Here is a 57,671-nt window from a genome sequence, read left to right on the forward strand (position 1 = left end):
TGTTATGACAGGAAAGCAACTGCGCTGGGCTATACGTGAATACGTGCGCTTGATACATCTGCTCGGGAGGCCTCAATTATGAGGGGATCCCCCAGCGCTCCGCATAACGGGCTTTAAAAGTTTTTGGCTATAATAGCGAGCGCAGCGAGTGAAGCCAAACTTTTAAAGTCCATGCGTTGATGCGTTTGTTATGTTTAAGCGCTCGCCAAGTCTAAAGCGACAGTTATCTGAATTTGATGCCTTTTACTAAGCCCAAGCAAGTATTGTTTTAAAGGCGTTTGCTCAAACAGTGGTTTTTGCGTTAAGTCTAATTTACTAGTTTCAACAGTTAATATAAATGTACCAGATATCAACAATATGTATATATCCTCGCATTGCTCTGGAATATGGTTCAGAACATAACTGTTTTTTACTTCATAGCCTGCTTTAACAAGGGTATTGTTTAATGGCTCATCAGAATTGTTTAAGACCCTGTTGGAAGCCATTAATTCTTCCCTATATTTTCGTTCAGCCATACTACCAATTAACTTCAACGAACTTTCCCTTAAACATAACGCCGCAATATACGGCAAATTTTATTGGGTTGATTTTTGCCCGCGAAGCGGGATTGCAAAAAGCGACACCGTAAAATTTGTCCGCATATAATTGCCTTGTTAGGCATAGGCCGCCTCGTACTCTTTTTCAGATAGCTCAATGAGCTGCCAATTAAACCTTGTTGTAACCATTGTGAGTGACATACAGCCGTATAGATGCACCTTCCAAACAGGATCTTTATCGTTTAATCCATCCATTCTATGTTGAACAGCAGGCGTTACTTTACTTTTGATTGTTTCCTTAACGCTTGCTTCTAAAACCATAAACAGATCATTATTTGATGAGTCGTCATCGAACTCTGCATCCATGTACACCACTTGGCCACACTCAAATACTACTTTCCAGAATTTATCGTTTACTGTGCCTTGTACCAATATATCCAGAGTAACTTTCGGATAAGCACTTAAGTCAATACTCATATCAGCATTGTCTAAAAGAGATTCACAGACTTCTTGTAGTTCCATACTCTAGATGCCTAACAGCTTATTAGCGTGAATGCCGGTTAAACCCAGTTCCTAAAACCATGCAGTTCCACAGCTAAATTATTTTATTCATAATAAGAACAATAACCTACCCTATTAAACTTAAATCGGTGTTTCACTTAAATGAGACTTTCAAGCGCGGAAAAATGAGAAATTTGACCTAATAAACAACCGCATTCACCTATACCTGTACAAGCGAACAATAATTAGAAACGGCCCCCACCAATCTCCACCCAACAAAAAAGCGCGTATAAACGCGCTTTTTTCAGTATTTTAATCTGTGAAGATTAAAGTACTTTAACTGGTACCGCTTGCTCTGAACCGAACTTAGTTGTCAGTTCTTCTTCAAGTGGGGTGAACGCAGTCAGATCGATGCCTTCAACTGCGGCCTGGTACTCGTCCATAGTTGGGAAACGACCCAGAATCGTTGAAAGTACTACCAGTGGCGTAGAGCCAAGTAGTGATTCACCTTTCTTCTCGCTAGAATCCGCTACAACACGGCCCTGGAACAGACGCGTAGAAGTTGCGATAACGGTGTCACCTGGTTCCGCTTTTTCCTGGTTACCCATACACAGGTTACATCCAGGACGCTCAAGATACAGAATGTTTTCGTACTTAGTACGTGCAGCCGTCTTCGGGTTTTCATCGTCAAACTCAAAGCCTGCGTACTTAGCCAGTACTTCCCAGTCACCTTCTGCTTTTAGCTCATCAACGATGTTATACGTTGGTGGCGCAACAACCAGTGGTGCTTTGAACTCGATTGAACCGTTTTGCTTCTCAAGGTTACGTAGCATCTGTGCGATGATCTGCATGTCACCTTTGTGAACCATACAAGAACCAACGAAGCCCAGGTCAACTGGCTTGCCATCGTAGAAAGAAACAGGACGGATCACATCGTGCGTGTAACGCTTAGAAACGTCTTCGTTGTTTACATCCGGGTCAGCAATCATTGGTTCAACGATTTCGTCCAGGTTAACAACGACTTCTGCGTAGTACTTAGCATTGTCATCAGGTGCAAGTGCAGGTTGCTCACCAGAATTGATACCCGCGATACGCTCATCAGCCAAATCGATAAGGCCTTGTAACGTCTTCGCTTCGTTCTCCATGCCCTTGTTGATCATGATCTGGATGCGGCTCTTAGCCAGCTCGATTGACTTGATCAACGTTTCATCGTTAGAGATACAGATTGACGCTTTCGCTTTCATCTCTGCAGTCCAGTCAGTGAAAGTGAACGCCTGATCAGCCATCAGAGTACCAATGTGTACTTCGATGATACGGCCCTGGAATACGTTCTCACCGCCGAATTGCTTCAGCATTTGTGCCTGAGTCGCGTGTACCACATCACGGAAGTCCATGTGCTTAGCCATGGCACCTTTGAAGGTTACTTTTACAGACTCTGGAATTGGCATTGCTGATTCACCAGTCGCCAGTGCCAGCGCAACAGTACCTGAGTCAGCACCGAATGCCACACCTTTAGACATACGCGTGTGCGAGTCACCACCGATGATGATAGCGCGGTCATCCACAGTAATGTCGTTCAGTACTTTGTGGATTACGTCTGTCATTGAGTGATAAACCCCTTTCGGGTCACGCGCGGTGATCAGACCAAACTTGTTCATGAACGCCATTAGCTTAGGAATGTTCGCTTGCGCTTTTTTATCCCAAACAGACGCTGTGTGACAGCCTGACTGATATGCGCCGTCTACCAAAGGAGAAATTGTAGAAGCAGCCATGGCTTCCAGCTCCTGAGACGTCATTGGACCTGTGGTGTCCTGAGAACCAACGATGTTCACTTTAACACGAACGTTAGAACCAGCATGAAGTGGTGTGTCAGAAGCAACACCTACTGCGTTACGGTTGAAGATTTTCTCAACCGCAGTCAGACCCTGACCTTCGTGTGAAATTTCTTTTGAAGCTGCGTAAACAACCGGCGCTTCAATACCCAGCGTTTCGGCTGCAAACGTTTGTAGCTTCTTACCGAATACCACAGCGTAAGAACCACCCGCCTTCATGAACTCGACTTTTTGTGGAGTGAATGAAGAAGATACATCAACCAGCTCTTTGTCGCCGTTGTACAGCTTCTGTGCTTTAGTATCGATAGTAAGTACAGTGCCTGTAGCCACTGAGTAAGCTTCTTCCAATACTGGGTCGCCGTTCGCGTCAGTCACTACGTTGCCGTTTTCATCGGTTTTCTTCACCCAGTTTTTAAGGTCAAGACCGATACCACCGGTTACATCAACGGTTGTCAGGAAGATTGGTGCAATACCGTTAGTACCCGCAACAACTGGTGCAATATTGATGAATGGCACGTACGGGCTTGCTTGTGTACCTGCCCAAAGTGCAACGTTGTTCACACCAGACATACGAGAGGAACCTACACCCATAGTGCCTTTTTCAGCAATCAGCATAACTTTTGCATTTGGGTGCTTCTTCTGCAGCTCAACAATTTCTTGCTGTGCTTCAGGGGTGATCATACATTTACCGTGTAGTTCACGGTCAGCACGTGAGTGTGCCTGGTTACCTGGAGAAAGTAAGTCAGTTGAGATATCACCTTCACCGGCAATATAAGTAACAACTTCAATTTTCTCTGCAATATCAGGCAGCTTAGTAAAGAATTCAGCTTTCGCGTAGCTTTCTAAGATGTCTTTTGCAATTGCATTGCCCGCTTTAAACGCCGCTTCTAAACGTGACGTGTCTGCGTCATAAAGGAAAACCTGCGTTTTAAGTACGTCAGCAGCTTGCTTAGCAACCGCTTCGTCGTTGCCCAGTGCAAGGTCAAGTAGTACCGCAATTGAAGGACCGCCTTTCATGTGAGAAAGCAGTTCAAATGCAAAGTCCGCAGAAATTTCAGCTACAGTCTCTTCGCCCAGGATAATTTCTTTTAGGAATTGTGCTTTCACACCAGCTGCGCTGGTTGTGCCCGGAAGCGTGTTGTAGATGAAGAAGTTCAGAGAATCTTCACGGTGCTCATGCCCTGTGTCTTTGATTTGGGCAATAATTTCAGATAGCAGATCAGCGCTATCGATTGGTTTTGGACTCAATCCAAGTTCCGTTTTACGGGTTTGGATTTCTTCCATGTACTCATTATACAAACTCATATAAACCTCGTCAGGCAGTAATACGTGTAGATAGAACCGCGCTATTCTACCCTACTTTGCCGTTTCACGTAATCATTTAACTAAAAAAGCCTGTTTTAACGTCACTTTTCTAGTCGGATTCACATTCAGCGTGAGGCTGCTTTATACCAAACATCATCGCTTAGCAAAAATGAAAATGTGAAATTCCGACTAATTGTCTAGTGCCGACGAGCGCGCGTTTATGCTGCCAAAAACATACACCCCACCAAACGACTCTTAGCTATCTGCAGCATTATCGCTGAGCACCAATGTCGTCAATGAGCGCCTCACGGAGCGGGATATGGGCGGCGCAGTTCTGCCCACTCGACCCATAAAGACCAGGTTTTTATGCTCGGGAATAAAAGACTTATAGAGGCGCTGACATGCCTTTGCCCGCCTGCAAACGGATTGATCGTCTGTAAAAGTCACATCGTTGTCGAGGTAACGGGAGAAAATAACCGGTGTTAACCCCGGCTGTAAGCCAAGCTGCAACGCATCGGTCATTAACCAGAATCGATAAATCGCTCGCCCGGCAGCCAGATAGTCGTTCTGTAACTCAGCCGGATGTGGCGCGCACAGGGTAAAATGTGCACTCGAACAGATCCCTGGGAGCAAATCTAATTGTATTCTGGGTGCGAGCGTACCAAACAGGTATCGATTTAAAAAGGCAACCCGGCTCCACTTTTTGAAGGCCCACTGCATCAGCTGACCCGTACCTTTATCTATGCCCAGCGCTTGCTCTGGTATTTTGCTGTCACTAAATTGCTGGCCCCAATCAATGATCTCCTTATGGACGTGATAGGCCTCCTTCATGGTCAATCGGGTTTTCGCATTTTTAAAGTTCAACCAGGCGCACCGCCATTTTTGCGCCAGGCTCTCATAAAAGTGCAGCTTAAAGCCAACAGGTAAACACTGCTGCAACGCGGCTTTTTCCTCATCCGTCAACGCCCGGGTCCCCATTGGACGGCGCTGAACTGTGCGGGTTTTAACATAGGGAAGCAATGGATCCGGCTTTACGTTACTGTCCAGCTCTAACTCAACCTGATAATGAAACGTATTGGCAAGGCCTGCTGGCGCTTGCGTCTCTGTCTGCTTCACAACCGCTCGGCAATGGTAGCGACTGGCCGCAATATCAATGGCTTCCAATAGCATGCCGTGCGCCAGCTCGCTGGAATGTCCATCCAAATCATATACGCTGTGCTCACTGGTATTACTGGCATAAATGATAAATGTCGTGTCACTGAGCAGTTTAAAACGCCATGGCTGGGTGTTGTCGCCACTGGGTGCCCACTTGGCCAGTTCAATCACTTTTTCCGCCGTCGTCATCGCATTGCTTGCGGGCACGGATCCTGAGGGCTTGGCGTCGTGCCGGGGCGTCTGTAGTTTTTTCCTGATCAGTTTGAACAAAAACTGTTGTAGAGGGTTACGGTTGCCAGCCGGCCGCCATACTTTTTTCATTTTATTGCTGAAGGCATCAAAGTGCAGGCTACGCGGCGCGCAGATAACTGGTCCACGATTAAGCAGTATTTTGGCAACCTGAGCCACTGCCACGCCCGTCGCCAGCTGGCATCCAACCACTGTTGAGGGCCCTTTTTTATTCGCCAGGTCCACAGTTGACGGGTCAACCAGTGCCGATTTCTGCAAATTGGCGGGGGTCAGGCCCAGATAAAACCGAATGTACTGGTCACACTCCGTATATCCCGCAAGGTCAAAGTACTGCTCGAACGACATTTTTCCGGGCAGGAAGTTAATGTATGCAGTCCCCATTCCAATGGGCGCAGCCGTCGTTGCCGGTATGCCCAGGTCATAGCACTGTGCAAACACACGCCGTCTTATATTCAATACAAAGAAATCCAGTGCATCAATATAGCAATCAACATCGGCTAAAAACTCAGTCAGGTTATGCTCGGTCACCCCCTCACTGAACCCTGTGATCTCAATATCAGGGTTGATTTCTCTGGCCATATTGATCATCGTATCGAGCTTTTTTTTACCATAACTTGCGGTCGTTGCACCCACCTGTCGATTGGTGTTTTCACACCCAAACTCGTCAAAATCAGCAAGATTAAACCGTGTGATCCCCAGCCTGACCAACGCCAATAAATGAGACCCTCCTACGCCCCCTAACCCCGCAATGGCCACCTTTTTACGTTTTAAAACCTGTTGCTCTGTGGAGGTCACCCACCCAATGTTTCTGGAAAAAGCCAGATCATAGTCAAAATGCGTATTCATCATCATTCCTTAGGATAATTCACAGGCAAGTTCAGTATTATTTAACTGCTGAGAAAGCCGGCGCTCCACAGCCTGATATAGGTCGCTGAGTACGTCACTGCGAAGCTGCTGCGCCTTAAACTCATGCGTATCAAAGTGATATACCGCTCTGCAACCTCTGTGCTCGATATCTTCACTGAGCCGGGTGAGGGTCAGGCCAAGCATTTTAAGGTGTTTGGTTAGCTTTGAATTGGCCAACAATAAAGTGCCCCGACACTGGTGTGCTTTAGCCAGGGCAATACAACAGAAATACAAGCTGACAGACATAAGCTGAGTATGTTGATGCGTAAGCTGCAGCAAAGTACTTGCCTCACCCCGGCGATAACTGTTGTTATTTTGGCGCCTTACTTCAGGCAGCAATGCCAGCCGGGAGCATTCACTTAACGTACCCGACTGCAACAATGGCAACAACAGGCTCGTTTTTAAATACCCACCGTACTGGTCCTGGCTGGGTAAGGTTAAAGACGAATGAGGCGAAGGAATGATCAATCGAATACACCCGACATATTGCTTGCTGGGCTTATGCTGCAACAAACAATGAATTGAATGATTGTCGTATTCGTCCCGTTCCAGTTGTGTTTGCTGCCTCGCTTCCCAGCTCAGTTCATCACAATAAACTTGATGACGGATATAAAAAACGGCGTCCTTTTGTTTTTGCGACTGCGCGAGCTGTACGTCAAATGTTCGCATGAACTCAGCGCCAACAGACATAGATTCCATATTTTTCCTTTCTAACCTGAGTATTCCAGATAGCTGCACAGTATATGGGCAGCCTTTTTTTTGTACTTGGTAGAAACAACGAAGTTGTGTGGAAAAACGGGGCAAATGAGACCAAGGGAACGGGGTGATTCGTTGTTAATGGCCAGTCAAGGCAGTTCGGTGTGCCTGCTATATTCAAAGGTAGGGCTTAACGCCCAATTCCGCTGAACAGCTTGTGAATTCTCACAACAAATTAAATAAGCTGTGTGTAAAAGCTCAGGTGAAACCAAGGGGGTTGTAAAAAGAGTGCCTGAGACAGTTTCTCTATCTTCGCAAGCACAGGCAGAGAGGTAGCTGGCCAGGCACGCTGGGCCAGCTGTATGATCAGTTGTTTAGTTCTGTGTCGACCGGCTGCTCTTCTAAATCCAGCTCGTCGATAAACTCACCGAGCTGTTGCTCGACTATGGTATTAGCATGGGCAAAATAGGCGATATGAAACACCGCATCGCCTTCGTTCACCAAAGGCAAAGACTGCTGCCCGATAATGATACCGCTGCGTGGCGCCTGTATAGCCACTTCATTGCCCCCCAAAGGGTTGCTGATGTAACCCAGCACCTGCTCTTTATTAACTCGCTCTCCCAGGCCAACCATAGCGCGTACTATTCCGTCAGTATGCGCCCTGACCCAGCTGGTGGAATCTGCTATCACAGGTTCAGGTAGCTTTTTCGAGCGCCTGCCTTTGAGCACCTTAAGCCGCCTTAGCACATTTTCGACGCCTTGCAATCCGGCAGCAATTGCCAGTGGGTCAAAACGCAATGCCTCTCCCCCTTCGTATGTGATCACCGGGATCCCGAGGTTACTGGCCTCACTGCGCAAAGAGCCGTTGCGCAACGTTGCATCTATCACTACGGGCGTACCAAAGGCTTTTGCAATATCTGCCGTTGCTTCGCATTCGAGGTTTGCCCGGATCTGCGGAAGATTTGAGCGGTGTATTGCACCAGTGTGTAAGTCAATAATATGCGTGCACTTGCTGGCTACTCGTTTAAAAAACACGTTGGCCACCCTGGCTGCCAGTGATCCCCGCTCCGAACCGGGAAAGCACCGGTTCAAATCCCGCCTGTCGGGTAAGTAACGAGACTTATGTATAAAACCAAATACATTCACCACTGGCACAGCAATTAACGTGCCTCGCAATGCTTTGGGCTCAACTTTTGTCAGTAACTGACGTACAACCTCTACGCCATTCAGTTCATCGCCATGGATCGCAGCGCATACCATCACCACAGGACCCGCCTCAGCGCCGTTCACCACCTCGATGGGGATCGTAAGCGGAGAATGGGTGTATAGTTTTGCCACCTCCAGCGACAGCGTCTTGCGCTCAGCGACCCCTATTTGTGTGTTTAGTAGTGTAAATACCTGGTTTTTCTTAGCCTTTGCCACGCGTCGCGGTCCTCTTACTGGCTGCATTTTTCTCCATAAATTCTACAATCATACTGGCAATGTCCTTTCCGGTTGCTTTTTCTATGCCTTCAAGGCCTGGCGACGAGTTTACTTCCATCACAAGTGGCCCACGCTCCGAGCGCAGCAGATCGACGCCGGCAACATTTAGCCCCATCGCTTTGGCCGCAGCAACCGCGGTTTTGCGCTCCTCAGGTGTGATCCGAATAAGACTGGCGCTACCGCCACGGTGCAGGTTTGAGCGAAACTCGCCTTCCTGTGCCTGACGCTTCATTGCGGCAATCACTTTATCTCCGATCACAAAACAGCGAATATCCGCGCCACCCGCTTCTTTAATGTATTCCTGCACCATAATGTTGGCTTTCAGACCCATAAAGGCTTCGATCACGCTTTCTGCTGCTTTACGGGTTTCTGCAAGCACCACCCCTATTCCCTGCGTTCCTTCCAGCAGCTTAATCACCACAGGCGCACCACCGACCATATCCAACAAGTCTTTGACGTCATCAGGCTTATTAGCAAACCCAGTAATAGGCATGCCCACGCCTTTACGAGACAACAGCTGCAAAGAGCGCAATTTGTCGCGTGAGCGGGTGATCGCCACAGACTCATTGAGCGGATAAATCCCCATCATTTCGAACTGACGCAACACTGCACAGCCATAAAACGTCACAGATGCACCAATTCTTGGCACCACTGCATCCACCCCAACGATTTTATCGCCTTTGAAGTGAATTTCTGGTTCGTTAGAATTAATGTTCATATAACAACGTAATACGTCCAGCACCACAGGTTCGTGACCGCGTTGCTCAGCCGCTTCAATTAAACGACGCGTTGAGTAGAGATTTTTATTCCGGGATAGAATGGCGATTTTCATTTTAATTCCTTGCTTCAATTCTTTTCTTAGTCAAATAAGAGGCTGCTGGATCAACGCTGATCCGCCCTGCCATTGCTGTGCGCCCCAAAAGCATGCGAAATTTCATGTTATCCCGGTTTGTCAGCGTAATTTCGATGGGCCAGGCCTGGTCCCCTATATGCAGCATTGACTGGATCACATAGCGAGACTCCTGATGGCCACCTGAGTCTGTCACCGTGCGCACATCCAGCACAGGGGCTGTACACACGACTTCATACTCAGTATTTTTTTGTTCCGGATGTATCCAAAACCGCACCCAGGGTGCGCCATCTTGCGTGAACTCTTCAACTTTGAACGCATGTAAGCAAGACGTTCTGGCTCCGGTGTCCACCTTGGCTTTGATGCGGCTTATCCCCAGCTGAGGCAAAGCCAGCCATTCACGCCACCCAACCATCATTAAAGTCGACATGTTTTGCTCCTTGGTAAAAATGCTTTATACCCTTGAGCTTAACCCTAGACCAACGAAATAATTTTATCCAAAGCAGCAAAAAAACTGATTGAACAACGAAAAGTGCATCAACCCGAACCTGATAGCGCTGAGCATCATTCTCCCACCTCTGATTGATGCTTTGTAATCTTATGATCAGCATTTAACGCAATGTAACTAAAAAAGCATAAAAACTTGAGCGGTTATAATTTATAACGAATTCGAATTTCGCATCGAATTTTCCACCTTTAGTATTGCCGTCCTTTTCATGGGCCAGACAACGTAGCCCGTATAGAAATCAACATATAAACAGGAATCTCTATGTTAAGACCGAGTACTCTGGCAGCCAGCATCAGCTTGGTGCTGGGCGCCGCCGCTTCGTTTCAAATTAATGCAGCAGAAAGCCAGGCACCCACAGCCAGTAACACCACAGAAGTGATTGAAGTCACAGGTACTCGCCGCAGCTTGCGCAGTGTTGCTGAAAGCACAGTACCGGTCGATGTGATCAGCATGGATGAAATCACCAGCTCAGGTCAGCTTGAACTGAGCCAGGTTTTGACAACGCTGGTACCCAGTTTTAATTTCCCTAATTCACAACTGGCAGACGGGACAGATCATGCCCGCCCTGCTGTGTTACGCGGGTTGGCACCTGACCATACTTTGGTGCTTATCAATGGTAAGCGCCGCCACGCCAGTGCGCTGCTCAATCTAAACGGGACCGTAGGTCGTGGCTCTACAGCGGTAGACCTCAATACTATTCCAACGGCCGCTATCAAGCGCATCGAAGTTTTGCGTGATGGTGCCGCTGCACAGTACGGCTCAGATGCGATTGCTGGCGTGATCAACATTGTACTAAATGATGCCGACGAAGGTGGCAACCTGTCGGTCACCTACGGTGAATACGATACTCAAATGGCCGGTTCACCTCAGCTGTTGCGCACCTACGAGGATGCTGAAGGCAACCTGGCGTTTGACAAAGGCGCAGATCGCGAGCTGAACGATGGTGGCACAACAACCATCAGCGGCAATATGGGCTTTGCATTGGGCGACAACGGTTTTATCAATGTGGCAGCTGAACTGCGTAACAAGCAGCCGACCAATCGTTCTGGTATCGATGAGCGCGAACAGTATGCCCGGGATGAAAACGGTAAGCTGGATCCACGAGAATTTTCGGCTGAGCGTTATAACCACAGGTTTGGTAAAGCCGACATCGAAGATTTCGCTCTATTCTACAATGCGGGGTACACACTTAACTCCGAGCTGGACCTGTACTCCTTTGGTAGCTTCTCAAGCCGCGATGGTAATTCCGGTGGTTTCTTCCGTCGCCCTCAGGATAGCCGTAACCTGACTGAAGTGTACCCTGATGGCTTCTTGCCGCAAATTAACACCGAAGTACGCGACTACAGTTTCGCAGTCGGTGCCAAAGGTGATGCGGGTGACTGGCAGTACGACGTCAGCACAAACTATGGTCTGAACGACTTCGGCTTTGGCGTATCAAACAGCCTGAACACGTCAATGGGTGCAAGCAGCCCAACAGAATTTGACAACGGTGCTTTGGTCTACAGTCAGCTGTTGGTTAACGCTGAAGCAAAAACCGAGCTGGACTTAGGCCTTTACGATAGTGTGTTTGTGACACTGGGCAGTGAGTATCGCCGCGAAACTTATGAGATCCAGGCCGGTGAATTAGCCTCTTACCAGACCGTTCTGGATGCTAACGGACAACCGGTTGCCGCTGGTGGTGCTCAGGTTCTGGCCGGATTTTCACCAGAAAGTGCGGTTGATGAGTCACGTCATAACATCGCCTTGTTTGCCGAATTGGATACTTACCTGACAACAGACTGGAACCTGGTTCTGGCAGCGCGTTATGAAGATTACAGCGACTTTGGCTCTACACTGACCGGTAAACTTGCAACTCGTTATGTAGTTAATGACCAACTGTCACTGCGTGGTGCCCTGAGCACAGGATTCCGTGCCCCTTCTCTGGCACAGACCTCCTACAAATCAATTGCCACGGTTTTTGAAGACGGTGTACCCAATGAAGTAGGCTTGTATCCGGTAGATACCCCAGCGGCGGCGGCACTTGGCGCACAACCTCTGGAAGCAGAAGAGTCGGTCAACCTGACTACCGGATTCATCTACACCCAGGATGCGTTCAGCCTGACGCTGGATGCATATCGCATTGACATTGATGACCGCATTGTGATGTCAGAAAACCTCAGTGGCGACGCAGTTGAGCAGATCCTGCAACAGGCTGGTGAGTTTAACGTACAGCGTGTGCGCTACTTTACCAATGCCATCGATTCTCGTACTCAGGGCGTAGACATTGTAGCAACCTATCGCTTTGACTTGGCTGATTATGGCAATCTTAACCTGAGTGCAGCGTTGAACCTTAATGACACTGAGGTGACCAATGTGAAAGCGAACCCGGCAGAGCTGGCTGCGCTGGGCGAAAGCTATCAGTATTTTGCTCGTCGTGAAATTGAGCGCTTTGAATCTGGGACACCAGATAATAAATGGAACCTGGTTGCTAACTGGCAGCGTGAGCAGTGGCAGGTCATGGTTAAGGCAACCCGCTACGGCGAGGTCACCGATCCTTCCAGCACAGTTGAAAAAGATGAAGTACTGGATGCCAAATGGATCACCGATCTGGAAGTAGCGTACAAAGTTAATGAGCAATGGCGCGTTGCCCTTGGTGCCAATAACCTGTTTGATCAATATCCACAGGATACCGTCAGCAACATAGGGTTCAGTAACTTTAACCAAATCTTCCCATACTCAGCGTTCTCGGCTTACAGCACCGATGGCCGCTTTGTGTACGGTAAGGTTTCATTTAACTTCTAATTTCGTATCAAACTCCCCTGCGGCTGCACACTCAGCTGTGGGGGTAAACTTTGCAGTTTAGACCCTTATATTTTCCTGCCCAATACTGTTTATCCTGAGACTTTAAAGTATATACCTGCGTTAGGGTTCACTCAAAAAGTTGCTGTTTGACTTGAAGATTACTTTATTGACACAATCAAGAAAAAAAACAAAATACTAACATCTTTACAACAAAAGGAGTTAGTACATGTTTTCAAAAAAACACATATATTCATTATGCTTGGTATCTGCGTCTGTCTTATGGACGAGTGCTTCGGCAGCCACCACTCAACCTGATGACCTGCTTTATCCTTCCATCTCAGTATCTACTGAAGAAATTTCACCGAATAACGTTGAGGGCCCGATTACGATCAATGGCGGTGCCTGGGCCAGTAGTGGTTATGGACCAACATTAAGAAATACGGGCCTTTATTACACGCTGGACCTGCCCGTTGTAGGTTCTGTGCCTTTTGGCTCAAAAATTACGTCAGTTAATTATTCGTGGAGTTACTCATATGTACCGCCAGGCATGTTGGTTTACCTGTGCCTTAATTCAACGAATAATTGTGTCAACGTGAGTACCAGCAAATCAGGTCGACTCACTAACTTCAATGATCAGGCTGCCAACAAGAAATTTATCTTCGCATTTGGTGTCCGTGGCAATGGCAGCGTGCTATCACCGGCCGCTTACGGACAGCGCAGTCAAGTTATCGTCAATTATAATTAGCAATAAGCTATAGGCCTTCAAAAGAAGGCCTATGAACATCACGCATACTCGTTAACACTTAACATGCCTGCTTTTGCCTGATAGTCCATTGGCAGAGCTTTATTAAACGCAATCATTTCGTTATAAATATCAGCATCAGAGGCGCCCTCACCTTTCATACGATTGAACAATGCGATACGTTGCTCAGTCACTTGCTCAGCAATGCGGTCAAACTCGACAGATTGATCGGCCCACTTTTTGTGTGCAACGGGATCAGTCAGTGGTGGCGCCTCGTCGAGGTTTACAGTCATTTTGTTAGGGATAAAAGTGATTGCCTCTGCCATTTCTCTTGCAAATACAGGGTCGGATTCAACATCATCCCGAAAAGAATCCCATGTATGCTTCACGGCCGCGGAGCTGGATTGTGTAGATTGGTTACTGACATCAGCTACCGTGTTGGTAGTCTTAACGGCAGCATACTGCGAGACTGGGTTCACTGCGCTCTGGATAGAGGTATTTAAAATCATAATTCGTCTCCTTGTGAATGTTTTGTTACTTAAGCAAAACCTACGCCACTTCTAAATACCCTTTAAATTTAGAGAATTACCAGGATACATTGCCTGTAGTTGCAAAGAGATGCCGCATTATGGCGTCAAATTGCCGCACCAAACATACCGCTGATTGCCCTGTTGTAATGTGGATATACTCGTATTCCCGGTGATAAAACAAAGCCCGCATAGGCGGGCCTTGTTTAACTGGTTAAACGCTATCGAATAAGATGCCATTGCGTTTGTCGACCAGCCAGATACCAAACTTGCTTACCATCAAATACCGCATCTTGCTCCAGCTTGATTTGGATCCATTGATCATCCCATTCCGGTAACTGGGTTTTAATATTACCTTCAATGGCATAGACAGTATTTGGGTGGAGTTTCCAATCCCCCTGTACAGGCGTTGGCCCCTGATTGTCCCACATGCCGATGGTTGGTCCCGGCGCATGACCCACAAATCCTAACGGATGGGTATAGGTGCTGCTCACGATCCCTGCCGCCTCACTTTGTTTGATGGTATTGGCTAGGATCTCATTGCCCGTTAAGCCAGTTTTAAAGTTACTGGTTAAAATATCCTGCCAGCGATTACCCATCGCCATTGCCTGTTTGAGACCCTTCGGCACATCCGTTTCGTGCAATTTAAGTACATAGCCCATTTCTTGTGTATCGGTACATTGATTGAGGTAACAAATCCCCACATCGGTGTGAATGATATCTCCTGGCAAAATGGTGCGATTATATTCGCCTATGAAAACGTCTTGTTTGGTGGTTTTATCACCCTGCCTCTGAATATTTACATATGGTTGAAACCAGGGTCTGAGCTGAAGTTCTTCGAAACGTTCGCGTAAATACCATTCAACATCTTTGGTGGTGGTTACACCGGGTGTGATCACCTTATTAGAGAATGCTTCAGCAATGACACGTCGTGCCAATGTTACGGCCTGAGGGTATACGTTAAGCTCTTTTTGACTACGCGTCTCAAGCCAACGGATCACCAAATCTTCAGCGTTTACCAATCGCTCCTGGTATTTACCGGGTAATACCTTCAATAGTTGCTGATGTAGCCCCACGCTCAGACCGTCAGCCAGTGCCCAGTCTTCGCTTACGTTAATACCGATGCGTTTTGGATCACGCTCAGCAATGACTTCAGCCAGGCGCTGCCATTGTTGCGCTTTTGTGCCACCTTTCCACACCGTCGGGTACAGGTCCCCGATGGGGTAACGACTGACACTAAATCGCTCAACGCTGCCATCAGCTTGCTTTGAGAAAACCAACAAAGTCGTACGCCGCGCCGCAAACGTAGGTTGTGGTACAAGCGTATAAAACAGCTTGTCCTCTCCATACTCTCGATTAATCACCAGCCACATATCCAGGTCAGCTTCTTGCATCAGCTTAGGGAGTAAATTATCCAGTCGGTCTGTCACCATGTCATTAATGGGCTGAACACGCTCTCGGAATGACAATACATCAGGCAACTCAGCTATCTGCCTGCCCTGCGTATATTCTTCTGCCAGAGAAGGCATGCTCATCCCGCATAAGGTCAAAAATAATCCAATAATTCTCTGCATAATTGTCCTGCTATTTGTTGATAGTGTTTCTGGCAGCTACTGGCTGAGCCAAATAACAACCTGTTTTTAGTTGTAATCAGCAATCAATCATATTGCAGCATCAAGAGGCCATCAAACGAATCAGGACGAATGCATAGTAAAGGGAATAGCGCATTATCATCCTCTATGCCTGTAATTATGTGCAGAAAATTTCGTTACAATTATGAGTTTGGTGGAATCATTGGTTGTTACTGCGCTAGCTGGTATTCGTAAATACGCGTCTTTGACTTTAAGATTTAAGACAGAAACTTGTTGTCGAGGTGTACGAGCAGTAATCTGTCCGCTCGTACTTCAAGCCAAGTTGCGGTTAATTATTAACCGGATCACACCAGCGGTGCCCATTCATTTCTGTGCATTTTACAATTTTGGGGGTGTCTTTTACTGTTAACTGAAACTTGTTGTTTAAGTTAATGCTAGCCTGACCCAAAATGATAGTGTTGAAGCTTGTTTGGCCATTGAAATCATGAAAAAGCTGCCTTTTAGTCCTGTCAATGGTGAGCTCTATATGCGCACCACGAATTAATTCAGCAAATTCATCTTTCAACTTAACAGCGTAATCCTCACCACCAATAACATAAACCCCAGTTGGAATCGCCTGGTCCAGCCCAAATATAGTCTTCTGATACTGATTTATTCGACTACTTAACGCGGCCTGGATCTTTGATTCAGCAGTGATTTCAATCTTATCCTCCAATTTATTCGTTAAAATTGCATTGAAGCCAGGAATGAAGTCGAACACAGAGTCAACATCTATCGAAACGTTAATATCAAAACCCGGATTTAACCTGAGTCCACTGATTACGCCGGTATTAACGTTATAATTACCGCTCAAATTCAATACATTGCTAGAAACAATTATTTTTCCTTTTGCATACCAACTCTTTTTAATTTTAGCTAAGGCATAAACGCTAAAACCGCCAACAGTCGCTGTTACATCGCCATTTGGCTGGCCGCGAAGACTCACTTTGAAAGGGCCTTGTATTTTAAAATCGAATCCATACAGGCTAGCCTTACCTGAAATAGCAGCGGTTACCTCATTTTTAATTTGGGTATACATTTCATCTTCTACCGCTCTCAATTGTTTGATCTTTTCAGTTGCTTTCAGCAAGCCCATGTGCTGTTTGCTATAAGTAACATTTTGCCCATGCCGCCGGTAGGTAAATTCACCAGTCGCATTCCACTGCTCTACATATTCATATTCCTCATAGATATCGAAAGCGTTGGCTTGTCCAAAAAATGCAAACGAGGCTATAACTGCAAGTATCCATAAATTAATGTGTCTATTCACGATTTACTCCTTTATACAATTGAATTCATTATTGCTTTGCCATTACACCTCCTATTCAAAACCGCTAAATAACAGATATAAATGGCGCGACAAGAATACGCTCCAACCCGACCAAAAGCAAACGAAAATCATTTTTATTTGCATTAAAAGAGAGTGGAAACTAACAAAATATCTTTGTCCAAAAGATATAAGGTGGGATTGATTAAATTTCTGGCTATTGAAAAAATGAGAGAAGTATCAGGTGATAAAAGTGACGTGATGACCTTTGCAATCGCAAAGGCCTTAGCAAACAGAAAAGTTACTTAGCCTCGTTTAAAATTTGCAAATTATCGGTAACGCCTTTGGCCATTGGCACAAGGAAAATTTGTGCTTCCTTGAGGCGCTCAGTTGGTACGCCAAGAATATATTGGTCGCCAAACTTATACACTTCTTGTGACTCATAGCGGCTTGTTTGACGCCAGAACAGCTCTCCCTTTTCATTGTAGCCATCAATTTGCAGGATAATTTCTGGCCTTAGCTCAATAAAGTTGGCGTTTAGCTCTTGTGCGCCAACCGCCAAGTCCGAGCGCTCAGTATAATAAATGGTCACAAACAAGTTAAGATAAGCACCATCAACCAGTGGATAATCATACTCAACGCTTAACAGCTCGTTATTGTCACCGTATTGCATGCTCACTTCAGACTCTGTAACAGGGTTCAGTGGCAGTGCAGCACGCTGGCGAATGCCATCAACCAGAGTCGTTTCAAAAGTATGTAACTGCTCCATCAACTCATTTCTCTGAGCCGGGTCAAACATGTTCAGGATCTCCTGCACGCCCTTAATGGCTGTGGTTAACTCTGAATAATCACCAGACAGGTTTTGATCTGTATCTCTGATCGGTGCCAGCTCTACCTGCAATGTGCGTATATTGATATTGCCCTGATAATCATGCGTCAGCGGTTTACTGGCACACCCAGCGACTAAAATCATCAAACCCAATAAAAAGAAATGTGTTAACGTTCTCATATTGCTCTTTTGTTTAATCTACTTTGCTCTCAATCAGCAACTGTACTCACGGCGTCCACTGTAAACAGGTTTCTGCCGCCACTCCTATTCTCCCCCGTTGAGCAAGCGAGAATATCCATTTTCGCGCAATAATAACCTATAGCTCACTTCTGGCAATAGTGTCTTAATGTATTCCAATTGTAAAAATACGTAGATTGGCGAATAGTTGAGTGTCAACTTACTGATATGAAGATGTCGCGGGCCTGAAATAACCGAATCGTGTATTTGTCCACTTTGTACGCAAAGTTGGAAACTCACCGGCCAGATGCTGCCATATGATATAATCTGACCTGAGCAACTGGGATAATTAACATGAAAATGAAATTACTTTATCTACAACTCGCAGCACTTATTGCACTGAGCGGCTGCCACTCTTCCGGTCAACCTCATCGGACCACGGCGAATGCAATCGGGCACTGCAACCCCCTAACCTATCAGTGCCATCAACAACGTAAAAACAGCCCAATCAGCAAATCAATTCAGGCCAAGCTTGAGCGGGCTAATACACTGAGCCGTTCAGGTAAAATACTCCCTGCAATAGAACTTTTAGAGGGCCTAACCCCAGGTACTAAGGCTGAGACTGCTGCAATAAACTATCAACTTGCGCTGGTGCACGATCGTAACCAAATGGACCATATGGTGGTGTATTACGCACAAGCCGCGCTGTCCGGGCAACATTTGGACTCAGAAAAACACGCGACACTGTTACGCCTTGAACTTCTCAGATTATTTAGACTGGGATATTTTGATGAAGCTAAAAGTAAGATCGGCGCCTATTACACATATATGGGGATAACAGCAGACAAATATCTTGATCCGGTGTTGCTTTATATTGCCTTACAGCAGGACGATAAAGCGGCAATGAGTGCACTCAGAGAAAAAATGAATAAAAGCTCACAAAAGTCAGATGTCTACGCCAGTTTTGTCGCACTCACCTCAGTGAAGATAGAGCAAGCGAAACAACCTAGGTTTTCTTTGCCCAAGGAGCCCGTTGTTAAATATCAGGTGCCATACGACTATCCGAGAGAAGCAGCTTACCAGAGAATTGAAGGCCATATATCGCTACAATTTGATATCGATAGTCAGGGAAAGCCCGTAAACATTACGGTCTTAAGATCAAGCCCTACAGGCGTTTTTGACCAGGCTGGGATTGATGCATTAACGCAATGGCGGTACCTTGTCAATCTGGACACGAATGGCAAAGTGATCGAAGGCCAGGCACTTAACATTGAATTTCGGTGGGGCCTGAACTATTAACCATTTGCCCGCTCACAAACCAGGACAGACCTTATAACCGGCTCAATTTAATTACGTGATGATACCCAGCCAAGACAGGATAAGTCCGAAAACGATTTGGGCTTATCCTGACTACTAGGTCGCAACAAAACAAAGTATTTCGCTAACCTACCATTAGCTCATCATGCTGTTGATATAAGGTAGACGCTTCAAGCTGCTGACCTTTGACAATGCTGAAATGCCTGCCACCAAAACGAACTCTCCCCCGCTTGCGTTCAATGAGAGACTCAGCCATAGATTTATCTTTCATACGATCAACAAACTGTTTGCGCGCACGATGGATCTGGATATTGATATGACTCTCTGTCAGTCCCAAATCACGCGACAGTTGCTTCACCGACACCCATCCCTGCGAAGCATCATCGACTTGATGTTGCATATCTTTTACCCGGTAACGCGCCAACAGTGCGGTCAGATAATGGTGTGTCCGGGTTTCAAAATCGACTTTCTCTTGCGCTTGCTTCACCTGTAATTCGGCGTACTCCTCATCCTGGCTCAGTGTAAATAAGTATTCCAAATCGGCTGGATCCGTTTCAGTTACTTCCGCTGTACACTCCTGCTGACTTGCTCGTGTCTGGATCAAACTCCAAACCTGTTGCGCAAACCGCAGTTGCTCACCATCGGTAATACTAACGGGATGTTCAGAGCCGACCTCCTCATAACACCAGGATTGCTCCGTACTGTTGAAATACACTATCAGCTCGGGATCCGATTCACTCGGTAGCAAATGATAGTTTTCCAACTGAATCACCGGCTCTTGTCCATCGACAAGCTCATCATGACTATATGGCACCAGCAAATCTTCAGGTGGTGCTAAGTCTGTGACACAGAAACTGTGACAACTTGAGTCGGAAAACCGAATTTCGTCATTGATGTTTAATGCAACATCCTGATTGTAAGGCACCCTGACATCATTTAACCAGGTGCCATTACGACTCAAATCACGTAAAAACCAGTAGCCCTGTTGCCATTCAATAACGGCATGGATCCGCGAAATAGCCAATTCATCAAAGCAGCTATCCACGGAGTGTTTGAGTCGCCCAAATCGATGAAATGACTTTAAATATAAATACTTAGATTGCTGTTTATGCTTTAACGTGGCCATAGTCGCTCCTCGATAACGGCTCTGGGAGGCTGTCACACAATGTGTTGTGCCAAATCCCAGTTTACTGTCCCTTCATAAGCATAACACCGTTTACTGAAAACACAGATTTCACCACATTACACCTAAGTATTGTCATATTCAAAACAGTCGCGACTAGCCTCTGAGCGGATAAGCTGGCATTTGATTTGCTTAAACGTTACTATGACAATTCGGTACATATGGCACTGTTCAAGGCCACTTTCCCGGCACAAGAAATACGTTTAACGCGTTGCCATCCGTAAGGCACAAGATAATAGATAACATGGATAAATCGCACCAACCTTCACACACAACGCAGTCAGCGGATCACAATATCAGAGTCCAGCAAGCTGACTTACCCGAACATTATCATGTTATAAAAGTGTTAGGGGAAGGAGGGATGGGCGAAGTATTACTCGCAGAAGATACCCGACTCAACCGCCAGGTTGCTATCAAGCGACTTAAGATGCATGGCACAGGCGAAGATATCTCTGTCGCAATTGCAGAGGCACAGATCCTCGCAAGATTAAATCACACTCACATCGTTCAGCTTTACGATATAATAACTACGCCCTCACAGGTCTTCCTGATTATGGAGTACGTTGATGGCAACACTTTACTTTTTCACCAGAAAACTCACATACTGAGCCTCGAGCAAAAGCTCACACTACTGATACAAATCGCCAATGGTGTTGCAGCGGCCCATCAATGTGGTGTGATCCACTGTGACCTTAAGCCGTCAAATATCCTGCTCGATACAAATCAGCAAGTTAAAATCACGGACTTTGGCATTGCACGTCTCACTCAGGCACATGAAGATGAACATACTGCCAAAGTGCATCAAAGCCATGGCAGTATACTGGCAATTTCACCCGAACAGTTACGAGGAGATACCCTGACTCCTCAATCGGATTTATTTTCTTTTGGCGTATTAGCGTATGAACTTATCAGTGGACGCCATCCATTTGGCAAAACCAATATACGTGGACGTATTTTAACGGGTGAGTATGACAACGCCGATGAGATCATTCCAGCTCTGCCTGAGCCGCTTTGCTGTTTGTTGAACCAACTGCTTTCAACCTCCCCCAAAGAGCGCCCGGCGGATGCAAGGCAAATAGCCAAGCGTCTTGAACACATTCTGATAGCACTCACACAAAATGCGATATTGGAACAAGAAACAGTGCCTCTGCACGCTGCACCTGAACAGCAAAACAAGGCACCTAAGATAAGTTGGTACACGAATCGTCGCGTCGTATTTTTGGCTTCGTTTTGCATCATGGTGTTTACGCTCATCACCTTTTTCCTGACCTGGAATAGCTCGGAGCGCACAGATACCACCCGTTATATTGCGGTGCTAAAGCCACCGCAAAAAAATGTAGTGAGTGCAACGATCAATCAAGCTATCAGACAATACATTTTGCAAAATGAAGGACTGGAACTGGTGGTTTATAACCATGAGGCCTATTCCAGTCTACAGGAAGTGGCTAGCGCTACAGGTGCCACTGATATCATTACCAGTGAAATAGACTGCTCTGATGCCAGCTGCGAAGTCACATTCAGCAGGTTATACGGCGACAAGTGGACGGTTCAGCAGCAAATATCCTGGCCCATGCCAGCCAATACACACCTGAATAATTTTTATACGGCTCAGCAACATGCCGCAAAGCTATTTGGGGAAATTGCACCAAAAAAAGTGCAGCGCTGGAAAATAAACCAAAAAGAATATCTGGATTATCTTGCCATATATGAAGATGTTAACACCAACGGGGCTTACAACATCGATAGCCTCAACAGGCTGGAAGCGCTTTTAACTGACGCCCCAGAACTTTCTGCCGCGTATACTCTGCTGGTCGATGTTGGATTAAATATTTATCATCAAAGTAAAGATGACGCGATACTGGCTCGGTTAAGCATGAAGCTTAATAACGCACCCATAAGCTATAAACAAAGTGTACTTTTTCAAAGAGAAATGATGCTTCTGGCGTTGGAAAAAAATGATATGCAAGCCTTTGACATACACTACGAAAAAGCCACAGCCAGGTCGCTAAGTGACTATGACGCGCAAATTATTTTAGCTCGTAAAGCAAAAAAACAAGGCGCACTCGATCAGTCTATTGAGCACCTTGAGAAGGCGCTTTCTTTGCGCAGTAGCACCTTTGTGATGTTTAACCTTGCCAATGACCTGTATTTAAATAGTCAGTTTGAACGTGCTATCTCCCTGTTGAATGAGATTATTGAAATCACACCCGATGACTACCTGGCTAACCAACTACTTGCTGACATCTTTATGATACAGGGGCAACTGGACAAAGCCATCACACGATATCAAGTCGTCGTGCAAAAAGATCCTCAACCAATGGATTTGAATATGCTGGCATTGACCCTGATGCTAGATCAACAATACCCGGCAGCGCTGGAAGTAGCCAGATCTTTGCCTGATGTCGAAAATAATACCTTGTTTTTACTGAACCTTGCGGACATAGAAAAGCTAAATGGCAATATGCAGGAAGCAACTCAACATTATCAACGTGTCATCCATTTAAATGCAGATCAGCACTCAATGTATGAATTACTCGACAGAGCGCAAGCTCATGCCCAACTGGGTCAATTTGAGCAAGCTATCAGCACCTTAAATCGTGCAATTAAGCTTTCCCCTGACAACAGTGAATATGCTTTCACGGCAGCGCTGGTTTACGCCTTGGCCAATGAACAAACGTCTGCAATCGTTCATGCCAAAGCCGCATTAGAAGTGGGTTATGGCACAGTTTGGTTTAATTTACCCTGGTTTAGGTCTTTGTGCGGTAATCCAGGCTTTCTCGCATTATTGACACAAGAAAGCCCGCTATGCAGAACTAGCCCTCAACCTTCAGAAGTTTGATGCTGTTTAGGCTGGTTTATTTCTTCGTACACCTACTCTAGGGTCCTGAGAGTAGAATATCTCGTTCAGCTGACCCGCTGAGTTATTTAATCTCACAGCAACGAAACGGAAGTCGATGGTTTCAAACATGTCACCCGGCAGAGCGGCATTACGAAGCACATTATCAATCGTCAGAACCAGGGTTTTACCTGAGCTTTGAATTTCTGTCGTCAGATTATAATCCTGTGCATCTTGCTCACTGGACAGAGAAATACCGTTTTGCCAAAAGCGCCAATCTCCTGACGTGCACTCTTCCATCTCTACAATAAAAACAGCCTGCTGTTTGGAGATCAAGGCACGCCGAGCATTATCTGAAATGCCAGGTATATCACCCAAATCAAACTCAACATTGAGTTGCGCATCCTCCGATACCAACTTATATTCTCCACACTCCTGATCGTAGTATTTCAAACCCCACTGTTCACTCGTGCCCGTCGGGCTAAGTCGAAACAGAAAACTCTTGCTGTTAAGTTCTACACTCATAACTTTGTTTTGCATCTTCGTCATTCCTTATCGGTTATTTCGCTGTTCAGCTTACTCCGTGTTTTAGAAAAACACCAATGAAATCCGCTAATTATTATTCCTTTTACCACAACAAAATATCTCCTGCTAGTGCATGTAAGAAGGTGTAATACTGGTGTAATGGTGTGCGTGAGCAAATCTCTTCATAGTATTGTCCCAGATAGGTAAACTATTAAGTTATCATTATGACTTTTGAATATAATTCTCGCCCAGCAGAGGCCGAAAACCGCAATACAACATGCGAAAAAGTGATGTATATCAGTGGTGTACAGGTAAGACCTGCTGGTCTGGACGGGGCCAGGCTCGTCGCAGTCGGCGGTACCAACGCCTTTCAGGCACATCTGGATGCAACGCGCGCAAACTACCCTAATACCCGCTTGCTGCTCAGCCTTTCACCTGATGATAACGGTTGGCGCTACCTTAGCCAGGACATTAATGGCTGCCAGGGGTTTTGTCAGAGTGTGGTCGATTTTTTGCAACACTATGATCTGGATGGACTCAACCTGGATGCTGCCTCATATTATGCTCAACTGGAAACACAAGCAATCAGAGGCAGCACGCATTATAAAAACCTGGTTACTATTTCATCTCATGATTTCGACGCATTGCTGTTAGGTCTAAAGTATCAGTTTGGTCAGGCTGCACGAATTTGCGGGCAATCCTATTTATTGACGCAAATTACTAACAGTACTGCACCGCTATTAAACCACAGCTATGCTGGGGAACTGGCGTGCAATAGCGAGGTTATCGGAGAAATGCAAACCCCACTAACAAGTAAAGGCCGCAAAGTTTGCCTGAGTGATAAAGAGGCAGCCACACTAAGAGGCGGTGGCAGCTCTGGCAGAATGAGTGGCGTTATCAAATACCATAAAAACACACTCAATCACACGCAAGAACGAGATTATTTCAGATATAGCCGTTTTGTAAATTTGATAAATGACTAGACCTTTGTATCAATTAGCTTGATGCCGCCAGAGTAGTCAGAGCGCTCAAAGCAGCCTGCGCATGGTTGGTCTGCACAAAAATATGATCGTGATAAAACGCGGCAACTACATTGGCACTGATCCCCTGTTCGGTCAGACATCGCGCAACGGCAGCTGTAAGGCCAACGGCTTCCAGACTGGAGTGAACACTCAAAGTTATCTGATGAAATGGGCCTTCATACTCAAGGCCATACTGCTGTGCCGCCGCTTTTTCTACTATCAGTGTTAGCCCCTCTTGTTCCTGAAAGGTTGCAATGGGATTCAGTGGCACATACTCATCAAGGCGGCCCGATACAGTACAAAAAACATATTCGGGCTCATGCAAAACAGGTTCCATGGTTTTAAGTAATGCTGTCAATTCAATAATACCTGCCATTCCAGTCGTTCCTTTTTCAGGTTATTTCACACCCTGCTACTCTAGCAAACTCAAATCACAGCGCCAAGCTCAATAAAATCTCTTAACCAATACAGAGCTGAGTGCAAAAGCATTAAATTAAACATATAAAACCCATCTTATTCAATTAAAATTAACCCGCATGTAATGAGAAGTAACTAATACTTCGTAGTTTACCCCGATTGAATCCTGAATAAATTCCTTAACTTGTATTCATCAACCACCTAAAAAACCTTGTTTGCAGCCATACAGCCGGGTAATAAGTCACTGAATAGGCAGACTTATTGCTTAAAAAGGAGTTTGGACAGACAAAGTTGTTATTGCTTTGGAGTCAACGATGAACGAGTTAAACCACCCAGCTACACGCCAGATGTCGCCTTTTGAACAGCATGCGCCACTCACAAAATCACTCACCCGTTATCTGAATAGCCGGCTGCCACCGCACCTGCTAAAACAGGTGCAACTGGAAGTTAGCGACTTCAACAACCCGGCCAGAACACACATCTATTTCAATCAGGACAATCATTGCACAAAAGCCGAACAACATAGCTTTCCCATTGTTTATCAGCGCAAAAAGATTGGTGCCCTTAATCTGATCAAGAACCAGGATACACAGCCAAATCAAAACCAATTATCGCTGATCACCAGTCAACTCGCCGTGTTAGTCAGGCGTAATTCTGTCCAGTCTCTGTCACATCATCACCTTGGGCATGCCATTACCCTGATGGGGTATAGTGAGCCCATCATGGCATTGGAAAAAACCATTGAACGGATCGCTGAAAGCGGTTGCCCCGTATTTATCCAGGCAGAGCCGGGTAGCGAAGTGCTTGACGTAGCTTGCAAGTTGCATTTTAACGGCCCATCCAGTGCACATGCTTTCTATGAAATCGATTGTGCGAGCCTGAATGACGCACAATTTTCTGAAAAGCTTCACTTTATTGCCGGTCGCTTCAAGCGTGGCTGTGTATTTCTTAATAATCTGGAAAGCCTCAGTCAAAGCCAACAGGGTCTGTTATGTGATATGCTCACAACTCGCAGCAACCATATCGGTACTGAGTCGACAGTTAACCTGCAACAAATCAGGTTAATTACGGCCAGCAGCGAAAATATAGAAAAACGCATTACACAAGGTCAGTTCTCCAGCTCTCTGTGGCAAAAAATAAACTTCTTCTCAATCACCCTGCCGCCCCTGCGCGAACGTCATGAAGATATATTGCCGCTGGTGGATGTGTTTACAAAACGGCATCGACTGTACCGGGAACAACGATTTAGCGAAGCCGCTCGGCAAATTTTTTGCAATTACCATTGGCCCAACAACACACAAGAACTTGAAAAAACGGTACTTCGCTTACTGACCTGCACACAACGTCCTGAGATAGATGTCTGTCATATCAAAGAATTATGTCCGCAGCTGGTAACTGATAACCAGTATTCAAACGAGCACATAACAACACGCTGTATTCAGGCCTTACTTGATCAGGAGTTAAGTGTGTTTGCCAAGTTTCATCCTAGCATGCAAAAAGCGCTCAGCTACATCAGTACACACTGGCAACACGACCTTTCGCTTGGCACGCTGGCGGCCAACGCATTTGTCAGCCCTTCTCACCTGTCCTACTTATTTAAACGCACACTCGGCAAAAGCTTTAAACAAATTCTCGCTGAGCTAAGAATACGACATGCCTGCCGTATGCTCGAAAAAAACCCCAACATGAGGATCACTGATCTCTGCATGGATGTCGGGTTTGGCGATCTCAGTCACTTTGAAAAGATCTTTCGTCGTTATACCCAGGTACCTCCTCGCGAATATAAAAAGCGCTTACAACAGGCGGTCCGTTGTCACCCCTGATAGCAATGCAAATTACTCACAATACGTCATATAAATATCCCCGGGTTGTCACAGAAATAGACCTTTGCCGACTTCTTTGACCACCCGGGCAACCACCACAGACATGGCTTGGTTAAACCTCTCTATGTACCGCTAAACACATTGCCACGTTTTACCCGATTACTTCAGCGCTTCCCCTCAGCACCCTATTCACTCCAAAGCTAAGCTCCTGTTAATTATGTAAAAGAAGGAAAAAATCGTGAAAAAGCCATTTCTGTTTGCACTGAGCTCAGTGCTTATCAGTACAAGCGCAAACGCAGCCCCCCCGCAACTTAGCCTGTCAGGCTACATAAAAGTCGATGCACTCTACCAGCTGTCAGGACACAGTGGTGATCGAACAGATTATGCGACCTTAGGACAAGGGGAGCCAACCAACACAACACGGATTCATGCCAGAGAGTCACGAGTCAGAGCAAGCTGGCAAAGTGACCAGCACTCCAGCCTGACAGCTGTACTGGAGCTAGACTTTTTTGCTGAGGGCTCATCTCCCAGCTCAGGCAGTGAGAAAATAGCTAATGGGGCCACACCGCGCCTCAGGCTCGCTTATATAGATACCGGGCACTGGCAAGTTGGTCAAAACTGGTCGAACTTTGTCGATGTCACGAGTTTTCCCGAGACGCTCGACTTTGCCAACGAAGCAGGCCAGTCCATGCTGCGTCAGAGTCAGATCCGATACACTTACAGACACGCCAACTGGCAGTTAAGTGTTGCCGCAGAAAATCCACAAACAGATTACGTCAGTACTGAACCCTCAGCACAATCCGATTACAACAGTGTCGACCCCTTGTTTGATATGAGCGCCCGGGCACGCCTGACACTCAGTTCAGGGCATGTTTCTTTGCAGTCGGTTTACCGTCAACTGAAACTCGAAAACACCACTCAGTCAAACCAATCAGAAACTGAACATGCGTTTGGTGTTGGCTTATCAACTAAGCTTACTCTTGGTTCAAATACAACGCTGAAAGGCTATTTAGGGTATGGCAGAGGACTAGGACGCTATACCCAGGAAGCCAACAATTACGCCGCTTACCTGACACCTACTGGACTCAATTTACTCAACAGCGGTGGAGGCTATCTAGCCTATCAGTATCGCTTTGATGAGCGTTGGCGTAGTAACCTAAGTCTGGGTACAGTACATATCTCGCACCCCAAATCGATTACCTCTGACAGCCCTCTGTCTTATAAATTTACCTCACTGCACTTCAACACAATCCACCAGCTTTCCACGGCAATGTACATCGGGCTCGAGTACTCACTGGTTCGTCGAGTGTTAACCAATCAGCAAACACATTGGCTGCGCCGTATTCAGCTATCAACCAAATATCGCTTTTAAGGACACGCCCATGAAATCTAACCCTTTTTTTCTACTCTGTCTGCTATGTTGTTTGTTTACCCCCAGTACCTTCGCAACTCAGACGCAAACCGACTCGCCAAGCCTGGAGCAGGCACCTGCACTGGCCAAAATACTCAGTCGAGGCACATTGCGTGTTGCAATGTATCACAAAGACACGCCCCCGTTTTACTACCATGATACCCAAGGCAAGCTGACCGGTGTTGACGTAGAGCTGATCAGAGGCTTTGCCGATAAGCTGGGCGTTACGCTGAGCTTTGACCGCAGTGCGAAAACCCTGAACCAGGCAATTGATATGGTTGCCGAGGACAAAGCTGATCTGGCCATCTGTAAACTCAGTGTCACCTTTGAAAGAGCCAGCCGGGTACTGTTCACCCGCCCCTATATTCGATTGCGTAAAGGCCTGTTGGTTAATCGTATTTTGCTTCAGCAACAACTCAACAACCGCAGCAAAATTGAAACTATCCAGACACTACAGGGCAAATTGGCGGTAATTGGCAATTCTTCCTACGTCGGCTATGCCCGGCAAAGATTCAGCCAGATGACGATAGTGCCCTATCCCACCTGGCAGGACGCCATCCAGGCTCTCAAAGCACAACAGGTGATTGCGGCTTTTCGCGATGAAGCTGAGGTAAAAAAAGTCATAGTCGACAATAAAAACAATGCTATGTCATTGCTCACCGTGGTGCTGGAAAAAGACTATGACCCGAAAGGCATTGCTTTAGCGCCTAATGCGCACTTCTTAAGAGCACTACTTGAATCCTATCTCGATAACCTCTCACTGGATCTGAATGCCGACAAAGTGTTGTTTGACTACGACGACGTCATCAATCAGATCCATCGCTATTAACGGAGTAATCATGAATAAGTTTGTATTTTACCTGCACCATCTAAAAAGCAACTGGGCCATTTTTATTGGCGCCGGAGCCGGTATCCATATCGGCCTGAATGAACCCCAATTGATTAAAGTCGTATCACCACTCGGACAGTTTTATCTCGATATGCTAACTATGTGTGTGCTGCCAATCCTGCTCACAGCGATTGCTCTGAGTATTGGCCGCTTGCTGAATCAACCGGACAGTCAGCGCTTTGTCAGTCGCCTGAGCTGGGTGTTTCTGGGCGGTATTTTTGCAGCCAGTGCAACCGGCACTTTATTTGGCCTGATGTTCAATCCCGGCAGCCACCTGGATACCGCCTCACTGGATGCAATAGGTAACGTGATCCAGGACCTATCTGCGGTCGATTTGGCGGTGGATCTGAATGAAACTTATCAACCTCCCAAAGAAAGTTCGCTCCTTCAGGCTTTCTTTTTTACCCTTGTCCCCTCCAATATTTTTTCCGCGCTGGCCAATGGCTATACCATTAAGGTACTGTTTTTCGCAATTTTATTCGGATTTGCCATTGGCACCATCAAACATACTGTAGCAGAACACATCTGTACCTCTTTTGAAGCGATTTACTCGGCTTTTAGCAAACTCGTCCAGTGGCTAATGTATGTGTTTCCATTTGGTTTGTGCGGCCTGCTTGCCTCAACGCTATCGCAAATCGGCTCTGACGCCATTCTGGCCATGATCAAGTTTATTCCCGTCGTGATTCTAACTTTTGTCGGCTGGTTTGTACTAATGTGTTTGGTTCTTTGGCATCGTACGGGGACCTTTTGGTATTCTCTTAGTGCACTCAAAGAACCCATTACAGTGTCACTGGGTACGGCGAATTCAATGGCGAGCCTGCCAGCAGCGCTGAATGCACTAACCGATAAATTTGGTTATCAAAAGCAAAAGGTCGATTTACTGGTGCCCCTTACTTTCAACCTGTGTCGAATTGGCCCAACGCTTTATTTTGCGCTGGCAACCGTGTTTGTCGTGCAAATATATAATCTCGATATAGATTTGCTTACAGTGATGGTGATCATTATTGGGTCCGTTCTGGCGGGTACTGCTACCGCAGGTTCCTCAGGTGTATCTATGCTTACCATGCTGACTTTGGTCTCTGGTCCGCTTGGGCTTCCCTTGGATGCCGTTTTAGTGTTATTCGTGGTGATAGATCCGATTGTTGCACCGTTTCGGGTGCTGGCCATAGTACACAGCTCGTGCGCCATTATCTCAGTAGTGCTACCGAAACCCAACCCAGACGAAAAGCGCCTAACGCAACAACACTCCTAACAAATCATCCGGGTCGTCAAATCACGACCCGGTGATACCTCAGGCAGAATTAATAGGACACAAAAGCCGAGCCCAGACATTGCCTGGTATCAAACTGATTAAAGCCACGGTGGTGCAATTGCCGTGATAGCCAGTTGCAATGGTAAGTAGCGGCAAGATTAAATTTATACCAGTTAGACTCTCTAAATTGGCTCAATGCCAGAATGCGCCCCGCTTTGGTGATCTGGCCATATCGACGCGCCTGCTCCAAAAAAGCCGTTTCCCGTGATGCTGTATTACCTTTATCAGCCAGTTCAGGCATTTTGTATTCACTGAGCAATGCCGTCCACAAGCGCTCCCGGCTTACGCTGTTCGGTGTTTTGATCATTTGCGGATACATAGCGCACAACCTACGGTAGATAGCCTGAACACGCGCATTTCTGCACATTTGCCAGTCGTTGCCAAACAGTTTCAGGGGTTTATTGTGTTGCCAGCAATCCAGCGCATAACAGGTCGCAAGCCAGCTCTGACAAAGCGCCGGCCAGTGCGCTAAAGGCCAGGTACTCTGATAAACGTAGAGGCGACAACCAAACAAAGCTTCAGACATCCGCTGTACTTCATTGTGATAACGAGACTTAAAAATCACGTCGTTGAGCATCCTCCGGGAGAACCGGCTGTCCGGCTGACACATCAAAAAGGCGGGTAGCTTGTTTAACTGAGGTTTAATCATTGTTTCAGCCAACCGCCCAGAGGGGGAAGTTGACAAACCAGCTTCGTCTAATAGCAGTGCTGGTTCACCCATTCGTTGCTCATACTCACCAAAAGCCGGTAAGTGAGAAAAAGCCAGTTTACAGTGAGCTGGGCCAAAACTATCGATATTATTATCCGCACACCCCGTTTGGATCGGCGTAAGGTACGTTGAGTCGCAATGCCAGTTTAGGGTCTTTTGCGGTACCCGCTGCAACACACCCTGCCCAGCATATTTCGCCAACAGACGTGCGCGTTTGGGTTCAAAGTTAAGAGCAAGCCCTGCCAGGTAGGTGCCATAAAAATGGAACAAGGAAGTCATAAAGGCTCCGGAAAAATAAATTGCGTAATACGTTGAACCAAGTAACTCTTTGCTCTCCTGGTTCAACACATGGCGGCGCTGAGTAAGCCCGTGAGAGACGTGTGCTACTGACTAGGCTGATGATGGGCGCGCAGGCATTCTGTAAAACGATTGATGGCTCTTTGCGCTGTCAATTTATCTATCGTTGACGTCATTTGAGTCAGGTCACAAAATGTTTGCGCGGCTTTGACCCGCTGCTCAATAATGGCCTGAAAAGCCTGCGCAAACGCAAAACTACTTAGCTGACAGTAGATACGATGCTGTTCGATACCTGACAGCGCGTTGCGTGGCAAACTGTAAGAAACCAGGTAAGGTGGTATGTCAGAGACCTTACTATGATTGGCAGCCTGAGGGAAAAGTACGAAGTCGGTCGTGCGATATCTATCCATGATGTCATCACAAACAGGGAGGCTATTTGCATTCCCAAGCGCATAACTGCAAAACAACACATCCACACCTTCAATGAGTTCAGATAACAAGGCATTAAAAGCATACCTGATCCCTTGCGGCAGCTCTTCTTTTACCTGTAAGGGGGTAAATGCCTCTCCGGTTACACTGTATTCACTTGCCCAGCTTTGTCGCGGCAAAGTCGGTATGACGCTGTGCCGATTTCGGCTCGCCAGCGTATAACCCAGATCGAACAATTCCGTTACTTCAGGTTGATCTGACAAACAGGCGAATCGACGCCCATCGGGGGCCTCACATAAACGAAAACTCAATGTACTCATTTTTTCTGCTCCATAGTTTGAACATTACACTAGGATCAGAATAAGATTTATCGCGCCAATTTATCGGGGGATTTCTGCTGTTTTTTGCTGTAAATCTATGCACTTAGTCATAGCAATACATGGGCTGATTACCATTACGACTTTTGCAAGTCGACAGCCAGCATAATCAGACCATGGTACTATCATTGTGCGTGGCGACTTGACGTCACTGCATCGATCAACTCACTGAGCATCAATTGAATTTGCTCAAGCGTAATATCAGGATCGCTGGTCAGCTTTTGTTGGATAGCAAGGATGCTCAGGCTTACTGAAGTGAGTTGCTCCAGTTCTTGTATACGCACATGTGGAGCCTGTGATTGTGTACTGTTGTCAGGTGAAGGAGTAGTTGGCGGAGCAATAAATGACTGTGCAGTTTCAACCACTCTGTCGAGTATTTTATACACCAAATTAGCAGAGAACCCACCGACCAATGCCATCGTAATTCTCAGCGCAGCCTGGCTGATCTCAGTACCACGATGCTGTGCAGCTGTGGCATCGGCTACTGCTTGCAAGTCAATCGGGATCAATTGTGTAAGAATGATCCCGGCAATCAGACCGACTACAAAGCGCACCCAGTAAGAACTTTCATATTTGGGGTCGTAACAACCCGCGGTCACATAACTATTTGCTTTAAACAGCGCAGAAAATGAGGCCCCAATTGCCGCAGCAGCGAGCAAAATTGCCTGCACATATAGCAACCTGGTTCCTTCCATATCGAACATACTGGCAACCATGTTCTCGTTGTTAATGTAACTCGACAGACTTAGTGCAATAAGCGCGACCAGTGAGCTGATCGCCACCAGCATCATTTTTCGGATCAATTTCACCCGACCCAAAAATAACAACCAGGATCCCTTATGGCTTTCTTCTGCCATCAGCCAAATGGTCTCTGGTTTAGCCGGTGATACCAGCTCAGCCAAGCGGTTGTGTACCCGGGCAAGATCCCGCGCACCTGCCACGTTTTTATCTTCGAGATCAAGTTGATATAGCATGATCACCGTGCTTTCTGGTACCTGTAATCCCTTGCGAAATGCAAATGCCATCATAGCATGGCATTCTTCGATGAGTTGCGTCCATGGCCTCAACCGGATGGTTGGTGTCCCAGCCTCAGGCACTTTGCTGGCAGCTTGCGTAACCATTTACCTATCCTCCCTGATTCACCAGCTAAACTTACTCACCAGCCGACTCTGATAGTCAAGCAAACATGCTTCGCCTCCCTCTCGCATCCACAAAGCCTGTTTACTGTTAAAACTGAACCCGCCTGTTTGTGGATGACACAGGCTAGTATAAACCCGCACCATGCCTTGTGGGCGTAATACCGCGCCTGAAGGGAACTCAAACTGCTGTGATTTATCGCCCACAACAGACCAGCCACTGAGATCTACCCAGGCCGATCCCAGATTAGCAATTTCAACGTATTCATCGTGCTGCGCTCTGTCATAGTGAACCTGACTAATGGCAACCTCACAGTGGGCAGCAACACCATATTTCCAACAGCAGATCTCAGCCCAACTGGCATCTAACAAAGTTGCACTGTCTCCCCGGTTGTTCCAGATAGGTCGAGCACTGGCAAAGTTGAGTGTAGAGTCATGCTCACTGGTTGTGATGGTGAGCTTTTCTTGGGGGTGCATCAGTGTTCGGCGCGGAAAAACCAACGACTGCCCCTGATCACCCGCGCATAATTTCCAGCCATGTAAATCAACAATCGCCGGGCCCCGGTTGAAAAGCTCTATGTACTCTTCCCGATAGTTCACATGGCAGATCTGGATTTGATGTGCCGATAGCAGCTCAAAACACGTTTGCCACCAGACAGACATGGCATCAACTTCCTGAGCGCTTTGGCGCGCCTGAACAAAGTTCTCTTTGCATTGTTGCAGAATAAGATGCTCCAGCCTTTGCCAGCACAATTCGCTATTTTGCAGGTAGGCAAAGTGGCGACTTAATTCAATCAGCGACATTTTGCTAATTGCATCCATAGTCACACTCCCTGATCTATCGACATAAATTGTTTGGCACGATTTAAAAATGCCGCTCTGTCTTCCAGACCATGGATCCCGCCATTTATTTTTCGGGTAATGGCGACCAGTTCATCCTGATCAGCCAGCGCGTTCAATTTGCGACTTTGCCAGTAAAAACAAGCCGATCTGACCGCGATTTCCGGCTCACTGCAGATCAGGTCAGGCTGACCGAGCAGATCTTGCCCTATCGCTTCCCCACACCTTTGATAGTTACTTTTACCTGTCAACTGTATTAGCCCCCGGCCACGATAGCGCCAGCCATCTCCGGAACCTTCATCACCATTGCCCATCCTATCGGCATACACCCGATTGGCAATCAGCTCTGGTTTACGCGCATATTCAGCAGCAAGCGTCGCATCCGGGAAGTACTTGCTAAATACGGAGCTCAGCGCCACTGTTGAGTAGTTGAGATTTTCCTGCTTATATTTCAGACTGCCGCTTTCATGACCAATTTGTGCCAAAAAGTGCGCCACCCTTAATGGCGTTGTTATCTCGTACTCAGGCAACACTGAGTTCAGTGCACTCAGGTAATAACGAATATTATCAATACTGGCATGGGGCATAATGTCCTTGATAAGGCTTTGTGAAAGTTGCATGGTGATTGTCCTGTGGTCTGATTAGATGACCATCAGTTTGCCCAAACGCCAGTGTAGAGACTCGGACTATTACATGCAGGTTCGCAGGTAATCTACGATTAGCAACAACATATACAGATGTGGATTTAAGCTAAGAGAAAGACAAGTGCACAGGCTTAACGACCAAAACCGCTCACTTCGGTAAGACGCGTCTGATAATATTGAGCCCGGGCTTCATCGCCCAGCGAAAGATAATACTGCTTTGCGATCTCAAAGCAATCAATCAATCTATTCGTCAGCTCCAGAGATGCGAAGTGTGTAATCGCGGTCTCTATCGCCTGGGGCACATCTTGTTGTCCGAACGCAACCCGCCAAAGTACGTTGTAATAAATTACAAAAGACAAAATCTCAATGTTTTTCAGTGTCCTGTCGGCTTTCATTTTTGCCAGTAGTTGCATATCCTGTCCAGCCTGAAGCCAGTCCAACCGATCTGGCGCATATTGCCAACCCACCCAACGATAGTAAACCTGTTTTTCTGGCTGATCGCCGTACTGAGCCTGTAATTTGCTTAAAATTGACTGTGCTTGTGCCTGCTCGCCACGAGAAAATGCCAATTTACTGCGCATAAAGTCAATGGCAGGCATCAGCTCGGTCTGCTCAAACCTGGCAAACTCAGCAGCCTGAGCGATTTTGCTTTCCGCCAGCTTACCCTGCCCTAGCTTAATATATACCGCCGCTTGCTTAAGCCGGGCTAATCCCATTTGCGCCACATCATGCCGTTTACTGGCATATCGATAAGCATTATCGTAATACTGTAAAGCCTGCTGATAAGCCCCCAGCTGTCGTTTGCGATCACCCTGAGCCAACCAGGCTGAAGCCTGCCGCTGATAGGTGTTAACCTGATAATCTCGCTCCGGCGCCGAGGAGCAACCAATCAACCCACTAAGGGCACAAAGCAATATCATACAACGTATCTTAATCATGCATTTCGATCCCTTCGTTGTCGACGGGCGCACTGATCCCTTCTCTGAATACCGGGTGATTATTGAGCGCCTCCAGGGTTTTTTCCATTTGTGTCAGGACTTGCTGCACACTGTGTACTGTCAGGACAAACTGCTCTCGCTCACCGTGCACATCTTTGAGCATTTGCTGCATGACAGTAAGGTTAGCGTTGAGGTTGTGCAGAACCAGCGGCAGTTGGCTGTCAGTGATTTCTTTCACTAGTTCAGTGGGCTGACCATACGTTGTTAAAGTCGATTGAGCCTGGGTCAGCATGCTGTCTGTTTTAACCAGGGTCTGATTCAGCTGATTGAGTAATTGCGGCATTTGAGCCAGCCAGACCTGGCTCTGCTTGAGGGTTTTTTCAGCTTCAGGTAACAATTCGCTTTCGCGCAATTCTTCACTGACTATCATGATGTGATCACTAATCTTTGCGACTCTGTCGAGTGCTCTGAACAAGGAGCCCGCTTCTGGATTGTCTTCCTTTTGTAAATTCTGCAAAAGATCCTGAATACTAGTCAGGATCGACTCCACATCGTCTTTTGAGCGCGATACATAGCCTGCAGCGAGATATTGCTGACCAAGCGCGCTGTTGATGTGGGGTACCAATGCCCCTGCCGGCAAGGAAACAAAAGGGCCCACTTTATCCGCTTCGGGTAACAGCAAATCTAGCGTCGTGACCTCATCAAAAATAGGGTGTTGTTCACCCGTTAGCAGCGCGTATTTTACGACTTTTGTGCTGTACTCTTGAAACACCCAAAACTCAACGTCAATCTCATTACTCTGCAAATTGAGCTGATAACTGTCAATTCGCCCGATTTCCATTCCTTTGAAATATACAGCAGGCAATGCGCTCAAGCCGCGCGCATTGTCCAACACTGTCTTATAGTAAACTTTGTCGGCAAAAGTGTGATTATTCACCAGGATCATGATGCAAAATGCGGCCAGGAGTAATACCCCGGTAAGGCTGAAGGCGATGACGATTCTATTGGCATTTTTGGGCTTGTGCTGCATGCTCACTCCCCAGAGTTAGTTCGTCCGGTACTCCCAAATGCAATTGGTGATCTGCCAGGCTCGTGATTAACTCCTGTCGATTTGAGCACAGCACCAGTGTCGTCCCTTTGTTTTTAAGGTCCTTGAGTAACTCAAGCTCATGTTGGCACCAGGCGCGGTCAACCTGTGCCATTGGCGCATCCCAAATCAACGCTTTTGGCTCCATGATTAACGCACGAGCCAGTCCGGCAAGTGATGCCAATCCGGAAGACAAACGGTCGGTGCGCTGGTCAATATACTGAGTCAACCCGAATTGCCGACAAATCTTCCCCACTTTTTGGCGTTTTTCGTCCAAACTAAGCCGGCTATGATGGCGATTTAATGGTAGCAGCAGGTTTTCTTCTAGCGTCAGGTTGGATATCAGTGCAGAAACCTGGAAGATCACCCCCAGATCACGGCGAAAACGCGCATACTGCAACGCCGTCATTGTCGCTATCTCAACGTCATCGATCAGCACATGACCCTGTTGAGGGCGAGTGATATCACAAATAATGTTGAACAAAACCGATTTACCACTGCCTGAACGCCCAGTGATCAACAAACATTCTCCCGGCTCAACAGTCACGTTAATACTGGCAAGAATAGGTTGATCTGCCACGCTGTGGCTTATGTCTTTTAGTGCTATTTTCATCACCAGTCACCCATCAGAGCGAAATACAACAAAGTAAACATCACATGGATCACACATAAGGCTATCAAACCCCGACCAACCGCTTTAATATTGCGCTGCGGTACCTCAGTAATCGCGCTTTTCACGGTCAGACCGTGATAGCTGGCAATCAGACTAATCATCAATCCGGAAAATGCGACTTTAGCCAACATGATCACCATATCAAGCCAGTGCAGCTGTGCCATGAGCTTAGCGAAAAACGTGCTCAGAGGGATCGAGGCAAATGCATTGCTGACCAGATAGCCGCCAAAAATACCGCACGCAACAAAGTAACTCATGAGTAAAATGAGCGATGCAACCATGCCTAAAACCCTAGGTGCAACGAGATAGGAGATCGGTGATACGCCCATGGCTATCAGTGCATCTATCTCCTTACGAACCACCATGTTGCCCAATTCTGTGGTGATCGCAGTACCAGATCGGGCCAGCACTACAAAGCAAACAATAAACGGACCGAGATCCCTGACAATGGTTGAAATCAAAATGGCATAGGTCCACTTAACCTGACCAATGGAGGACAACAAAGGGTAACCCTGAACAATGATCAGTGCGCCTATCAATAAAGCAATCAGCATTACCAAACCGAGTGCCTCTACACCGGTAAAACGGATCTGCCGTAGTAAAATTTCCAGACTAATTGAACGGTGACGATGAAAGACTAAAAAGTCAGATATCACATAGGCTGAAAAAGGTAAAAATCCATACTTAATCATTACTGCTCCCTATTGTATTGGTACAACAGACACAGCATGCTCTGGCCCTAATTGAATCAGTTAACTTTAAGCGTAGCAGTAATTTGGTGTAATACCGTGAACAAAAAGTGATTACTTCGCGAAGTATGGATTTGCTTATTAGATCAGGAGGAAAACTTATCTCAGTATGATGCAAAGTGAGCGTAACCCTCATCAAAAGAACGAAGAACCGCGCACATTTGATACCGGTCAATGTTAATTCTAATCAAGATGCTAGACTAATTACTCCAAATCGCGTGCTGCTTAACAGGGAAATCATGATGACAAACAGTCAAACGACAAACACGCCTGCCGGCTTATTACAGAAAAAGCGTCTCTGGCTGCAAATTCTAATCGCACTGGCGCTCGGCATTTCAATCGGCTTATTGCTTTCTCCTCAGGGCGCGGCCTTGGTCAGTCACTCTGCCGCTATGGACATTGCACAATGGGTTGCCCTGCCCGGACGCGTATTCCTTGCTCTGATCCAAATGGTGGTAATACCGCTGGTTTTATCTTCTATTATTCTGGGTATTGCGGGTAACAAAGACACAGACTTTTTAAAGAAAGTCGGTATGCGTATTTTGCCTTACTTTGTCACAACTACCTTTGTTGCAGTTATGCTCGGCCTTGCAGTGGTTTACCTGATAGAGCCGGGTAACTATGTGGACAGTGGCTTGTTCAGCGCCATTGTGGATCAACCCACTCAAATTGTCGCAACGCAGGCAACACAAAGCTCCATACCGGATAAAGTCGCAGCCATTATTCCCGCTAATCCAACGCAATCCACGCTTGATAAAGACATGATTGCCATCGTCATATACGCTAGCTTCATTGGCATGGCACTGACCACCCTGGCAGAGCGGCGTAAAGCCCTGATGATAGATTTTATGGATGGGATCCAGTCTGTTTCACTGCAAATCGTTAACTGGGCCATGCTGTTGGCACCTTTTGCGGTGTTTGGCTTGCTGTGTGATATCACCATACGTATTGGTGTGGATGCATTGATTGGGGTTTCAGCCTATGTTGCGACGGTTCTGCTGGGACTCGCGGGCTTGTTGATTATCTATACCCTGGTCGCCTCATTTGTAGCTAAAATCCACCCTCTGGCTTTTTTAAAGGCGATCCGCGGCGCGCAATTACTGGCATTTTCAACGTCCAGCTCCGCGGCGGTCATGCCGCTCTCTATGCGTACTGCCCAGGAACAACTTGGGGTAAAAAAACCAATTGTGCAATTTATCGTACCACTTGGTGCAACCATTAACATGGACGGCACCGCGCTTTATCAGGTCGTGGCTGCGATTTTTCTTACCCAGGTATTCGGCGTTGACTTGTCTGTAAATCAGATCGTGCTGCTAATTCTAACTACCGTTGGCGCATCAATCGGCTCACCCAGTACCCCCGGCGTCGGTATTGTGATCCTGGCGTCCGTGTTAGCCAGCTTTGGTATCCCTGCCGCGGGCATAGCTTTGATACTCGGGGTTGACCGAATTTTAGATATGTGTCGCACCGTTATCAATGTAAGTGGCGACCTGACTGCCTGTGTGGTGATGAATCGCTGGTTAAGACACGAAACTGCATTAGCCGAACAGAGCCGGATAGCCACAAATGAACTCACAACATAGGAAGAAAAGCACTCAGGAGCAGCTGGATTTGGTATTCCAATGAAGGCCGCTTCATAAACAGTTAAAATGGGACATTTATTAGCCGAATGCACACCTGCAAAAAGTCGCTGAATGATTGCTTTGGCTTTTACACAACGCTGCTCAACCAAAGAGCATAGCGACTGTACCAAGTTCTACTTAGCTTCTAACTGCTCTATTTGCTGCCACAACGACTCTGCCTCAGCTGTGAGCATCGCATATCCTCTAATGTCGCCATTACGCTGAGCATGCATCGCCTGCTCCAGCTTGGCATCATAGGCTTTACGTAACTTTTTGGTGGGATCGCGTTTTAAGAATTGAAACATTGGCAAACTTTCCTGATAACAAGTTTGATGTGTTAAACGTGTTGCAGGTCGCTTTGGATCATACATCCATTGAACGGATTTCTCTGCGATTTTTACAGCACAATTTTAACCGCTAGATGGCGCGAATAACGTCTGCTTTTGCATAATCGACTCAGTGTAATCTGCTGTAATTGCCCACTCTGTATCCCTCACCTATATAAGTCATTGTGCTCTATCTCAAACACTCGACTGACAACCAAGCGTAGATGCTTTGAACCCACAGGACAATACCATGACTGACATTTCGACGATCCCCCTACCCGAGCCCATTAACTGGGATGACATCAGTTCTTTGGCAGAGCTTCATATTGCGGGTCTGGATGGCGTTTTTCTTGAAAATCAGCTCAACCTGCTTTGGTACCTCGAAGCACTCGCCGAAGTGTGCTCAGAAACCCATATAGCCCGACGTAAAGATATCGCTGCTTTCTGGCAGCCGTATCTATATCGTGAGCCAGGCTATACTCTGCAAAGCTTTTTTGCTCAGTGGTTAACTTACACACCGACGCCAGACAACCCAGGACAATACATCGAGTATTGGGACTATCTGGTGAATACGGAGTCTGGCCTGAAACTCGCTAACGACGGCTATTTCAGAGGCTGGTTCCGGCAATTTCTAAACTTCCATGGTGACTGGATAAACAGCACATCGTCCACCGGTACCTTGAGTGCGTGGATGAACTACTCTGGGACAGATCAGCACCCATTCAATATTAATCACTACGAACGCCCTGACCCTCATAATCCTCAAGGTGGCTTTGGGTCTTTCAATCAGTTTTTCCTGCGTAACCTTAAGCCGGGGCAACGCCCTCTTTGCCATAGAGCCGGCGAGCAAGGAGTTATTGTTTCTCCCTGTGATGGCGGGGTCTTTTTCCTTGATAAGGGCGGTTATGAAATTAACGAAAGCCATGCCAATAACCACTATGTGCTGCCAGGAAAATCTGGCGATCGATTTAATTTGATAGACGCTATCCCGGGATATGGGCGCTGTTTCATTGGTGGCCCATTACTGGATATCTTGCTTTGGTTTACCGATTACCACCATTTTCATGCCCCTGTTTCTGGCACCGTGATTGACCAGGGATTATATGAAGGCGCGTATAACTATGACTTTGATAACTTTAATCCTCGCCACCCCTACGACCCGTTACCGCCTAAAAATAGCGATAAAGCTGGTTGGTATCAAAAACTGGGTAAGCATCAGCGGTATGTTTGGGTGATAAAAACGGCCGACCTCGGGCTGGTGGCTATGATTGCCATTGGTTTTTGGGGCGTCGGGAGCATAGTGAATGTCATAGAAAATGGCGCTGAGCTGGAACGAGGTCAGTATATGGGTCACTTTGGCTACGGAGGGTCCTCAATTGTACTGGCGTTTGAACCCGGCAAAGAATATCAATTTAAAGTCGGTGAGCAACCTGTAAGAGGGCCAAATAACCCAACCCAAATGCAAGTCAGAGGGTGTCTTGGCCGAGTTGTTCCCCCACTTGAATGGTAACAGTGAACAGGTTGATATTCGGTCGCTATGCGCCTGATGCTTAAAAGCATCCAGGCGCATAAACTATCGGGGATAATGTCTGGCCATTCCCCCCAACTCCGAGCAGGGGAAAAGACCTGTGCACCTCATTCCACAGTAAAGTTATGAGCTTTGTTTTACTGTGAACATGGCGTCCATACCGTAGGCAGCATAGATATGTTGCATGGCTTTTTCTCGCGCTTCGTTGACCGCTTCAATAACCGGGTTTAAGCCCGAGCCATCCACTGTGGTTCTGAACGGGCGCTCAGACACCTCTGTTTGCAGCAGCGCCAGTACCGCGTCTGCGACCATTTGCGGGCTGGGTGCATTGTCTGCATCGTGACCTTGCTCTGTGCCTGCCCACATCTGCTCAGGCGCATCAGCATGCTCACCGTAGCTCTCGGTGACTGCTTTATCGCTTGATCTCAGCAGGTTTGCACCAAAATCAGTACCAAATCCGCCCGGCTGCACAATTAAAGACTGAATACCGAACTGAGACAGCTCTACACGATAGTTTTCTGCCAGACCTTCGACCGCATGCTTCGTTGCGTTGTAAGAGCCCAGGAACGGCAATACGAACTGGCCTAAAATACTGGAAATCTGCACTAAGGTTCCCTGTCCACGTTGTTTCATATGTGGCAACAAAGCTCGCGTCATACGCTGCACGCCAAACACATTGATATCAAACACACGCTTAAAATCGTCGATATCAAAGCTTTCCTGCCAACCAAGGGTGCCTACACCCGCATTATTGATCAGTACATCAATGTGCCCAGTCTGCTCAATTGCTGCTTTTACCCCTTGCTCCACACTTTCATCGTTGGTCACGTCGATATCGATAACATGGATCCCTTTCGTCCTGAGCTCATTGGCAACCGAGGCATTGCGCCCTTGCGGGTCGCGCATGGTGCCCACTACGGTAAAACCATTAGCCGCCAGCGTGTTCGCAATGAGGTAACCAAATCCGCTGTTTGAGCCAGTCACTAAAACTGATTGAGTCATACTATTCTCCAGAATTTTCTAAAATCTTATTTGTCGGGCACCACAAGAACACTTGCAGTGCGCTTATCTTTCTTTGCCGCAGCGCGGTTATTGATCAAGTTGCTTAAGTAGTGCTAATGCCACACCGGTAGACGATTTGCTGTTCTGACCGGTGATCAATTCACGGTCAACCACAACATGCGGGTGCCAGTCTTTTTCACCGCGAGAATAATCACCACCGGCTTTGGTCAGTGCATCCTGTGGCCAGTAGTGCAGTTCGTCACCACCAAGATAGTATTGTGTTGCAACGGCTTCTTCAGAGTTACTGAATGTAGTCATGCGATACCCCTCATACACCCAGCCGTCTGCGGGTTTGGCGTTCTTGCCCGACTTCATAGCTACCTCAAACTGAGCGGCATTTGGCAGTGCCGAAAGCAAGGCCACCGGACCATGGCAGACTAAGCCGGTTGGTTTTTTCTGGGCATTGAAGTGACGTAAAAACTCGCCCAGTTGCGGATTTGCTACCAAATCGCCCAAAGGTGCATGACCGCCCGGTACAAATACCGCGTCAAACTTGTCGATACCGATTTGCTCTATGCGGGCAAAACTGACAACCGGACTGTCGGTCTTGTCATCAATTTTGAGCTGATTAAATAACGCTTTGTGCGTCTCATAGTTCGCCTTGCTGACGTCCAGGAAGTGGTCTGGTGTATCAGATACCGGGTCCAGTCTGGGTGCCATACCTTTTGGTGAGGCAAAGGTCAGCGTGTGACCTGCGTCCAGGAATAACTTAACCGGTTCCATCAGCTCGTTCAGGTAAACGCCTGTTTTGTAGTCGTAACCGTTTTTAAGTGTCATTTGCGCGGTATCCGACATAACCACGAGGATCTCATCGGCCAGAGTCAGTGGGCTTGCAATTAATGCTGTTAGTGCTGCGAGTGTTTTTAATTTCATGTTCATCTCCTGAAGTTTGATGACCTGTGTTCTTAACTTGGGTCTAGAATAAGCCGCCCCACTTCATTAATGAAATTAATTACCCTAATATAGTCATGAATGTGACTAATAACGAAAGAGATGAGCATGAGTAACATTTCAGATATCGAGCTAAATCAGCTACGCCTGCTTCAGCTGATTTTTGAAACTAAAAACCTGACTCGGGCAGGAGAGCGCGCGGGTCTGACGCAGTCGGCGGTCAGCCACACACTGAAAAAACTACGCCACAGCTTTAATGATTCATTGGTGATCCGTCAGGGCAACAAATTGATCCTGACACCACGTGCGGAATATCTGCAATCTCAGCTCAATCGCTGGCTGAATGACTTTGAACGCCATATCCTCACCCAGGAGCAGTTTGAGCCAGCGCACTCCAGTCGCACCTTTTTTATCGCCACCAGCGACCTGGTCGAGCAGTCACTGGCGCCAGTTCTGATCCCTCACCTGAGCAAAGTCGCGCCAAATATTCAGGTGGTCTTTGCCAAGCTCGATAAACGCGGTTTTGCCAGTCAGATAGAAAGTGGGGAAGTAGACTTCTCAATCAGCGTGATAGAGTCCAGTCACCCTGCTCTGATGGTAACCACCTTATACAAAGACGACTATGTGTCGGTCGTCAGACATGACCACCCCTGCCTGGATTCTGCACTCGATTTAGCAAGCTATTGTCGCTACCCGCATATTCTGGCTGGCACAGGGAAAGACATTCGGGGTACCGTGGATGACGCGCTGGACAAGTTGGGACATACCCGAAAAGTACAATACAAAGTCGCTAACTTCTCCAGCGCGCCTTATATTGTTGAAACCAGTGATGCGATCTTTACAGCGCCACGTAAGTTTGTGGCCGCCATTCAGTCCAAATTTAATATTGCTGAGTTTGAGCCTCCCTTGTCGGTGCCCCCTTTTTCAATGAAAATGTACTGGGATATCCGCAATAAAGACGATCAGGCAAGCCGCTGGTTCCGCCAGGAAATTATCACTGTTGCCCGTAATACTGCACCCTGAACAACAAGGGTATCTGCTCAGTCAAAAAAGACTTAGCCTGATATTTTTTATGGAAAATTATCGGGCTTAATCCGTCAAGACCTGTAATAGCTTGTAATGGTTTAGTGAGTATATTTGGTCCATTCTTTTCGCATACCGTTACCACACACGCCCTTCGCTTTATGCGCCGAAGGGTGTACGTGTTCCCTTTGAAATAGCCCGTCGACATATTACTAACAACCAGCCCTGTGAAAAGCAAGTTGCTAAAAGTTGGCGTAAAAATAAGGACTATGCAATGACTAGCAAGACACCACAATCATCCGTTCGCCCTTACCCGGAATTAAAAGACAATGAACCCACAGTCCCGCAATTTGGCGCGCTCGATAAACTGCATGGTACCTGGGTAAACTGGAAAGGTGGCCCCAAAGGCCTGCATACCACTCCCATGCCCTCTCCCGGTACTTCTTCAGAAACCGTATTTGGGGTTTTTCATTTCAAATCACAGCAATACCGCGAACAGTTAACCTTTACAAAAGTGAACGCGCCGGTTCGTAACCGTGCAGGATCAAACGAGCAATTTAATGGCCCGGTAAAATATGAAACAGCCATCATAGATAACGATGGCGATCTGCAGCACTTTGAGAATGGCATGTACCTGTGGCTGGGCGACAACACTATGCCATGGGAAGAGAATGGCCAATACCAAAATCCACGCACTATGTTTTCTCGCCCCTCAACCGTTGAAACGGTTGCAGAAGATGGAGGCGTCCCTGTCATTGGTCCGGGCGAGCAAGGCCCTCAATTTGTTCCGCCCCATTCTATCTCTCGCTCAGGCGTGATCCCTCATGGCACGACAATCCACCTGACGGGTAGCGTAACCAACTTTGACAAAGAAAAAACCCCTGATGCCCCTGAAAAACCGGAGATTGCAAAGCTTTGGGAGCAACCTTACTTGTCTATTTCTCCCACCATGGGCATTGATCCTGAGCGCGACCTGATCCCGGGCAGCCTGAAGAAGCCTTTCTGGACAAACCTGCCACGGGATGAGCAAAGAGACTACCCAGGTCAGCCTGAAGCACATCAGGGCGTCAACAGTGCACGCGCCTACTTCCTGAATATTTTTAACTACGATAAGTATGGCGCAAAGTTCCCCTACACAGTCCAGCCAAATCTGTTACTTTCAGAGTTCAATGAGGCATTAAACTTCAAAAGCTATGATCTGATCGAGTTAGACAGCCAGCACGATACCGGAGTGCAAGGCGCTACCGTGAACAATGTCATGATTGAACGCTACTGCCGTGTGGTTCGCATGCGCCATCGCATGTGGCTCGAACAGATCATCATTCAGGACGAAACAGGTAAGGACAAAATCATCGATCAATTACAGTATGAGCAAATCGTAGATTTTGAATTTATGTTTGGTGCCAGTGGCGAAACCACACAGTGGCCGCATATTCAGGTCAACACCTTAAGACGTTTGGAAGATATTCCAGAAAATGAGCGTTATGACGCCATCGAGTTGCCGGAAGAAGAAGAGGAAGAGCCTGTAACCAAACCCAAATCACAGGTGCACCACATGAACCACAAAGCCAAATAACATAACCTGGTTTAGCGCGATTTCTGAAAGACTTAGGCGGCAACAGCAATCGCGCTACATCACTTACATCATATAACTTTTCAGCCCAACACTCTTCATCTTCATTGTTAATCGCAGCAAACATTTTCACCAGTTAAGTGCAGTCTTTAACGACCTGTCTGTATAGAAGCACCATTTCAGGTCTACAGCGACTCCTATTATCCATGTTAACCGGGTAAAAAACGCCCTGCACGTTGCTGAATACGATCAACCAGCCTAAAAATACGAACATTTAATGAGCAAGAAAAAATAAATAAGTAATAAATTACTATTTTGGCATGCATGCTGCTTATGAATTGCCACTGCTCAATCAGGCAGTATTAAAAACTAACCCTTGGCTTTGAATACGGAGCCACAGACAATTCATTTTTTCCTAAGGAGTAGAGTAAAATGAAACAACTTTTAATTTCCACCGCCCTTCTGGTTTCTGGCACTTTCTGTTTTTCCTCTCACGCCAGTAATTTAGACCCTGAACTTCAAACCAAACTGGACGACACGTTTTACCTGTATGACTCCGGGCACTACCAGGAAACACTGGACAATGTTCAGTGGCTGGTCAAAAAAGGGGTTGCAGTAGACTACGATTTCTATGGCTACCGATTGGGTGTGGTTTTATCACTTTGGCGCAACCTGGCGCAAGATTTTGAGCCAGCGCGCATCAGCTTTAATCAATTCCTTGAATCCAGTGTCCAGAAGGCCGTGAATTCACCACAAAACTGCGCTGCTTTTGACGATGCCCGTTCAATGCTCAGACTTCAGCACCGTGTTACCGACATCATTGCTACGTTAGAAGAGAAAGAAGCTGCACATCCTCAGGTATGGTCGCGCTGCTGGGATGACACCGCCACACTTGATGCTGTGGAGCAGACTTCCAAGCCTCTGATCGACGCCTATATTGGCGACCTCTCTGATCACTTCGCTGCTCACTATATTCCCAATATCGAACAGTATTACAACCAGTGTTCAACAGAAGGAGATTACCGTGAAGCTTGTCAGGACGGCGTAAAAGAGTATCTGACATCAGTCTCAAACGCATTCAGACACGCAGCCATGACCCATTATGGCCTGAATGAAGCCGGTCAGGTCGGCGGCTTAACACTTTCACTGTTATTAAAGTGGCAAGAGCAAAATAACTAATTTGCTCACCTTTGCGTAGAGGCAATTAATTGCCTCTACTTTAAAAGCGGCAAGTATTTTCCCCTTCCCACTTGTCAGGGCCAGTTCACTGCCTCGCCACCGTGTTACCACCCTAACGCTTATCTAACACCTCTATCATGGCCTCAGCCACCGCCACTGAAGACAAATAATTTTGTCCGGTGATCAATCTGCCGTCAATTTCAACAAATGGTTTGTTCCGTTCACCATGTAAAAACTCGCCTCCTCTGGCCTTTACTCGCTCACCGATAAAGAATGGGAACGCCTTAAGATACGGTGCGCCCTGGCGCTCAAAAGATTCCGGATAGCCACTAACACGTTTATTGGCCACCAAATACGCACCCGACTTCAGTTTTAAATTCACAATACCAGCGGTACCATGACAGACCGCAGAAATAATGCCATTATTTTGCTCGTACACCGCCATGGCGATGGCCTGGATCTGAGGGTGCTCAGCGACCTCGTACATAGCATTGCTTCCCCCAACATAATGCACGGCATGATATCGTGACGCATCAACCTGCTCCGGTGCCAGGCTGTGACCAATTGCATACATGAATTCAGGGTCGTACAAATACTGTTTGTGGATCGGCACAGACGTATTCACGTACGCCAGGCTCAATGCTCCCCCTCGGGTACTCATAAAATCCACCGTATATCCGGCTTTAATAAACGTGTCATAGGCGTACACAAGCTCAGAAAAACTGGTTCCGGCGGGCAGCTCTGTATCGCCGTGAAAGCTGGCACTCGATGCAATAAAGAGGATTTTTTTATTTTGATACTGAATAGTTTGATCCGTCGCGGTTTTACCAACAATCTGCCATTTCCCGGCTATCTGTTTAAGCAGGATATGATCGATATATGCCTTGTAAGGAGGCGCTACGGTGATTTTTAGCCGCGCCATGGCGATGTCACCGTCGATTTTCAGCGAAAGCACTTTCCCCTGACGTTGTTTATCACTTTTACGATCAAACCAACGCGCATACTGTCCGGCTGTCACCGTCCAAAATGGTTTTGTATCATGTGACAGCAACAACTGTGCTTGCGGATGAAATGCGTTTTTGATGCGCGCAGGATCACTCTCGCGTGTCCCCTGTAAGTAGTCGTTTAAAGCATGTAAGACACCCGCTTTATCCGACGCCAGACTATGTCCAGAGCTTATCAAACAGAGCAAAATCAGGACGTATTTAAGACAGGTTTTCATGGTGTTTCTCCGGTTAACGAATTTCACCTCACCTTAAAACATAACCATATAAAACAAGCTCCTGAATTATAATTTAGGTATTCAGCATGATAATTTGCGAGTCTGTTGCGCGCGAAACTGACTCGGGGTCTGACCTGCGTATTTCTTAAATGCGGTGTAAAATGTCGAGCTGGCATTGAAACCACATAATTCCGCAAGGTGTTCCATCGTCAGGCTTTGCTCTTGCAGCAAAAGTGACTGAGCATGCTGTACCCTGTAACGATTAATAAATTGATTATAATTACAACCATAATACTGGTTTAAAAACTGTGACAACTTGGTGTGACTGACCCCCAAGCGTTTGGCCAATCTGGGTAATGACATACCAGGGTCGGTAAACAACAACTCTTCATCGAACAGTTGAGTTAATTTGGTTGATAGTTCATGGCTCTGCTGCGGCGATATCGGCTGCGCCGCGTACTTCTCTTTTGTTCGGCCTCCCCCCGAATAGACCACGATACTCAGATACAAAACCATGGAAAATGACAAGGCCCCCATGATGTAAGACGTGTAAGCTGCAGTATAGTAAGCAAACCAGATCAGCCAGCCGCCCCCCAGCACAACAACGGGCAGATCGCGCCAGTTTGGCGCATTTTGTCTTGACCATAAAGCGACCAATTTATGCCGATACAACCAACTTGCCGCGATTAAATACCCAAACCAGGCATAACCTGAACCTCTGTATATCCAGGTTTGCCAAAGTTCCAGATTGCTATGATAGGGATAGACTGCACCAGTGAAGACAACCACAAGCACCCAGCCTGCAAAATGCCATCGCAATATTGGGCTGTTTTTGTTCGGATTTAAGTTACGTACACAAAAAGAAAACAAGCTTGGACCAATCAGGCAGCATGCACTGAGCCCCAGTTGTAAGATGTCTTTACTGAGTCCGGGGCTAAAATAGAAAGCAATCGATTTGCCAATACGAATACTCAGCATCAGCAATAGCAGGGATAACCAGGGTGCCCCCGTTATCTCGCGTCGCTTGTGATAAATCCATGCGGCAAGTAAAACCCCGTTAAATGCACCCAGTGAGGCAAAGAAGAACAAAAAGTAGCGTGAGAATTCCATTGTTATGATTATTAGGACACAGACCCTGCCACTATCGCATATCAGCCAGATAACGCCAAGGATACACTTCTTTGAGTCATAACAAACCGAACGCTAGACAGAGCCGTGCTCACGCTCAATAACCTGAATGGTTCTCTCTATAAACCGCTGATAGGCTTTTTGTGGCAAAAATGGCGATTTACCCGAGAGGTTAAACCGCTCAGCAAGGTCAATAACCTTTTTGTTTGTCATAATCTGCTCTACGCTTAGCCCTTGAATGCTCAGTAAACGGATGGTATCCACCCATTCGAGGGTGTTTTTTCTGAACCTTCGCAGCGAGGCTTTATCCGTAGCAACCCCATGCCCCGGAACCACCAGGCTCTGCTCATCACCTAATCTTAAAACTGTGTCTATCGCATTCTTAAAGCCCGCAACACCGCCTGCATAAAAGGTAGGATGCCAGCTGGTATCGAACACATCGCCCACAAATATGGCATTGCTCGGCTTGTGATAGTAGATATTATCTGTCGTGGTATGAGACTTCACGACTCGATGAAAAACCCCTTGTATACTGCTTTCGCCCGCCATTAATTGAACGCCCTGGCTGGTAAAAAACGCATTACCACCGGAATGATCGTCATGAGCATGTGTATTTAGAATATGCGTGATCGGTTTGTGATGAATTTCCTTGATCACTTTTTCCAACTCAGCTAAATGTGCTTTGCCTGGCATAGGGTCGATTAAAACCAAACCACTGGGTGTCTCAACAAGGCCGATATTCGTACCGTAGTCCTTGCCTGATAGAATGTGTAAGTGCTGCGACACTGCTTGCACCTGAATGTTGGCGCTCAGGGCAGCAGCACTCATTAGGCTCAACACAAAAAGCAATAGGGCTTTTAATATATTCAAAATTGTTCCTTTTTTGATGTTGTATTATAAAAAAGCAAAACACATTCAACTTGAAAGCTCGCTCATCGCTCCGTGTACCCCAGGCGAAACCAGGTCTACTCTATGAGGCACACGAGCCTCACTGTGTTTTACGCTGGTCCGACTGCGCTATCACCAAAGTGTCACCACGACTGACAACCTCAACAGTGGCGCCCTTCAGTATCACACCTATTGAATCTCCTTTTTCTGCGTAGGTTAGTAACTCCCTTGGGCGCTCCAAGCCAATAATTGTCACATCCAGCACAGCGCCACTTTTTGTAATCACCTGTGCAGAGTCGCCATCGTTCACAGAACCGCTTGTCACCGTACCTGTGACATAGATCCCTCTGCCAATCAGGGTTGCGACACTTTCAATTGGTAATTCAAATGACGCTGCATACAACTTGTGACTAAAGCTGATTGTACTCAGTAACCCAATCAATAAAAACACTCTGGAAAACAAAGATAAACTCATCAAAACCTCTGGTTGATTCAAAATAACGTGTAAGGCGAGTATTTTGGTGTGTAATGCTTATAGCAAAATCTCTACACAACACCTTAAAGCTTATATAACCAACAAATACAAATTTTCACACACGCCTAATCTGAGGAGTTGATTCTACAACGCAATGAACGTATCAAACAATGTACCTGTAAAATATTACCAACCCCGTTGAGCAATTCCGCCCAACGACATTATTTTTTCACCTTTGTGATGCAAAGTTCATATTACCCGCGTATATTGCTGTGTCCTGTTATTTTGTAGTTATGACGTTATGCGCAGTTATTTATTCCTGACCTTACTGACCCCTTTTTTCGCAAACTCAGCCGCTATGCAGCTCGAGTTTTTAGATGAGTTTATTGTTCCGGCTGATCTACGCGTCGACGAAGACAAAGTCGGTGGATTATCTAGCATTGAATACACCAATGGACGCTATTTATTAATCGCCGATGATTCTAAAAAGCCGCGCTATTTCCAGGCAAATATTGCGATTAAAGATCAAAAAATTGAACAGGTTAAGTTCGAAAAATCCCTACCGCTGGTAAACAAACAAACCCGTTCAGGTGTTGTAGATCCCGAAAGCCTTCGAATCGCGCCGAATGGCAAAGACATCATTTGGACCAGCGAAGGCAGCATTAAATATAAACATGCACCGGCTATCTTCATGCAGACTGAACAAGGTTTAGTTAACTTTACACTACCGAAAATGTTCGAGATCAGTAAAACAAGCGGGCCCAGACATAATGCCGTCTTCGAAGGGCTCACTGTCGCACACTCAGGCAAAGGTATTTGGGTGTCTGCGGAAGGTGCACTCAAGCAAGATGGTGAAGAGTCCAATATTGAGCACGGTAGCCTGGTCCGCATTTCCTATTTTGACTTTACCTCAAAAAGTATGCAAAAACAGTTCGCCTACTACCTGGAACCTATGGTGAATCGCCCGGAGGCAAAACCCGATGCGTTTCGCACTACCGGCCTGGTCGAGATATTACAGGTAAATGAACATCAACTGCTCACCATGGAGCGTTCATACACGGCGGGTATAGCAGACGGCGGGAACGACGTCAGCATCTACCTCGTTGATTTTAAAAATGTAACCGATACAAGCCGGGTAGCCTCGCTCAACCAGCAATCCGTTCGCCCTGCTCATAAAACTTTGCTATTAAACATGGCGAGTATTAAGCATCAACTGGGCTCGAAACACATTGATAATCTGGAGGGCATGACTTTTGGTCCCCGGCTTGCCAATGGCAATATAAGCCTACTCATGGTGTCTGATGATAATTTCAACGTACATGGCAAGCAGCTGAGTCAGATCCTGTTGTTCGAGGTTAAAACAGGTAAATAAAGGCGTCAGCAAAATAAATGCACTAACCCTTGCCCTATAAAATCTGAGTATGACACGACTTTATGGGTAAAAAAGCCCCGGCAAACGGCACGGGGCTTTGATAGGGAATGTTCTTTGTTAGCCAGAGGCGCGCTTACCTCTGGTCAAGTTTGCAACCTTATTCACACTGCAGTTATTGAACAGAAGGCGCATAGCTCGGAGGCCTGTGCTCAGCAGCCCCACCAAACGCTTTGTTAGGCGCTTCACTTAAAGAAAAATCCAAAGTGACAGGCTGGTTAATATAGGTTTCATCAATCCAACTGTTCAGACTGACTTTACCATTGACCTTAAGCGCATCAATATAAATATGCGTGTCTGATGCTTGCGGTGCGTTCAACGTCAGATTGCCAATGCGAGCACGTTTAAACTGAGGACTGGACAAAACCAGATCGGCACGGCCCGGGTATTTAGGGTAAAGTCCCAGACTACTGAACACATACCAGGAAGACATCTGACCCAAGTCGTCCTGACCTGGAATACCATCAGGCGCATCCAGCCATAGCTGCTTCATTGTCTCGCGCACCGTTTGCTGTGTTTTATAAGCCTCCGAGGTATGAAGATACATCCAGGGTGACAAAATGGATGGCTGATTTGAGACATCTGAAAACTCCGCTGAATCACGATACAACACCCAGGTGCCATCAGGTTTGCGGAAATGGCTGTCCAGTCGTTGGATCATGGCTTTGTCACCGCCCAGGGTTTTTGCCAGTCCTGCCCCATCATGCGGGATCATCCATAAATACTGAGCCGGGCTGCCTTCGACAAATAGATGACCAGAAAACGGGTCAAACTCGTCTTTCCAGCTGCCATCTTTGTTGCGCCCCTGAATATAGCCCAGCGACTCAGTGGCAGACGGGTTGTAGAGATTGCGCCAGTTTCCTGCCTCATTCACAAAACGCGAAGCGTCATCATGCTTACCCAGGCGTACTGCCAGCTGAGACAAGGAGAAATAGCTTGATGCCTGTTCCAGTGTTTCCGATGCCCCTTCCCAGCTGTTAGATTGGTCTGAAATATATCCGAGTTGCTGCCATTGATCCAAAGAGGGTTTTTGGCCACGACAAAATACCGGACAACCAACCTCAGACAAATCGAACGCTGTAGGCTCTGTCGCGGCTTTGTACAATGAGTCATACGCGCCTGTCACGTCAAAATCATCAGCACCAAATGCCACAAAGTTTGCAATCGCGATTGTCGACGGATCACCACTCATGACGCCGGTTGCTCCCGCGTTGTGGGTCCAGCGGTCCCATACGCCGTTATACTGGCTCGCCTGATTAAACAATGACTGAGCGATATCGCTGCCACGCTTTTTGTCTAACAAAGTAACGAGCTGTAGCTGAGAGCGGTATACATCCCACCCGGAGAAGTTGGCATACTGATGCGTCTGAGTCCCTTCAACAGTATGAACCTGCTGATCAAACCCGACATATTGACCATTCACATCTGAATAGATGTTGGGATGATACAAACTATGGAACAGCGCAGTATAAAAAACTCTGAGTTTGCTGGTATCGTCAGACTCCACTTTCACTTTAGAAAGCGTGTTTTCCCAAGCCGCCTGAGCCTGCGCCCTAACCTGCGCAAAACTTTGCTCTGCCTGTTCTTTTTCAAGGTTCTCTCTGGCGTTATCAAGACTCACGTATGAAATGCCAACACGCATTTGCACGGTTTCACCCGCCTCCATATCCAGGTCAACCCAAACACCTGAACCTTTGCCTATATCCGGCCAACCATTATCGCCGTAGCCCATTCCACCTTTGGCCGAGTCTTGCCCCGTAAATACCTCATCATCCTTCCAGCCACCCGAACCAGCAATGGCTTTATCCAGCTTAGCGACGAAATGCAGCGTGTAATAGTCTCTTTGGTTGTGCTCGCCAAGATAACCACAAAAATTTCCTGAGGTTACATACCCTGTGATTTCGCCTTTTTGAGCATCGACTTTGACATAAGCATCGCCACTACCCAATTGTGAGTATGAGGTTCTAAAAAGTAGCTTGGCGTTGTCTGCCTGGTCAAAGGTAAAGTTTGCAATTCCCGTGCGAGTTGTTGCGGCAAGTTCAACGTTCACACCATTGTCTAAGCCAACCTGATAATAACCCGGTGTGGCAGTTTCATTATCATGGCTAAAACCAGCGCTGTAGTAGGCATTAATTGGATCAGTTGCAGGAGAAAACGTTATGTCTTTGGTAAATGGCATCACAGGAATATCACCTGAGGCGCCTAAACAGCCGGTTCCGGACAGGCGCGTAAAGGAAAACCCTTTTACACGGCTAGCCTGATAATTGTAGCCCCCTGGGGATACAGGAACACGTTTCTTTTCCTGCAGGATTTTTTTTGAGATCCCTTCAGATTCGGCCAGTAAATCTTCAGTGTACGCATGCTCAGGACCAAAATTAAACATCCCAAATGGCACCAATGCACCCGGCGTCACATTACCGGCCTGCCTGTGGTTAAACGGCCCCTTTGTCCCAATCAAGGGATCCACATAGGATACAACGTCTGTGACATAGTTAGAGTTTGCTGATACTTGCGTACCAGCACTTTGACTGGGTGCCTGCCCGCACGCAGCTAAAATAGCGGATGATACTGATACTAAAGCCAGATGCCTGACCACTTTGTTTTGTTTCATTACTGATTCCCACCCAAATGGATCGTTCCAATTTTTTAATATAGTAGCTGTGAACTGACCATCACACTGCCATTTTTTACAGTATTTACACAATTTTAATGCGCCGATTTAAAGGTTATGAGCGATAATCTACATTATTGAGACGCTCGTGGTCGGTATTTTCACTTTGCACCAACCAATCACCCGCAACAGTGCTACCTAAGCTGAGATAGCCCAAAATACGCACCAAGCAGCTGATTGTAATACAGTTAGAACCAACTCGAATTGTCATCAATTAAGATAGGCTTTCGCTCGGAGCCAAGATGCTTTTGAACTGCCGAGGCTGCAAAAAAGCCAGAGGAGTAAATGGCAGTGTACCTGATAAGTCCAACACCCTTTACACTCAGAGAAAGCACAAAGCCACCTTCACTCTTCCTTTATAAGCTCTGGTGTCGAGAGTCCAGTCCACTTTAATAATTTTCAAGCTCAAATCCGAAAAGTTGATATGCCTATGTATCCTTATGTGGCACAGTGGTAAAATATTTGTAAAAAAACACTCAAGGATTAAAGATGAAAATCGGGTTTATCTGTCTTTTGCTGTTTTGCACTACCGCACTTGCCAAAGAGCAGCTGCTCACGCCATTCACCTCATTTACCAAACATGGTGATCATACATTTGCCGTCGAACTGGCGAGTCAGGAGAATACTGGCCGGCACTTACTTGAAATAGAACTCGGCTGCGCGAGTCAGGGCTGCAGCGACTGGGACTACACAGTGCGATTTGAATGGCAGAAAGACGGTACTAGTTATGAGCTGGGCAGATTGATCACACCTTATGCGGGTTATATGCAACGCGCTATGCATGGTTTTGACCGCACTTGGCGGCGTACCTATACCTTTGATGTGTCGCATTTAATCCCTGTGCTACAAGGAAAGGGACACTTTAATGTTCACTATGGTGGCTGGGGAGCCAAACAGTCAGCATTCGGGATTTCAGCAAAACTACACTCTGACACCCAATTTAACAAGCAAGAGGTTCTGAGGGCTATACCGCTGTATGAATCGGGCTCTGAAGGCTGGCCATACAAAACCTCAGAGTACTTTGATACCTTGCTAACGCAACGCGCCTTTCAGTTTCAGGCCAATGAACAGCACGCCGAAATAAAAATGTTCGTGTCTTCCCACGGCCATGCTTTGTCATTTGATAACCCGCGAGGTGAGCCGGAGCTGTGCGGAGAATGGTGCGACCGCTTCTTTACCATTAAGCACAACAACGACACTATTGTAAAACAGCAACTATGGCGAAAAGATTGCGATATGAGTGCGACCTTCCCTCAGGGAGGCACCTATATTTTCGCCCGTTCCAACTGGTGTCCTGGTGAATCTGTTATCCCATTCAGTTATGACATAGATACCACGCAAACAAACAACACGATTGATCTGGACTGGCAACGTTACAGCTGGCAACCCTCTCAGTATGGCAATACAGCACCACGTTACATTGTTAATGCTGTGCTGGTTACCTATGCAAATAAACCGGCGACCACCGATATTGCGCTAACCCGTATTGTATCGCCCAATGCACAAACTCCTGAGCGATTTGGCATACAGTGCGGCGCCATTGAAGCTGAAATCAAGAACATGGGTAGCGCCGACATCCATGCAGTACGTTTTCACTATGGCATTGCCGGGCGACAGCAGTATTTTTACGACTGGCAGGGTAACCTCAAGCCCGGCGACACTAAAATAGTGCGCATCCCTACCCGCTATCTTGGCCAATTCGATACACAAACTGCGCGTATTAAAGTCAGTGCTGAAGTCTCAGGAGATGAAAACATGGCGAATAATGATGCTAACGCCCTAATGCATATGCCGTTATCATTATTCAACACACCCAAGCTCAATATTCTGACCGGTAAAATTCCGGATGAAACCAAAGTAGAGTTACGTGACAGGCATCAAAATATCATACAGTCCTGGCACACCTTCAATGCACAGCAGTGGCATGAGTTGGTGCTTGAACAACCGGCGGGATGTTATGAGCTAGTTGTGTATGACTCTGCCAGAGATGGCCTGGCTTTTCCTTTTTTCAATAATCGTAAGGGCCAGGGCGCACTGAACCTGTCCTATGACTTAGACGAAAAAAC

General features: G+C 46.8%; 48 protein-coding genes (1 of these 48 running past the window's edge). 16 read left to right on the forward strand and 32 right to left on the reverse strand.

Features of this window, described 5'->3' with window-relative positions:
- Positions 1–194: 194 nt before the first annotated feature.
- From MHN31_RS15490 to MHN31_RS15525, 8 genes are all read right to left on the reverse strand, one after another.
- Positions 195–533: a hypothetical protein gene (locus tag MHN31_RS15490; RefSeq protein WP_239444675.1), complete on the reverse strand. Its 339-nt coding sequence runs from the start codon at positions 531–533 to the stop codon at positions 195–197.
- A 120-nt stretch (positions 534–653) separates the two neighbouring features.
- A complete protein-coding gene (locus MHN31_RS15495; RefSeq protein ID WP_239444676.1) occupies positions 654–1,058 on the reverse strand; it encodes a hypothetical protein in 405 nt (134 codons plus the stop codon).
- 305 nt (positions 1,059–1,363) lie between these two features.
- On the reverse strand, positions 1,364–4,174 hold the full coding sequence (locus MHN31_RS15500; protein ID WP_125563645.1) for a bifunctional aconitate hydratase 2/2-methylisocitrate dehydratase: 2,811 nt from the start codon (positions 4,172–4,174) through the stop codon (positions 1,364–1,366).
- Positions 4,175–4,429: 255 nt separating this feature from the next.
- The gene (locus MHN31_RS15505; protein ID WP_239444677.1) at positions 4,430–6,424 is read right to left on the reverse strand and encodes a ThiF family adenylyltransferase; all 1,995 of its coding nucleotides are present in this window, start codon (positions 6,422–6,424) and stop codon (positions 4,430–4,432) included.
- Between the two features lie 9 nt (positions 6,425–6,433).
- Positions 6,434–7,183 (reverse strand): PEP-CTERM/exosortase system-associated acyltransferase, encoded by a 750-nt coding sequence (locus MHN31_RS15510; RefSeq protein WP_239444678.1) that lies wholly within the window; start codon positions 7,181–7,183, stop codon positions 6,434–6,436.
- 363 nt (positions 7,184–7,546) lie between these two features.
- Complete coding sequence (locus tag MHN31_RS15515) at positions 7,547–8,602, reverse strand: succinylglutamate desuccinylase/aspartoacylase family protein (RefSeq protein ID WP_239444754.1); 1,056 nt, start codon at positions 8,600–8,602, stop codon at positions 7,547–7,549.
- Positions 8,589–9,494: a 30S ribosomal protein S6--L-glutamate ligase gene (gene rimK, locus MHN31_RS15520; RefSeq protein ID WP_239444679.1), complete on the reverse strand. Its 906-nt coding sequence runs from the start codon at positions 9,492–9,494 to the stop codon at positions 8,589–8,591. The genes MHN31_RS15515 and rimK overlap by 14 nt, the downstream gene beginning before the upstream one ends.
- Before the next feature lies 1 nt (position 9,495).
- Complete coding sequence (locus MHN31_RS15525) at positions 9,496–9,942, reverse strand: ATP-dependent zinc protease (protein ID WP_125563656.1); 447 nt, start codon at positions 9,940–9,942, stop codon at positions 9,496–9,498.
- Between the two features lie 339 nt (positions 9,943–10,281).
- Here MHN31_RS15525 and MHN31_RS15530 point away from each other — a divergent pair, with 339 nt between their 5' ends.
- Positions 10,282–12,801, forward strand: a complete 2,520-nt coding sequence (locus MHN31_RS15530; RefSeq protein WP_239444680.1) for a TonB-dependent receptor — start codon at positions 10,282–10,284, stop codon at positions 12,799–12,801.
- Between the two features lie 226 nt (positions 12,802–13,027).
- Positions 13,028–13,546: a flagellar protein FlhE gene (locus MHN31_RS15535; RefSeq protein WP_239444681.1), complete on the forward strand. Its 519-nt coding sequence runs from the start codon at positions 13,028–13,030 to the stop codon at positions 13,544–13,546.
- Between the two features lie 38 nt (positions 13,547–13,584).
- Here the strand turns inward: MHN31_RS15535 and MHN31_RS15540 are convergent, their stop codons facing one another.
- The 4 genes from MHN31_RS15540 to MHN31_RS15555 form a co-directional block, all read right to left on the reverse strand.
- Positions 13,585–14,052, reverse strand: coding sequence for a hypothetical protein (locus MHN31_RS15540; protein ID WP_125563662.1), 468 nt, complete (start codon positions 14,050–14,052; stop codon positions 13,585–13,587).
- A 239-nt stretch (positions 14,053–14,291) separates the two neighbouring features.
- A complete protein-coding gene (locus MHN31_RS15545; protein WP_239444682.1) occupies positions 14,292–15,644 on the reverse strand; it encodes a M24 family metallopeptidase in 1,353 nt (450 codons plus the stop codon).
- Positions 15,645–15,990: 346 nt separating this feature from the next.
- Positions 15,991–16,971: a hypothetical protein gene (locus MHN31_RS15550; RefSeq protein WP_239444683.1), complete on the reverse strand. Its 981-nt coding sequence runs from the start codon at positions 16,969–16,971 to the stop codon at positions 15,991–15,993.
- Positions 16,972–17,269: 298 nt separating this feature from the next.
- Positions 17,270–17,977 (reverse strand): hypothetical protein, encoded by a 708-nt coding sequence (locus tag MHN31_RS15555; RefSeq protein WP_239444684.1) that lies wholly within the window; start codon positions 17,975–17,977, stop codon positions 17,270–17,272.
- A 351-nt stretch (positions 17,978–18,328) separates the two neighbouring features.
- Here MHN31_RS15555 and MHN31_RS15560 point away from each other — a divergent pair, with 351 nt between their 5' ends.
- The gene (locus MHN31_RS15560; RefSeq protein WP_239444685.1) at positions 18,329–19,273 is read left to right on the forward strand and encodes an energy transducer TonB; all 945 of its coding nucleotides are present in this window, start codon (positions 18,329–18,331) and stop codon (positions 19,271–19,273) included.
- Between the two features lie 142 nt (positions 19,274–19,415).
- Here the strand turns inward: MHN31_RS15560 and MHN31_RS15565 are convergent, their stop codons facing one another.
- Complete coding sequence (locus MHN31_RS15565; protein ID WP_125563675.1) at positions 19,416–20,417, reverse strand: FHA domain-containing protein; 1,002 nt, start codon at positions 20,415–20,417, stop codon at positions 19,416–19,418.
- A 301-nt stretch (positions 20,418–20,718) separates the two neighbouring features.
- On the opposite strand from MHN31_RS15565, the gene MHN31_RS15570 reads away from it, so the two are divergent.
- Complete coding sequence (locus tag MHN31_RS15570; protein ID WP_239444686.1) at positions 20,719–23,313, forward strand: serine/threonine-protein kinase; 2,595 nt, start codon at positions 20,719–20,721, stop codon at positions 23,311–23,313.
- 6 nt (positions 23,314–23,319) lie between these two features.
- Here MHN31_RS15570 and MHN31_RS15575 read toward each other — a convergent pair whose 3' ends face one another.
- On the reverse strand, positions 23,320–23,850 hold the full coding sequence (locus tag MHN31_RS15575) for a hypothetical protein (RefSeq protein ID WP_125563679.1): 531 nt from the start codon (positions 23,848–23,850) through the stop codon (positions 23,320–23,322).
- A gap of 209 nt (positions 23,851–24,059) precedes the next feature.
- On the opposite strand from MHN31_RS15575, the gene MHN31_RS15580 reads away from it, so the two are divergent.
- Positions 24,060–24,818 carry a hypothetical protein gene (locus MHN31_RS15580; RefSeq protein ID WP_239444687.1) on the forward strand — a complete coding sequence of 253 codons (759 nt, stop codon included), beginning with the start codon at positions 24,060–24,062 and terminating at the stop codon, positions 24,816–24,818.
- Between the two features lie 13 nt (positions 24,819–24,831).
- On the opposite strand, the gene MHN31_RS15585 is transcribed toward MHN31_RS15580, so the two are convergent.
- Positions 24,832–25,233 carry an ACT domain-containing protein gene (locus MHN31_RS15585; RefSeq protein ID WP_125563683.1) on the reverse strand — a complete coding sequence of 134 codons (402 nt, stop codon included), beginning with the start codon at positions 25,231–25,233 and terminating at the stop codon, positions 24,832–24,834.
- Between the two features lie 355 nt (positions 25,234–25,588).
- Between MHN31_RS15585 and MHN31_RS15590 the strand changes: the two genes are divergently transcribed.
- From MHN31_RS15590 to MHN31_RS15605, 4 genes are all read left to right on the forward strand, one after another.
- Positions 25,589–27,097 (forward strand): AraC family transcriptional regulator, encoded by a 1,509-nt coding sequence (locus MHN31_RS15590; RefSeq protein ID WP_239444688.1) that lies wholly within the window; start codon positions 25,589–25,591, stop codon positions 27,095–27,097.
- A 238-nt stretch (positions 27,098–27,335) separates the two neighbouring features.
- Positions 27,336–28,469, forward strand: a complete 1,134-nt coding sequence (locus MHN31_RS15595; RefSeq protein ID WP_239444689.1) for a DcaP family trimeric outer membrane transporter — start codon at positions 27,336–27,338, stop codon at positions 28,467–28,469.
- 10 nt (positions 28,470–28,479) lie between these two features.
- Positions 28,480–29,337, forward strand: coding sequence for an ABC transporter substrate-binding protein (locus MHN31_RS15600; RefSeq protein ID WP_239444690.1), 858 nt, complete (start codon positions 28,480–28,482; stop codon positions 29,335–29,337).
- Positions 29,338–29,347: 10 nt separating this feature from the next.
- A complete protein-coding gene (locus tag MHN31_RS15605) occupies positions 29,348–30,649 on the forward strand; it encodes a cation:dicarboxylase symporter family transporter (protein WP_164517617.1) in 1,302 nt (433 codons plus the stop codon).
- 49 nt (positions 30,650–30,698) lie between these two features.
- Here MHN31_RS15605 and MHN31_RS15610 read toward each other — a convergent pair whose 3' ends face one another.
- The 9 genes from MHN31_RS15610 to MHN31_RS15650 form a co-directional block, all read right to left on the reverse strand.
- Positions 30,699–31,697, reverse strand: a complete 999-nt coding sequence (locus tag MHN31_RS15610; RefSeq protein WP_239444691.1) for a hypothetical protein — start codon at positions 31,695–31,697, stop codon at positions 30,699–30,701.
- Between the two features lie 104 nt (positions 31,698–31,801).
- On the reverse strand, positions 31,802–32,464 hold the full coding sequence (locus MHN31_RS15615; protein ID WP_239444692.1) for a hypothetical protein: 663 nt from the start codon (positions 32,462–32,464) through the stop codon (positions 31,802–31,804).
- A 182-nt stretch (positions 32,465–32,646) separates the two neighbouring features.
- On the reverse strand, positions 32,647–33,642 hold the full coding sequence (locus MHN31_RS15620; RefSeq protein ID WP_239444693.1) for a hypothetical protein: 996 nt from the start codon (positions 33,640–33,642) through the stop codon (positions 32,647–32,649).
- Between the two features lie 18 nt (positions 33,643–33,660).
- Positions 33,661–34,479, reverse strand: coding sequence for a lamin tail domain-containing protein (locus MHN31_RS15625; protein ID WP_125563699.1), 819 nt, complete (start codon positions 34,477–34,479; stop codon positions 33,661–33,663).
- 2 nt (positions 34,480–34,481) lie between these two features.
- On the reverse strand, positions 34,482–35,117 hold the full coding sequence (locus tag MHN31_RS15630; RefSeq protein WP_239444694.1) for a glycoside hydrolase family 19 protein: 636 nt from the start codon (positions 35,115–35,117) through the stop codon (positions 34,482–34,484).
- A 155-nt stretch (positions 35,118–35,272) separates the two neighbouring features.
- Positions 35,273–36,079 carry a hypothetical protein gene (locus MHN31_RS15635; protein WP_239444695.1) on the reverse strand — a complete coding sequence of 269 codons (807 nt, stop codon included), beginning with the start codon at positions 36,077–36,079 and terminating at the stop codon, positions 35,273–35,275.
- Complete coding sequence (locus MHN31_RS15640; RefSeq protein ID WP_125563705.1) at positions 36,072–37,109, reverse strand: MlaD family protein; 1,038 nt, start codon at positions 37,107–37,109, stop codon at positions 36,072–36,074. The genes MHN31_RS15635 and MHN31_RS15640 overlap by 8 nt, the downstream gene beginning before the upstream one ends.
- The gene (locus MHN31_RS15645; RefSeq protein WP_239444696.1) at positions 37,081–37,779 is read right to left on the reverse strand and encodes an ATP-binding cassette domain-containing protein; all 699 of its coding nucleotides are present in this window, start codon (positions 37,777–37,779) and stop codon (positions 37,081–37,083) included. Before MHN31_RS15645 ends, MHN31_RS15640 begins: the two co-directional genes overlap by 29 nt.
- A complete protein-coding gene (locus tag MHN31_RS15650; RefSeq protein ID WP_010386433.1) occupies positions 37,779–38,531 on the reverse strand; it encodes an ABC transporter permease in 753 nt (250 codons plus the stop codon). The genes MHN31_RS15645 and MHN31_RS15650 overlap by 1 nt, the downstream gene beginning before the upstream one ends.
- Positions 38,532–38,830: 299 nt before the next feature.
- On the opposite strand from MHN31_RS15650, the gene MHN31_RS15655 reads away from it, so the two are divergent.
- Positions 38,831–40,171, forward strand: coding sequence for a dicarboxylate/amino acid:cation symporter (locus tag MHN31_RS15655; protein WP_239444697.1), 1,341 nt, complete (start codon positions 38,831–38,833; stop codon positions 40,169–40,171).
- Between the two features lie 173 nt (positions 40,172–40,344).
- Here the strand turns inward: MHN31_RS15655 and MHN31_RS15660 are convergent, their stop codons facing one another.
- Complete coding sequence (locus MHN31_RS15660; protein WP_125563711.1) at positions 40,345–40,515, reverse strand: DUF6435 family protein; 171 nt, start codon at positions 40,513–40,515, stop codon at positions 40,345–40,347.
- 271 nt (positions 40,516–40,786) lie between these two features.
- Between MHN31_RS15660 and MHN31_RS15665 the strand changes: the two genes are divergently transcribed.
- Positions 40,787–42,046 (forward strand): phosphatidylserine decarboxylase, encoded by a 1,260-nt coding sequence (locus MHN31_RS15665; RefSeq protein WP_194868725.1) that lies wholly within the window; start codon positions 40,787–40,789, stop codon positions 42,044–42,046.
- Between the two features lie 141 nt (positions 42,047–42,187).
- On the opposite strand, the gene MHN31_RS15670 is transcribed toward MHN31_RS15665, so the two are convergent.
- Together MHN31_RS15670 and MHN31_RS15675 are read right to left on the reverse strand one after the other, a co-directional pair.
- The gene (locus MHN31_RS15670) at positions 42,188–43,066 is read right to left on the reverse strand and encodes an SDR family oxidoreductase (protein ID WP_239444698.1); all 879 of its coding nucleotides are present in this window, start codon (positions 43,064–43,066) and stop codon (positions 42,188–42,190) included.
- 87 nt (positions 43,067–43,153) lie between these two features.
- Complete coding sequence (locus MHN31_RS15675; protein WP_239444699.1) at positions 43,154–43,999, reverse strand: type 1 glutamine amidotransferase domain-containing protein; 846 nt, start codon at positions 43,997–43,999, stop codon at positions 43,154–43,156.
- 126 nt (positions 44,000–44,125) lie between these two features.
- Here MHN31_RS15675 and MHN31_RS15680 point away from each other — a divergent pair, with 126 nt between their 5' ends.
- The 3 genes from MHN31_RS15680 to MHN31_RS15690 all read left to right on the forward strand — a co-directional run bounded on the left by MHN31_RS15680 (position 44,126) and on the right by MHN31_RS15690 (position 47,792).
- The gene (locus tag MHN31_RS15680) at positions 44,126–45,040 is read left to right on the forward strand and encodes a LysR family transcriptional regulator (protein ID WP_239444700.1); all 915 of its coding nucleotides are present in this window, start codon (positions 44,126–44,128) and stop codon (positions 45,038–45,040) included.
- Positions 45,041–45,314: 274 nt separating this feature from the next.
- The gene (locus tag MHN31_RS15685) at positions 45,315–46,616 is read left to right on the forward strand and encodes a peroxidase, FMP-type (protein ID WP_239444701.1); all 1,302 of its coding nucleotides are present in this window, start codon (positions 45,315–45,317) and stop codon (positions 46,614–46,616) included.
- Positions 46,617–47,045: 429 nt separating this feature from the next.
- Complete coding sequence (locus MHN31_RS15690; RefSeq protein ID WP_194868727.1) at positions 47,046–47,792, forward strand: hypothetical protein; 747 nt, start codon at positions 47,046–47,048, stop codon at positions 47,790–47,792.
- Positions 47,793–47,904: 112 nt separating this feature from the next.
- Here the strand turns inward: MHN31_RS15690 and MHN31_RS15695 are convergent, their stop codons facing one another.
- The 4 genes from MHN31_RS15695 to MHN31_RS15710 all read right to left on the reverse strand — a co-directional run bounded on the left by MHN31_RS15695 (position 47,905) and on the right by MHN31_RS15710 (position 51,505).
- Entirely contained in the window at positions 47,905–49,014 is a 1,110-nt protein-coding gene (locus MHN31_RS15695) for a nuclear transport factor 2 family protein (RefSeq protein WP_239444702.1), read from the reverse strand.
- Positions 49,015–49,095: 81 nt separating this feature from the next.
- A complete protein-coding gene (locus MHN31_RS15700; protein WP_239444703.1) occupies positions 49,096–50,124 on the reverse strand; it encodes a helix-turn-helix domain-containing protein in 1,029 nt (342 codons plus the stop codon).
- A 93-nt stretch (positions 50,125–50,217) separates the two neighbouring features.
- Positions 50,218–51,012: an MBL fold metallo-hydrolase gene (locus MHN31_RS15705; RefSeq protein ID WP_239444704.1), complete on the reverse strand. Its 795-nt coding sequence runs from the start codon at positions 51,010–51,012 to the stop codon at positions 50,218–50,220.
- Positions 51,013–51,130: 118 nt separating this feature from the next.
- Entirely contained in the window at positions 51,131–51,505 is a 375-nt protein-coding gene (locus tag MHN31_RS15710; RefSeq protein WP_239444705.1) for an EF-Tu/IF-2/RF-3 family GTPase, read from the reverse strand.
- Positions 51,506–51,806: 301 nt separating this feature from the next.
- Between MHN31_RS15710 and MHN31_RS15715 the strand changes: the two genes are divergently transcribed.
- The gene (locus MHN31_RS15715; protein WP_239444706.1) at positions 51,807–52,877 is read left to right on the forward strand and encodes an esterase-like activity of phytase family protein; all 1,071 of its coding nucleotides are present in this window, start codon (positions 51,807–51,809) and stop codon (positions 52,875–52,877) included.
- A 172-nt stretch (positions 52,878–53,049) separates the two neighbouring features.
- Here the strand turns inward: MHN31_RS15715 and MHN31_RS15720 are convergent, their stop codons facing one another.
- Positions 53,050–55,545 carry a GH92 family glycosyl hydrolase gene (locus MHN31_RS15720; RefSeq protein ID WP_239444707.1) on the reverse strand — a complete coding sequence of 832 codons (2,496 nt, stop codon included), beginning with the start codon at positions 55,543–55,545 and terminating at the stop codon, positions 53,050–53,052.
- A gap of 549 nt (positions 55,546–56,094) precedes the next feature.
- Here MHN31_RS15720 and MHN31_RS15725 point away from each other — a divergent pair.
- Positions 56,095–57,671, forward strand: partial view of a peptide-N-glycosidase F-related protein gene (locus MHN31_RS15725; RefSeq protein ID WP_239444708.1) — the 5' portion only. The gene runs 301 nt beyond the window's last position; the window shows 1,577 of its 1,878 coding nt (coding positions 1–1,577); it begins with the start codon at positions 56,095–56,097; its stop codon lies off the right edge, out of view.

It is taken from the genome of Pseudoalteromonas sp. McH1-42, from assembly GCF_022347845.1.
GTDB classification, from domain to species: Bacteria; Pseudomonadota; Gammaproteobacteria; order Enterobacterales; family Alteromonadaceae; genus Pseudoalteromonas; species Pseudoalteromonas rubra_D.

Coding starts and splice junctions, on each gene's coding strand:
- MHN31_RS15625 (WP_125563699.1), bottom strand. CDS start 34,479: ATGGATGCAATTAGCAAAATGTCGCTGATTGAATTAAGTCGCCACTTT.
- MHN31_RS15500 (WP_125563645.1), bottom strand. CDS start 4,174: ATGAGTTTGTATAATGAGTACATGGAAGAAATCCAAACCCGTAAAACG.
- MHN31_RS15660 (WP_125563711.1), bottom strand. CDS start 40,515: ATGTTTCAATTCTTAAAACGCGATCCCACCAAAAAGTTACGTAAAGCC.
- MHN31_RS15620 (WP_239444693.1), bottom strand. CDS start 33,642: ATGGTTACGCAAGCTGCCAGCAAAGTGCCTGAGGCTGGGACACCAACC.
- MHN31_RS15690 (WP_194868727.1), top strand. CDS start 47,046: ATGAAACAACTTTTAATTTCCACCGCCCTTCTGGTTTCTGGCACTTTC.
- MHN31_RS15640 (WP_125563705.1), bottom strand. CDS start 37,109: ATGCAGCACAAGCCCAAAAATGCCAATAGAATCGTCATCGCCTTCAGC.
- MHN31_RS15585 (WP_125563683.1), bottom strand. CDS start 25,233: ATGGCAGGTATTATTGAATTGACAGCATTACTTAAAACCATGGAACCT.
- MHN31_RS15555 (WP_239444684.1), bottom strand. CDS start 17,977: ATGAGAACGTTAACACATTTCTTTTTATTGGGTTTGATGATTTTAGTC.
- MHN31_RS15545 (WP_239444682.1), bottom strand. CDS start 15,644: ATGCAGAGAATTATTGGATTATTTTTGACCTTATGCGGGATGAGCATG.
- MHN31_RS15600 (WP_239444690.1), top strand. CDS start 28,480: ATGAAATCTAACCCTTTTTTTCTACTCTGTCTGCTATGTTGTTTGTTT.
- MHN31_RS15710 (WP_239444705.1), bottom strand. CDS start 51,505: ATGAGTTTATCTTTGTTTTCCAGAGTGTTTTTATTGATTGGGTTACTG.
- MHN31_RS15685 (WP_239444701.1), top strand. CDS start 45,315: ATGACTAGCAAGACACCACAATCATCCGTTCGCCCTTACCCGGAATTA.
- MHN31_RS15495 (WP_239444676.1), bottom strand. CDS start 1,058: ATGGAACTACAAGAAGTCTGTGAATCTCTTTTAGACAATGCTGATATG.
- MHN31_RS15720 (WP_239444707.1), bottom strand. CDS start 55,545: ATGAAACAAAACAAAGTGGTCAGGCATCTGGCTTTAGTATCAGTATCA.
- MHN31_RS15570 (WP_239444686.1), top strand. CDS start 20,719: ATGGATAAATCGCACCAACCTTCACACACAACGCAGTCAGCGGATCAC.
- MHN31_RS15675 (WP_239444699.1), bottom strand. CDS start 43,999: ATGAAATTAAAAACACTCGCAGCACTAACAGCATTAATTGCAAGCCCA.
- MHN31_RS15645 (WP_239444696.1), bottom strand. CDS start 37,779: ATGAAAATAGCACTAAAAGACATAAGCCACAGCGTGGCAGATCAACCT.
- MHN31_RS15575 (WP_125563679.1), bottom strand. CDS start 23,850: ATGCAAAACAAAGTTATGAGTGTAGAACTTAACAGCAAGAGTTTTCTG.
- MHN31_RS15695 (WP_239444702.1), bottom strand. CDS start 49,014: ATGAAAACCTGTCTTAAATACGTCCTGATTTTGCTCTGTTTGATAAGC.
- MHN31_RS15580 (WP_239444687.1), top strand. CDS start 24,060: ATGACTTTTGAATATAATTCTCGCCCAGCAGAGGCCGAAAACCGCAAT.
- MHN31_RS15670 (WP_239444698.1), bottom strand. CDS start 43,066: ATGACTCAATCAGTTTTAGTGACTGGCTCAAACAGCGGATTTGGTTAC.
- MHN31_RS15590 (WP_239444688.1), top strand. CDS start 25,589: ATGAACGAGTTAAACCACCCAGCTACACGCCAGATGTCGCCTTTTGAA.
- MHN31_RS15530 (WP_239444680.1), top strand. CDS start 10,282: ATGTTAAGACCGAGTACTCTGGCAGCCAGCATCAGCTTGGTGCTGGGC.
- MHN31_RS15655 (WP_239444697.1), top strand. CDS start 38,831: ATGACAAACAGTCAAACGACAAACACGCCTGCCGGCTTATTACAGAAA.
- MHN31_RS15510 (WP_239444678.1), bottom strand. CDS start 7,183: ATGGAATCTATGTCTGTTGGCGCTGAGTTCATGCGAACATTTGACGTA.
- MHN31_RS15535 (WP_239444681.1), top strand. CDS start 13,028: ATGTTTTCAAAAAAACACATATATTCATTATGCTTGGTATCTGCGTCT.
- MHN31_RS15540 (WP_125563662.1), bottom strand. CDS start 14,052: ATGATTTTAAATACCTCTATCCAGAGCGCAGTGAACCCAGTCTCGCAG.
- MHN31_RS15610 (WP_239444691.1), bottom strand. CDS start 31,697: ATGACTTCCTTGTTCCATTTTTATGGCACCTACCTGGCAGGGCTTGCT.
- rimK (WP_239444679.1), bottom strand. CDS start 9,494: ATGAAAATCGCCATTCTATCCCGGAATAAAAATCTCTACTCAACGCGT.
- MHN31_RS15665 (WP_194868725.1), top strand. CDS start 40,787: ATGACTGACATTTCGACGATCCCCCTACCCGAGCCCATTAACTGGGAT.
- MHN31_RS15715 (WP_239444706.1), top strand. CDS start 51,807: ATGCGCAGTTATTTATTCCTGACCTTACTGACCCCTTTTTTCGCAAAC.
- MHN31_RS15560 (WP_239444685.1), top strand. CDS start 18,329: ATGAAAATGAAATTACTTTATCTACAACTCGCAGCACTTATTGCACTG.
- MHN31_RS15505 (WP_239444677.1), bottom strand. CDS start 6,424: ATGAATACGCATTTTGACTATGATCTGGCTTTTTCCAGAAACATTGGG.
- MHN31_RS15615 (WP_239444692.1), bottom strand. CDS start 32,464: ATGAGTACATTGAGTTTTCGTTTATGTGAGGCCCCCGATGGGCGTCGA.
- MHN31_RS15525 (WP_125563656.1), bottom strand. CDS start 9,942: ATGTCGACTTTAATGATGGTTGGGTGGCGTGAATGGCTGGCTTTGCCT.
- MHN31_RS15605 (WP_164517617.1), top strand. CDS start 29,348: ATGAATAAGTTTGTATTTTACCTGCACCATCTAAAAAGCAACTGGGCC.
- MHN31_RS15635 (WP_239444695.1), bottom strand. CDS start 36,079: ATGATTAAGATACGTTGTATGATATTGCTTTGTGCCCTTAGTGGGTTG.
- MHN31_RS15650 (WP_010386433.1), bottom strand. CDS start 38,531: ATGATTAAGTATGGATTTTTACCTTTTTCAGCCTATGTGATATCTGAC.
- MHN31_RS15680 (WP_239444700.1), top strand. CDS start 44,126: ATGAGTAACATTTCAGATATCGAGCTAAATCAGCTACGCCTGCTTCAG.
- MHN31_RS15630 (WP_239444694.1), bottom strand. CDS start 35,117: ATGCAACTTTCACAAAGCCTTATCAAGGACATTATGCCCCATGCCAGT.
- MHN31_RS15565 (WP_125563675.1), bottom strand. CDS start 20,417: ATGGCCACGTTAAAGCATAAACAGCAATCTAAGTATTTATATTTAAAG.
- MHN31_RS15700 (WP_239444703.1), bottom strand. CDS start 50,124: ATGGAATTCTCACGCTACTTTTTGTTCTTCTTTGCCTCACTGGGTGCA.